A 57671-nucleotide genomic window follows, 5' to 3' on the forward strand; every position below is an offset into this window, starting at 1 on the left:
TGACAGGGCGTCAACCGTTAATTTCATGAAATTGAAATATGAAAGGAAACACCTCATCCAGAACGCCTGCCCCAGGCGGGCACCTGGCACACAACGCTCTACACTTGCTTACTCTCCCCTGACGGAGCCAACCAAGGTGCATCACGCAGGAAGCGATAGACCTCCTTCTATAAAGGCCCGACGCGGTGCAGTCATCTGGCTCACCGGCCTGTCGGGCGCCGGCAAATCGACACTGGCCGAGTCCCTGGCTCACCAGCTCGATGAACTGGGGCACGCCTGCTATGTGCTTGATGGCGATGTGCTACGCACGGGGCTGAACGCCGACCTGGGCTTTTCCCCCGAGGACCGTCACGAAAACATCCGCCGCACGGGTGAAGTGGCAGCCCTGTTCGCCGACGCCGGCCTGATCTGCATCGCAGCGCTGATCTCACCCTATCGCGCGGGGCGAGCCGCCGCTCGACTGGCCTGCAAGGCCGGCTTCCACGAGGTGCACATCAAGGCCGACCTGGCCACCTGCGAAGCCCGTGACCCGAAGGGCCTGTACCGCCGGGCACGGGCGGGAGAGCTGACGGGTTTTACCGGTATCGATGCGCCCTATGAGGCACCGGAACGGCCGGAACTGGTGGTGGAGACCGCACGAACGACATTAGCGGCGGCGACGGGGCAGTTGCTGGAATATGTGCTCGAGCAGCTGGCCCACCAGCCCCGATAGCGCACATGAAACGCGGTGGGAGCGGAACATGCCCACTCCCACACGACACCATCAACTGCCCGGGGCGATATCGCCGCGCTGCCAGCGCGCCTCGTTGTTGCTCAAGGCCTGGGCAATATCGGCCAGCTCATTGGACGGCAAGCTCTGCGGCAGCGGGTCGAGCCCAGCGCTGGCGAACAGCTGGCCGTAACTATTGCGCAGCTCGGCATAGGCCAGGTCACGACGCAGGTCGGCCTGCAGCGCATTCAGCTCACCCTGGATCAGTTCGAGTTCGCCAATGCCTTGCGCCTGGTGACGGTTGCGCAGCTGCTCGACGATCTGCTGGTCGAGACTCACCAGTTGCTGGCTGGTGGCGAATTGGCGGCGGGCTTCGTTGTAATTGGCGTTGGCCACATACAGCTGGGCAAGGATGGCCATGGACATGGCCTGGCGACGCGCCTCGACCACTTGCTCGCCGGCCTTGGCCACATCGATGGAAGCGGGCCCCGACAGCACATTGAACAGGTTCCAGGTGACCTTCACGCCATAGTCGGCCCAGTGCTGGTTGGTCAGGAAGCTGTTGCTGTCGTAATGCCCACCGGCCGAGAACTCCAGCCCCGGCAACATGCGCAGCATCGACTTGCGCACCTCGGCGGCACTGATGCGTGCCTGGTAATCCTGCTCACGCAGCTCGGGACGGGTTGCCAGGGCCTGCTGCTCCAGCGTTTCGAGGCCCACCTTGAGTTCCGGCACGCTGTAGTCGTCGGTGGCGGCGAGGGTCAGCTCGGTGCCGGGCGGCAGGTTGATCAACGCGCCCAGCTCGGTCTTGGCCAGCGACAAGGCCCGGCGCTGCTCTTCCAGCTGGCGGGTGGCCTCGATCAGCGCGCGCTGGTAGCCGAGCGCCTGGATCGGATCGCCGATGCGTTGCTCGCCCAGACGCTGGCTGTTGTCCCTGGCCTGGTCGACGCGCACCATCAGCGCATCAATCTGCTTGAGCAGGCGCTCAGCGGCCACGGCGCGCCAATAGGCCGAACGCACATCCTGGATGATGGTCTGCACCACCTTGCGCCGACGCTCCTGTACGATCAGGCGCTGGTCGCCCTGCTGCTTGGCGCTGACGTAGCTGACGCCGAAGTCGAGGACGTTCCAGACCATGGTCAGGTCGGCCACGTCGCGGTCGCGATCCTGGGAGGTCGACGGTTCCAGGGACTGGGTGTTGGTCAGCACGCTGCGGCTGCTCGACGCGCTGACGTTGCTGCGCCCGGCATAGCCGGCCGACAGGGCCATGCGTGGCAGCATGTCGAAGCTGGCCAGATCGACCTGGCGCTGGGCCAGGGCCTCCTCCATGACCTTCAGGCGCGCCTCCAGGTTGTACTTGACCGCCCTGGCCATGGCCTGGTGCAACGTCAGTGGGCCGTGCAGCGCCTCCTGGTCCTTGAACATGCTGGCCAGGTCGGCCTTTGCCCGCTGCTCGCTGACGCTGCGGTCGATGGGCTGGGTCTTGACCGCGCACCCCGTCACCGCCAGTGCCAGCACGCTTACCACGAAAATCCTCGATGCTCTGCTCATCCCTGTCCGCCCCCTTGGTACGGCACTGCTTCTTCTAATGGATAGCTTGCGTCCGCTGGCTCATGCCTGCGGCGCGGGTACCTCTACCTGCCCCAACGCCTGCGCCAGTTGCCTGGCCTGACGTTGCTCCCCCTCCCGGAAGGCCTGCAGTTGCTGCCCCAGGGTCGGTGCCCCGATCAAACCCTTCTCTGCCTCCGCTCCCTGGCGGAACGGTTTGCCGCCGCTGAGCTCATACTGGCCACCGTCATCCGGCAGCGTCTTGTCGAAGATGTTGGCCAGGCTGCTGGCCCCGAACACATTGGCGTCTCCGCCACCAAAGCCGAGGAATCCGGAGCCCGAGCCATTGCCGATGGCGTTGTCACCCTGGTGACCGGCGAATACCTGGGCCAGGTAGCTCGGCGCCAGCGCGCCGTTCTGGATGAACAGGTTGCCCAAGGCTGGCAACCCGCCGCCCGACGTCGGCACCTCGAACAACGGCTGTGGCAACAGTGGCGACTGGAACGGCGCCGTCACCGGCGCAGGCGAGGCCACCACGGGCGTGCCCGGGCTGACCTGCACCGGACGAGGCGGATAGGCGCGGAATTCCGGGTCGCCGTCGTTCGACTGCAAGGCCACGCCTTGCCCGGTGAAACCGCCGACCAGCACGTTGCCCGCAGCATCGGTGATGCCGGTGCCACTGCCCTTGAGCGCCAGGGCCAGGCTCCCGGCGCCGGCCACGCCGCCGACATTGACCTGCCAGGTGCGACCGTCGAGGCGCACCAGCGATTGCAGGGTGCCACTGGCATTGCCACTGCTCACCAGTTCGAAGTCGCCCAGGTCGACACCGCTGACGTTCTCGCTGAAGGTCACGGTGAATGACTGGCTGCCCGGAGCCGGCGACGGATTGCCCACGATCGAGACCACGGCAGGCGGGGTGCTGTCGACGACCACTGCGTGGGTATCGCCGATATTGCTCAGCCCCGGCGACAGTTGGTTGCCGGCCGCATCGTGCAGGCTCGCGCCATTGGCCGCCAACCCCAGCACCTGGATGCCATCGGCATCGTTGTCACCGGCTTGGACCTGATACTGGAACACCAGCGTCGGCGTACCCGAGCCGGCCACGAAGTCGGCGTAGACCGTGCGCCCACCCACATCCAGGGCGAGGCGCGGCACGCCGTCGACCACCACGGCTTCGCTGGTGTTGACCACAAACGTGAGGGTATCGCCGGTGTTGTAAGGAACGCCCACCGGCACACTGACGCTGCTCACCGTGGGCACATCGCGGTCGATGCTGTACACCGCGCCGGTGAGCCCGCCGACCAGTGCGTTGCCGGCCACGTCGGTGATACCGGTACCGCCGCCATTGAGGTTCAGGCCCAGGGTGCCGGTGCCGCCGACACCGCTGACGGTGACCACGTAGACACCGCCGCCCAATGCCTGCAGGCCGCTCAGGGTACCGCTGGCCGAACCACTGGCGACCAGGCTGAAGTCAGTCAGATCGACACCATTGACCCGTTCGCTGAAGGTCACCGTGAAGCGCACGCTCTGGGCATTGCTCGGCGACGGATCGAGGGTGACGATGCCGACCGTCGTCGGCGACTGGGTGTCGACCAGGACCTGATGGGTGTCGGCCACGCCATTGAGAGTCAGGTTCATGGCGTTGCCCGCCGCGTCGCTGAGGGTCGCGCCATTGGCGGCAAGACCGGTCACGCTGATGCCGTCGCTGTCGTTGTCTCCGGCCTGGACGGTGTACTGGAACACCAGCGTCGTGGTGCCCGCTCCGGCCACCAGCTCGGCGAATACCGTGTGTCCGCCGATGTCCAGCGCCAGCCGTGGCGAGCCCGAGACCTGGACGGCTTCACTGGTGTTGACCACGAACACCAGTGAATCTCCGGCGTTATAGGAGACCCCGACCGGGCCGCCGACGCTGGTCACTGTGGGGACGCGAGTGTCGATGGCGTAGTTGTTGGAGTCGGTACTGCCCACACCGGCGTTGCCCGAAGCCGCCGCCACCACGCCAGCGTTGTCCAGGGTGATCAGGTTGCTGGTGTCCTCGACATTGCTGCCGGGGGTCAGGGTCGCGGTCCAGGTGATGCCACCATCGCTGCTGCTCAGGCCACTCAGGGTACCGTTGGCCACGCTCAGGTCGGCCAGGGTGAAGCCACTGACCGCTTCGCTGAAGGTGATGGTCACCAAGCTCGATTCACCCACCCGCAAGGCGCTGTCAGCGACCACGACGGTGGCCGTGGGAATGACGGTGTCGACCGCATAGTTGGCCGAGGACGTGATCCCCGCGCCGGCGTTGCCGGCCAGGTCGGCAACGCCGCTATTGGCCAGGGTGATGACATTGCTGGCATCGCGCACACCCACGGTCGGGGTGAAGGTCGCGGTCCAGGTGATGCCGCCGTCGCTGCTGCTCACCGCGCTCAAGGTGCCGTTGGCCACCGTCAGATCGGCGTTGCTGAAACCGGTCACCGCCTCGCTGAAGGTAATGGTCACCGTGGTGGTCTCGCCGGCGGTCAGGTTGCTGTCGGCGATCACGATGGTGGCGGTCGGGCGCTGGCTGTCGATGGCGTAGTTGTTCGAGTCGGTGCTGCCGGAGCCTGCGTTGCCGGCGGCATCGGTCACGCCGGTATTGTCCAGGGTGATCAGGTTGCTGGTATCGGTGACAGCGGCGGCCGGGGTCAGGGTCGCGGTCCAGGTCACGCCGCCGTCGCTGCTGCTCAGGCCGCTCAGGGTGCCGTTGGCCACGGTCAGGTCGGCCAGGGTGAACCCCGTCACCGCCTCACTGAAGGTGATGGTCACCAGTGACGTCTCGCCGATGGCCAGGCTGGTGTCGGCCACCACGACGGTGGCGGTCGGACGCTGGGTGTCGATGGCGTAGTTGTTCGAGTCGGTGGAGCCGACGCCGGCATTGCCGCTGCTCTGACCGAACACACCGCTGTTGTCGAGGGTGATCAGGTTGCTGCTGTCGGTGATGTTGCTGGTCGGCGTGAAGGTGGCGGTCCAGGTGATGCCGCCGTCGCTGCTGGAGACGGCGCTCAGGGTGCCGTTGGCCACCGTCAGGTCGGCGTTGCTGAAGCCGGTCACCGCTTCGCTGAAAGTGATGGTCACCAGTGACGTTTCGCCGGCCCGCAAGGCACTGTCGGCAACCACGACGGTGGCCGTGGGCACGATGGTGTCGACCGTATAGTTGGCCGACGAAGTGGTGCCGACGCCGGTGTTGCCGGCCAGGTCGCTGATACCGGTGTTGTTCAGGGTGATCAGGTTGCTGAGGTCCCGCACCCCGACGGTCGGGGTGAAGGTCGCGGTCCAGGTGATGCCGCCGTCGCTGCTGCTCACCGCGCTCAGGGTGCCGTTGGCCACCGTCAGGTCGGCATTGGTGAAACCGCTCACCGCCTCGCTGAAGGTAATGGTCACCGTGGTGGTCTCGCCGACGGTCAAGTTATTGTCGGCAATCACGATAGTGGCGGTCGGCCGCTGGCTGTCGACGGCGTAGTTGTTCGAATCGGTGCTGCCGGAACCTGCGTTGCCCGCGGCATCGACCACGCCGGTGTTGTCCAGGGTGATAAGGTTGCTGGTGTCGGTGATACCGGCGGCCGGGGTCAGGGTCGCGGTCCAGGTCACGCCACCGTCGCTGCTGCTCACGGCGCTCAGGGTGCCGTTGGCGATCGTCAGGTCGGCATTGGTGAAACCGCTCACCGCCTCGCTGAAGGTGATGGTCACCAGCGATGTCTGGCCGATGGCCAGGTTGCTGTCGGCCACCACGATGGTGGCGGTCGGGCGCTGGGTGTCGATGGCGTAGTTGTTCGAGTCGGTGCTGCCGCTGCCGGCGTTGCCACTGCTCGCACCGACCACGCCGCTGTTGTCGAGGGTGATCAGGTTGGTCGCGTCGGTGATGTTGTGGGAGGGGGTGAAGGTAGCGGTCCAGGTGATGCCGCCGTCGCTGCTGGACACCGCGCTCAGGGTGCCGTTGGCCACCGTCAGGTCGGCATTGGTGAAGCCGATCACCGCCTCGCTGAAGGTGATGGTCACCAGGCTGGTCTCGCCCACGCGCAGGGCCGCGTCGCTCACCACCACCGTCGCCGTGGGCTGCAGGGTACTGACGGTGTAGTTGGCGGAGTTGGTGGTGCCGGCGCCGACGTTGCCGGCCAGGTCAGCCACCCCTGTGTTGTTCAGGGTGATGACGTTGGTGGCGTCCTGCACGTTGATCGTCGGAGTGAAGGTGGCCGTCCAGGTGATGCCGCCGTCGCTGCTGGCCAGCCCGATCAGGGTGCCGTTGGGCGCCGCCAGGTCGGCCAGGGTGAAGCCGCTCACCGCTTCGCTGAAGGTGATGGTCACCGTGGTGGTTTCGCCAACGGTCAGGTTGGGGTCGGCGAGCACAATGGTCGCGGTCGGGCGCTGGGTGTCGATGGCGTAGTTGTTCGAGTCGGTGCTGCCGGAGCCTGCGTTGCCGGCGACGTCGGTCACCCCGGTGTTGTCCAGGGTGATGAGGTTGGTCGCGTCGGTGATGTTGCTGGTCGGCGTGAAGGTCGCCGTCCAGGTGATGCCGCCGTCGCTGCTGGACACCGCGCTCAGGGTGCCATTGGCCACCGTCAGGTCGGCATTGTTGAAGCCGCTCACTGCCTCGCTGAAGGTGATGGTCACCAGCGATGTCTGGCCGATGGTCAGGCTGCTGTCGGCCACCACGATGGTCGCGGTCGGGCGCATGGTGTCGATGGCGTAGTTGTTCGAGTCGGTGTTGCCGGCGCCAGCGTTGCCGGCGGCATCGGTCACTCCGGTGTTGTCCAGGGTGATGAGGTTGGTCGCGTCGGTGATGTTGTTGGTCGGGGTGAAGGTCGCCGTCCAGGTGATGCCGCCGTCGCTGCTGGACACCGCGCTCAAGGTGCCGTTGGCCACGTTCAGGTCGGCATTGGTGAAGCCGGTCACCGCCTCGCTGAAGGTGATGGTCACCAGCGAGGTTTCACCGATCCTCAGGCTGCTGTCGGCCACCACGATGGTCGCGGTCGGGCGCATGGTGTCGATGGCGTAGTTGTTCGAGTTGGTGGTGCCGCTGCCGGTGTTGCCCGCCAGGTCGGTCACCCCGGTGTTGTCCAGGGTGATGAGATTGGTCGCGTCGGTGATGTTGCTGGTCGGGGTGAAGGTCGCCGTCCAGGTGATGCCGCCATCGCTGCTGGACACCGCGCTCAAGGTGCCGTTGGCCACGTTCAGGTCGGCATTGGTGAAGCCGGTCACCGCCTCGCTGAAGGTGATGGTCACCAGCGAGGTTTCACCGATGGCCAGGTTGCTGTCGGTGACCACGATGGTCGCGGTCGGGCGCACGGTGTCGATACTGTAGTTGGCCGAGCTGGTGGTACCGGCGCCAGCGTTGCCGGCACTATCGGTCACCCCGGTATTGTCCAGGGTAATGACGTTGGTCGCGTCGGTGATGGCGTTGGTCGGGGTAAAGGTGGCAGTCCAGGTCTTGCCGCCATCGCTGCTGGACACCGCGCTCAGGGTGCCGTTGGCCACGGTCAGGTCGGCATTGGTGAAACCGCTCACCACCTCGCTGAAGGTGATGGTCACCGTCGCGGTCTCGCCCACTTTCAGGGCCGTGTCGCTGAGGGTGATGGTCGCGGTGGGCGGGACGGTTTCGTGGATCGCCACGGACACCGACGCCGCGCTGGAGGTGCCGCCGTCGCCGTCGTTGACCGTGATCGACAGGGTACGGGTGGCCTGGCCGATGCTGTTGGCGGCGTTGCTGTTGTCGTAGGTGAGGTTGCGCACCACCGCCTGGACCGCCGCGGCGGTGGCGTTGCCGTTGAGCGTCAGGACCAGGTTGGCGCCGCCCGTGCCGCCGGCATAGGTGCCGATGGCCACGCCGCCGTAGCTGACCGTGTTGCCGCTGACGCCGATCTGCCCGGCAGCGTTGCCCTGATTACGGATACCCAGCACGTCCTCGCCGGCCACACCATTGCCGCTGACCGCCACGGTGAGGTTGCCGCCGGCGAAGTCGGCCGAATCACCGTCGCTGACCGTGGCATTGCCGCCGCTGTCCAGCAGCACCGCGCCACCGCCCTGGGTGAAGGTCTGGCTGTCGCCGTTGAGGTTGGCGATCACCGGCGCGGCATTGGCCGGCTGGACCACCACCGAGGCCGTGCGGGTGGTGCTGCCCATGTCGTCGTTGACGCTGACCGTCACGCTGCGGGCGCCGCTGGTCCAGGCCCCGGTGCTGTTGCCGTATGTCACCACGGCGAGGATAGAGCGGTACTGGGCCAGGGTGGCCACGCCGCTGAGCGACAGCACGGCGGTGCCGGAGCCGCTGATGGTGATGCCGTAGCTGGCCGCCGTGGCGATCTGCCCGGCGCTGAGCGACAGGGTTTCGTTGCCGCCGTCGAGCACGCCGCCGAGGGTCAAGGTCGCGCCGCTGACCTGGGTGTCGCCGTCGGTCTGGGTGAGGCTGATGTTCGGCATGATCACCACCGGCGTGCCGGCGAAGTTGACCGTGCTGTCGTTGCCGCCGGTGCCGGTGTCCAGGTCGACCACCGGTGGCGCCGAGTACAGCACCTCGTAGGCGCCGATATCGACGCCGCCGCCACGGGGCCGGTCGAAGCCACGCAGGTCGGTAAGCGGCGCGCCGGCAAGGGTGCCCTGGTCGATGGCGTTGCTGGCGGTGCTGGCCAAGCGGTAGTCACCCGTGGCGGTGTTGACGAAGTTGACCGCCGTGCCGATCAGGTTGGTGGTGCTGGTGTAGCCGCCACCGACGCCACCGTTGGTGGCGGCATCGAGGCTGGTGCCGTTGACAGTGTTGCCGGTGAAGATGCTGTTCTGCACCGTCACCGTGCCGGCCTGGCCGCTGGCCCAGCCGAGGCCGCCCGAGGTGATGCTGCCGGTGCTGGTGTTGAGGAACACGTTGTTGGCGATGGTGCTGTTGGTGATGCGCACCGTGCCGGTGCTGTTGCTCAGCACGATAATCGAGCCGGCCGCCACCGTGCCGGTGGCGCCGTAGGTCCCGGTGTTGTTGTAGATCGCCACGTTTTCCAGCACATGGTTGTTGTTGCCGCCCAGGCGCACCAGGGTCGACATGGCGGTGCCGCCAATGATGCTGGCGCTGTTGTCGTGGATCGTGGTGTTGCGCACCACCACGGTGGACCCCGCGGTGGTCGCCGAGTTGATTACCGTGCCGGCGTTGCTCTCGAAGTTGGAGTCCTCGACGGTGATCGAGCCACCATTAGCGCGAATGGCACCCCCGGCGATGTTGCTGGAGAAATGACGAAAATCCAGGTTGCGCACGGTCAGCACGCCACCACCGTTGCTTTGCAGGCCCGAGGCTTCGAGGGTATCGCGGCTGCCGTTGTTGTTGACGTCGCCGCTCAGGATGATGTCGCCCTTGCCGTCACCGTCGACATCGCCGTTGATGGTGATGTTGCTGGTCACCGCCAGCGCCGTGGCCGACGACCAGCGGATGGTCTGCCCTTTGAGGTTCTGGTGGAACACGATGATGTCGTTGCCGCTGCCTGCGGCCGAGCCGTCCACCGAGGTGTCAGTGTTCGCCGCCTGGATCGCCTCGGCCAGGGATATCTGGCCATCGTTGGTGATGGCCGACGCATCGGTGCCGGTGACGGTGATGGTCGCCAGCGAGGTGTTGAAGGCCGACAGGTTGCCCCGCTGCACGCCGACATCCGTGGCCACCACCCCGGAGACGGTCTCCAGCGCCCAATCCTCGCCGGCGCGATTGCCGGTGGAGTCGGACGAAGCGCCCACATCCGCACCGCTGAGCCGCGCCACTTCGTTGACGAACAGCTGGCCGTCGCTGCCAGCACCCGTGTTGCAGGCGAAGAAGCGAATGTCGCCGCCCGGCGCCAGGCTGCTGCCGATACGCGCAAGGTCCGCGCCATGGCTGGCCAGCTGGTTGGCCCAGATGGCGTTGCCGGCCAGGTAGACATAGCCCTTGTCACCGTGGCTGATGATATCGATCGAGGTCACGTCGTTGCGGCCATCGAGGTAATCGGCGATCTGCTTGAAACCGTCCTTGCCGTTTTCCAGCACCACCACCTCGACCCCGGCGGGGAGGCCTGCGATGAGCTTCTGGTAGTCGCTGACGGCGGAGTCGACGAACACCACCTCATGGTTGCCCGAAGCCGCCGTGACCGGTGCGGTGGCCGGTGCCGCCTCGTGGACCGGCTCGTGGGTGGCGCTGTCGCGGGTGCTGGCCGCATCACTGGCGGCACTGGTGTCCTTGGCCGCGCTGGCGGCCGCGGCCGCTTCGACCGCCTGGGCACCCTGGTCGGCGACCACGCCCACCGAGGCGTCGAACATCATGCGGGGCTCCAGGGCCTGGATCAGGCTGGGCCGGCTCGTGGAAACGTTGTGGGTGTGGGTGTCCTTGCCGCGTTTCCAGAATGCCATGATGCCCTCGCTCAGCCCTGAGGGCTGGTTGTATCGCCGTCCTTGCGATGAGGACGGCCTGTCCTTGTGGGGAAATCCTGAACGGACGACGGGGCGCCGATGTGCGCCCCGCTGTCCTCCTGCTACCTGCCCGACCTCAGTTGCGCGACGGGAAGATGCCGCTGGTGGCGATGATGAAGTTGATGCCCAGGTAAGGGCTCTGAATCGAGAACGGCTGATTCCCTCCGCTGGTCACGCCCGTGGAAGCCGGGATGGTGACGTTGAATGGCTTGAGCGTCGTGTCGCTGGCGGTCGAGGCGTAGATGTCGATTGCGGCGCCGGAACCGGTGGTGTCCTTGGGCTTGGCCAACACGCCAGTGGTCGAAGGCGCCGGCAGATCGGCCTCGCCTTCGGCGGCCGGGATGGCGACCGACACGGTACTGGCCGGAATGTTTACCGCCTGCGGCACCATGTTCAGCGACGTCAGGGTGACCGTTGGCGTGCCAGCCGCCTCGCCGAGGACGACATCCGGCAAGCCTGGGCCCTGCCCTTGCTGGACAGGCGCACGCCCACGCAGGTCGGGCAGTGCAAAGGTGGTCTGGCCATTGCCACCGTAGGTCGTCCCGAGAATCGAGAACAACGCGGTATTCTGGGCGATGCTCAGAATCTGTCCTTGACAGAGGGCCCAGCCCCGAGGGGCGAAGTTGCCTGCGAACAAGGTGATCTGACCGAGGAACGGCTCACTCATTTGCTGCTCTCCTTTGACAACACCGCAGAGCGGGCCTCATGGCCCGCGGGATATCACACCGATAACAGCCGCCCTCAGAGCGGCCGCTCGACGTGGAAAATCGCTTCAAGCACCGGTCGCCCATCGCTGTCGGGGCCTACCGGGGTCATCAACAGCAGCCAACCCTGCTCACCCGGTGGCGACAGGCGGAACAGCGCTTGCGGCAGCACGGTGCCGGCTGGCAAGGCGAACTCCGCGGCATAACGCTGGTGACGCGGCGACATGGCCGGCCCTTCGGTCACCACCAGCAATTGCGCCGCGAGCGCCTGTTCGTCGCTGATCCACAGCTGGAAGTGGCTGCCGGTGGCCTGTTGCAGGTCGGCGAAGCTGGGCATGGCATGCATGGCGGCTGATCCTTCAGGCACGAATGGCAAGGGTGGAGGCCGGGCGGCGCATCTTCAGGGACAGGCCGGTCTCGCCGACCACCTCGAACCCGCAGCGTTGGTAAAGGCGCAAGGCCGGATTGTGGGGTGTGACATGCAGGCCGGCGCTGAGCCCGTCGGCATCGGCTTGCGCAAGCCACTGACCAAGCAGCCGGCTGCCGATGCCACGGCCGCACCAGGCGGGCAGCAGGGCCATGTCGATGAACTGCACATGGCGGTCGCTCCAGTGCAGGTAGACGCGACCGACCGGGTCGCCCGCCACCTCGATGACGAAGAAGTCGGCATCGGCGAACTGATCCTGGTAGTAGTCATGCTGGGCCTGGAACTGCTGGTCGAGAAAGCTATCGATGGCTTCCCGGGGCCACTGCAGTTGGGCCATTTCGGCGGCACGCGTGGTGCCATAGAGCACGCGCAGGAACGCCCGGTCGGTGTCCGCGACGGGACGGAGATACACCTCGGGGATGGACATCGGGTCGGGCTTCCTGCGTCAGGTTACCCCATGGTGAGGGGCGCACATCCAAGTGATTTGTCCTACACGATTGTCAGCAGCGTAGCCGAAGAACAAGGCATATAGCCACTACCCGAGCAGGGTCTTTGCAACTATTTTCTCAAACACCCGTTCGAGGTGATTTGCCGCCTGATCCTAGGCATTTCGCAACCGTATGGATTCCAAAGCGTTGTAGGGCTCAAGAGCCCAGCGGGTGACGGCGGCTCGCACCTCATCACTGGCTTCATCGCGTTTACGCTGGCTGTCGGTGCTGAAATACATGGCCGGCTGCTTGGCATCGAATGCCGCGACCGCCTGCAGGCCCGCCGCATCAGCGGGTTGCAGGCCGAACAGCGGACCAAGGCGCCCCCACAGGGCAGTGGGCAGTTCGCAGTAGTTCACCGCGACAGCACCGTGGCGCTCGCACAACGCTAGGCCAGCCGCGAGGATTTCGCCAATCATCCGGCAGGTGTATTGCACCACGTCCATGTCCTGGGTATCGGCCAGCACCCTGTCGAGCCCCGAGACACCGAGCAGGCCCGGCACCCGGTGCATGCCCGCCTGACGCAGCTGGGAGACGACGATTTCCAGGGGATCGCGGTAAAGGAAGACCCGTGGCACGTCGGGGTACAGTGCCGTCAGCAGCGGCGCGTCGAAGACGTTCCAGGCATCGAGCTTGATCAGCAGCTGCTCCTCGTCGCCCCGGCGGCGCTGACCGTAGGCTGAGCACAGTGCGCGCAGGGCCTCGGCCTGCCAGGCGCTGGCGGCCGGATCCTGGCGGGCGGCGCGCAGCAGGTTGTCCAGCGGCGACGGTTCGGACAGCACGATGTTCCGCGTCTGGCTGGCCAGCAACTGCGCGATCAGCGTCGAGCCACAGCGCGACGCGTGGAACACCAGTGCCGCTGGCGCCAGGCCCGGGCTGCGGGCGTGCCAGTCGAGCAAGGCCTGGACATCGGTGTCACGGCGCATGGCCTGGTTGAACGGCAGGCGCAGCGCCTGGTCGACGTCATCGCGGAAAAACGGCTGGGTCAGGCGTCGTTCGCCGAACCAGCACCAGTCCACCCGCCAGCCGCCCTCACCCTGCCAGAGGCGGATCGGCAGCCAGCCGTTGAAATCCATCGAGGTGTTCAGACTCGCCATTGATCGCTCCATGCCTGCCGGCCCCGACGCATGGCGCCCAGCACCTCGGCCTCGGTAAACACCAATCCGTGCTCCGCGCCCAGGCGCACGGCCTCGGTCACGAAGGCTCGGCCCTCCTCCAGCGCCTGCAGGCGTGCGGCCAAGGTGGGTACCTCGGCCACCCTCAGGCGGAACTGCTCGAAGGCCTGCCCTGCCCTGCCGGGCTGCAAGGCCGGCGTCTGCCCCAGGCCGTCCTCGATCAGCACCAGCAGCCAGGGATCGGCCGCGCAATCGAGCACCAGGTGGATGCGCTCGCCGGGCCCGGGGTTGTTGACCCGGTGGGGGCGCGACAGGTCGATGAACCAGCACTCGCCCGGACGCATCGGTACCTGCAGGCCCTCCACCAGGAATTCCACGCCGGGCGGGCTCAGCAGCGGGATGTGCAGACGCAGGCAGCCGCCGGGGTGCCCCAGGTCGGGGTCGCAATGTTCATGGATGCGCGCGCCCTCGCCAAGGCGCAACAGGCGAGCGGCGCGCAGTGAAGCCTGGAACGGCGCCAGCACCGTCTGCCAGGCCGGTTCCTCCTGCCACCAGGCCAGGCTTTTCGGCGCCCCCAGGCCCGGCGCCAGTGGCATCGGGGAATCTTCGGCGCTGACCAGCGCCACCCCGCTCCAGTCGCCTTCGTGGTAGCTGTGGTTGAAATGCGTCTGCCAGACGTCGGTGGGGACCTGGGCCAGGGCTGGTAGCAGCGCGGGTAGATCTGCTGCCAGAGGGAGTCGGGAACATAGCGGTAGCGGGACTTCGGTCATGGATGTTCCTCGTTGGAAACGCTGCCAGGGAGCCTGCCCTGTCAGGGCAATGGTGATTGACCTTTGACAGCGTTGGGGCCGCTGCGCAGCCCTTTCGCGGCACAAGGCCGCTCCTACAAAAAGACACGGTTACCTGTAGGAGCGGCCTTGTGCCGCGAAAGGGGCGCGCAGCGGCCCCTGCGCCCTCAAATCGGATACGCCTTCAAGCCACCTTCAGAAACCACTCTCACGCACCCCCAGCGCCGCCAGCCGACGCCAGGCGGCGCCCAGCAGCGACTCGCGGGCCCCGTCGAGCACCACCACCCCGCGCAGCGGCTGGCTCACGTCGGGCATCTCGGCCAACGGGCTCAGGCGTACGCCGTACTGGGCCTGCACCGGCTCCGCGCGCTGCTGCGCGTCACGCCGCACGGCCACCGGACCATGGCGATCGGACGCCAACGCCTCGAGCTCCAGCACCGCCACGCCGGTGGCATCGACCTGCTCGACGCGCACCGGCAACGCCGGTCGCGCCGGGTCATCGGCGATGAAGCGTCCCTCGCTGGCGACCGCCACGCGCCACAGATCGGCTTCGGCCAGGTAGCCCCGCAGGCGCAGGCCTGGCTCGACCACCCGGCCCAGGGTCTGTGCCGGGCTGACCCATTGCCCCGGGGCCAGATCGGTCGGCAGATCGCGCAGCATCCCCGCACGCGGCGCACGCAGTTGCAGGCGCTCACGCTGGGCCGCCAGCCCCCGATACTCGGCTACGGCCTCGGCCAGCTGCTGCTCGAGCACGCCGGCATCGCCCGCCGTTTCGCTGCGGCCGGCCTGACGCCGCAACAGCAGCTGCAGGATGTCGATCTCGCGACGCACGATGGACTGGCGCGACGTCAAATCGGGCGACTCCAGTTCCATCAGCAGTTCTCCCTGGGCGACCACCTGCCCCTCACGCACCGGCAGACGCTTCACCCGGGCCGCCACGGGCGCGTGCAAGGCACTGACCCGGGACGCCTCGAGCATCGCCGGCACGTCCACCGCGCCGCGCCAGGGCACCACCAGCACGGCCAGCAGCAGCGCCAACCCACCCGCTACCCGCAATGCCTTGCCCGGCGCCGCCTGGCCACGCCGTCGCCACCATTGCTGCAATTCCTTCCACACCGGCAGGCCGATGAACCACACCAGCTCCACCAGCATCAGGAAGATACCCAATACCTTGAAAAACAGGTGATACACCGCCAGGGCGATACCGAAGAACAACACCGCACGCCATAACCAGGCGCCAAAGCCCCAGACCAGCAACCGCTGACGCATCACCGGCGGCCAGGGTTCTGGAACCGGCTCGCCATAGCCAAACAGCGCCTCGCGCAGGCGCCAGCGACAGAGGGCGAAGGCGCGGTTCTGCAGGTTCTCGACACCCCAGAGGTCGCTGACCAGGAAATAGCCGTCAAAGCGCATGAACGGGTTGAGGTTGACCAGCAAGGTGGTGATCCAGGTGGCACTGGCCAGCATGAACGCCGCCGTGCGCGCCGGGCCGTCGGGCAACAGCGACCAGGCCAGCAGCGCCAGCACCGCCAGCAGCAGTTCGGCGAACACCCCACCGGCATCGATCAGCAGCCGCGAGCGACGCTCGCTGACCCGCCAGGCATCGCTCACATCGGTATAGAACATCGGTAACAGCACCATGAACGCCAGCCCCATGCTCTGCACCCGGCAACCGGCGCGCTTGGCCATGAAGGCATGGCCGAACTCGTGGCAGAGCTTGGCAAACCCCAGCGCCACGCCGAAGGCGAGGATGCCACCCAGGCTGAACAGGTGCGGGAAGGTGGCGATGAAGCGCGACCAGTCGCGCACCACCAGGAATATCCCCAGCGCCAGCACCAGCGGCAGGGCCACGCGCAACATCCAGCCGCCGTGCCGTTCGAGTACCGGCCAGGCACGATTGAGAAAAGCGTCCGGGCGCCACAACGGAATCCGGAAGAACAGGTACTGGTGCAGCACCCGCGTCCACAGGCTCTGCCGAGTAGCCGCGGCCTTGGTCGCATAGCTGTCGCGCTGGCGGGCGTCCTCGGCGCTGAGCAGGTCGTGCTGGCCGAGAAACAGCAACAGTTCTTCCAGCGCCTGCTGGTCGACGGCCAGGCCGGGCTCGGCGTTTGCGGCCGCCAGCACATGCTGCGGGTCGCCCAGGCGCCAATGCTGCAGCAAGCGCACGGCTACGGCGCCGAGCTTGAAGTAACGACCGCGCAACGGGTCGGCGAGGGTCCACTGGGGCGCGCCATCGTGCCCGGGCGCCGCCGCGGACAGTTGCAGGTCGGCCCGCAGCGGCGGCAGGTTCATAGCCCGAGCCCCTGGCGCAACGCCGCCAGTGGTCGACGCAGCAGGTAGTAGACCAGCGGTGCGCGCTCGCCATACAGCTTGGCGGTACCGCGCAGGCCGATCCGCGGGGGCGCCTCCTCGAAACCGGCGTCGAGCCGGTAGGCGAGCTGCCCGGCGGCAGTCGCCTGGGCCTCGTAGGCTGCCCGCTCCAGCCGAGCGCCATGGCGGTGCAGCGGATCGCTGTCGAGAAACAACGCCACCTCGGCACCGGGCTGCAAGGCGATGGCATCACCCACCGGCAGCTCCAGGCGCAACTCGGCCTGCTGCGGATCGGCCAGCTGCATCAGGCGCTCGCCAGTCTGCACCGGCTTGCCGGTCCAGCGCTCGGCATCGGCGAACACCGCGATCCCCGCACGCTCGGCGCGTATCTCGCTGCGTCCGAGGAGCTGGCGGGCGTAATCGAGCTCGGCGCGCTTCTGCTCCACACGGGCGGCCAGCAGATCGAGGCGTGCATTGGACTCGGCATCGCTGAAGGCACGCTGCGTGCTGGCCTTGAGCTCGGCCTCGGCCACGCCGAGGGCGCGCTCGGCGACATCGACCTGGGCCTTGAGCGTGGTCGCGTCGAAGCGCACCAGCACATCGCCGACGGCGACCGTCTGGTTGGGTTTGACCAGAAATTCGGCAATCACCCCATCAAGCGGCGCGGCGACCACCCTTCCCGCCCGTGGCACCACCTCGGCCGGTGCCAGCACCGACTGGCGCACCGGCACCAGCAATACCAGCAACAGAACTCCGACCACCGCCAGCAGACGCCGCCTTGGCCAGCGCAGGCGCCAGGGTCGGACCGGCTGCAGGGCCAGCCAGGCATGGCCGTAGGTATCCCCCAGCTGGATGAGCAAGGCCTGCTCGGCGGGGGTGAAGGCTTGATCGCGGGCCAGCCACAGGCCACCGAACACATCCCCCTTCCGGTCGAGCAACGGCAACCAATAGGCATGGGCGGCCGACAACGATTGCCAGTCGGTCAGGGCCTGGGCATCCAGCCTGGCCGGGTCCACCACGGCCGCCTGCCCAGCCAATCCAGCCTTCTGCAGGAGGCCGGCGGCATGCTCGACGAACGCCACGAACGGCGCATGGGGCTCCACCACGCTGATGCCGGTCAGCGCCTGAACCTTGCCGGCGATCAGCAGCGCGGCATGACGAAAGCCGAACAGCGCCTGGCCATCATTGACCATGCCATAGGCCAGTTGCTCGGTGCTGGCGGCCTGGCGCGCCTGGCGCTGCAAGCCGATAAAGTGGGCGAAGACATGCTCGGCCACACCTGCGGCGGCGGCGGTCATGGCTGCGGCGCGAAGTGGGCGGTACCGCTCATGCCGGCCAGCAGCCCCTGGCTGTCGCGGGGTAGCTCACCGATCAACAGCAAGGTCTGGCTGCCTTCATCGATCCGCGCGCCGACACGCTTGACCTGCGCCTGCAGCGGCCTACCGGTTTCATCCGGAACGAATTCGAACGGCTGCCCGGGCTTGAGCTGCCCCAGCCAGCGCGAGGGCACCAGCAGGTGGATCTCCAGGGAACGGTTGTCCACCACCTCGAGCAGCGGCGCACCGCTGGCCACGCTCTCATGGGGCTGAGCCCGGCGCTGCACCACCCGCCCGTCGAACGGCGCGCTGACCACGCAGCGCCGGACCTGTACCTGGTACACCTGGGCTTCGGCCTGGGCCTGGGCCTGCTTGGCCTCGGCCAGCGACACCTCGAACTGGCCGACCGACTTCAAGGCCGCCAGCTGGCGATTGTGATTGAGTTCCTCGCGGGCGGCACGCACGGCGGCCTGGGCGGCGTTGAGCTGGGCCTGGTAGGCACTGCAGTCGAAACGCGCCAGGGTGCTGCCCTGCTTGAAATCCTGGCCGTCGGCATAGGGCATCTCGACGATGCGCCCGGCCAGTTCACTGGACAGCACGGCCTGGTCACGGGCACGCAGCACGCCACGGGGGTTCTGGCCTGCGCTGCTGCTGGCGGAAGGCTCGAGCAAGGGGTCGGCAGGTGACTCGCCGGCATGCGCCAGCGGCAGGTGCAACAGACTCAGGGTCAAAGCCAGACGGAAACCGCGAAGCATGTTGCGCACTCCCTTGCGAGCTGGTTGCCGGGAGTGTAAGACAAAAAATGATGGCACGGATATATCACGCAGATGAACATCCGCGACACTCAAATCACACGAGTGTCCTGGTATCGCACACAGCACAAACCCCGGCAAATGCCGGGGCTTGTGCTTGAAGGGGTGGCCAAGTCCTTTTGGCCGACGGGACATTCCTTATTCGGACTTCAGACCATCAGCCGAGACGGCCTGAACACCCTTGATCTTCTTGGCGATGGCGACTGCCATGTCCTTCTGCGCGTCGGTAATGGCCACGTCCGAGGACAGGGACACTACGCCTTTGTTGGTTTCGACCTTGATGTCACTGCCTGGCACGCCTTTCTCGGTCATCAGGTCAGCCTTCACCTTGGTGGTGATCCAGGTGTCGGAAGTAGCTTCCTTGGCTTTGGTCACCTCACCGGCCGCCAGCGTCATCGGGGCCTGGGTGGACTGGGCAGCGAACGCCGCGTTAGCCATGGTCAGGGTCAGAGCGGTGGCAGTAGCGGCAGCAATGGCGAACTTCTTCATGTGGGTCACTCCTGTTTTTCGAAAGGTCTGCGCCGTGGTTCCTGGCGTCAGGTAGGAGTGATGTTGCAGGGCGTGTGCCAGCTTTTTGATTTTAATTTTTATCTTATAAATCAATTAGTTAATAACTAGCCACTACATGGCTGGTCGTGCATTTTGCAAGCCCGGGCAAAATCCTGCATGCAAGATGCAAGTCCACAAGACAAAGCCACAGGCATAAAAAAAGGACCCCGAAGGGTCCTTCCTTTCAGCCTGTGAAGGCTTAGACGCCCGATGCCTTGGCAGCGGCAACGTCCTTGATCGACAGCTTGATACGGCCGCGGTTGTCCACGTCCAGTACCAGTACTTCGACTTCCTGACCTTCCTTCAGTACGTCGGTGACTTTCTCGACGCGAGCATCGCTCAGCATGGAGATGTGCACCAGGCCATCCTTGCCCGGCAGGATGTTGACGAAGGCGCCGAAGTCGACGATGCGCTCGACCTTGCCGACGTAGATCTTGCCGATCTCGGCCTCGGCGGTGATGCCCAGGATGCGCTGTTTGGCAGCGTCCGCGGCTTCCTTGGTCTCGCCGAAGATCTTGATCGAGCCGTCGTCTTCGATGTCGATCGAAGCCTTGGTCTCTTCGCAGATGGCGCGGATGGTGGCGCCGCCCTTGCCGATGACGTCACGGATCTTGTCGGTGTCGATCTTCATCGCGATCATGGTCGGGGCGTTGGCCGACAGCTCGGTACGCGACTCGCCGATGATCTGGTTCATCTGGCCGAGGATGTTCAGGCGCGCTTCCAGGGCCTGGCCCAGGGCGATTTCCATGATCTCTTCGGTGATGCCGTTGATCTTGATGTCCATCTGCAGCGCGGTGACGCCCTTGGCGGTACCGGCTACCTTGAAGTCCATGTCGCCCAGGTGGTCTTCGTCACCCAGGATGTCGGTCAGGACGGCGAACTTGTCACCCTCCTTGACCAGGCCCATGGCGATACCGGCAACCGGCGCCTTCATCGGCACGCCGGCGTCCATCAGGGCCAGCGAGGCGCCGCAGACCGAAGCCATGGAGCTGGAACCGTTGGACTCGGTGATTTCCGACACAACGCGGATGGTGTACGGGAACACGTCGGCGGCCGGCAGCATGGCCTGGACCGAACGACGGGCCAGACGGCCGTGGCCGATTTCGCGACGACCGGCACCGCCCATGCGGCCACACTCGCCCACCGAGAACGGCGGGAAGTTGTAGTGCAGCATGAAGGGGTCTTTCTTCTCGCCTTCGAGGGTGTCCAGCAGCTGGGCGTCACGGGCAGTACCCAGGGTCGCGACGACCAGGGCCTGGGTTTCGCCGCGGGTGAACAGCGCCGAACCGTGGGTCTTCGGCAGAACGCCGACTTCGATGTTCAGCGGACGCACGGTCTTGGTGTCGCGACCGTCGATACGCGGCTTGCCGTTGACGATGTTTTCGCGAACGGTGCGGTATTCGATCTCACCGAAGATGTCTTTGACTTCGCCGGCCGAAGGCTGGCCTTCTTCACCGGAGAACTTGGCGACCGCCTGGTCGCGCAGCTCGCCCAGGCGGGCATAGCGGTCGGCCTTGACGGTGATGGTGTAGCCCTGAGAAACAGCTTCGCCGAATTCAGCGCGGATGGCGTTGAACAGCTCGGTGTTGGCAACGGCAGGTTTCCAGTCCCAGGTCGGCTTGGCAGCTTCGGCAGCCAGCTCTTTGACCGCTTTGATCACGGCCTGGAATTCATCGTGGGCGAACAGCACGGCGCCCAGCATCTGGTCTTCGGTCAGCTCCTGGGCTTCCGATTCGACCATCAGCACAGCGTCGGAGGTACCGGCAACGACCATGTCCAGGCTCGAGGCAGCCAGTTGCTCGTAAGTCGGGTTCAGCAGGTAGCCGGTGCTTTCGTGGAAAGCAACGCGGGCGGCGCCGATCGGGCCTTCGAACGGAATGCCGGAGATGGCCAGGGCAGCCGAGGTACCGATCATCGCGGCGATGTCCGGATCGGTCTTCTTGCTGGTGGAAACCACGGTGCAGACGACCTGGACTTCGTTCATGAAGCCTTCAGGGAACAGCGGGCGGATCGGACGGTCGATCAGGCGCGAGGTCAGGGTTTCCTTCTCGGAAGGACGGCCTTCACGCTTGAAGAAACCACCAGGGATCTTGCCGGCGGCGTAGGTCTTTTCCTGGTAGTGCACGGACAGCGGGAAGAAGCCCTTGCCCGGATCAGCCTGCTTGGCACCGACCACGGTCACCAGCACGGTGACATCGTTGTCGACGGTGACCAGCACGGCGCCGGTGGCCTGACGGGCAATGCGGCCCGTTTCGAGGGTTACGGTCGATTGACCGAACTGGAATTTCTTGATTACCGGGTTCACGGTTTCCTACCTTCTTCAGTGGCTCTTGGGGGAACTGGTTCTTGCGAATTCTTGGGCAGAACGGGGAATCGGCCCCATTGACCGTCCAGATACAACACGAGGCTGGGAGCCTGGCGCCGGGCGGATGAACCGCACGACGGACCAGGCTGCCAACCTCGCAGATCGCGTGGCGTGTCCAACGCCAGGGTTGCCGGGCAACCCTGCCGATGCATGCGACACGCCATGCAACACCACTGGCCAGGCCGCTATTAGCGACGCAGACCCAGGCGACCGATCAGGGCGCTGTAACGGGTGGTGTCTTTGCCCTTCAGGTAGTCCAGCAGCTTACGACGCTGGTTGACCATACGGATCAGACCACGACGGGAGTGGTGGTCTTTTTCGTTGGCCTTGAAGTGGCCTTGCAGCTTGTTGATGTTGGCGGTCAGCAGAGCAACCTGCACTTCCGGGCTACCGGTATCGCCGGCGGCTTGCTGGTAATCGGCAACGATCTGAGCTTTTTCTTCGACGCTGAGGGCCATTTGGCTTCTCCTGATAAACGGATCCCGCGAACGGTCTCCAATAGGCCAGGGACAAGTCCCCGTATTAATAAGAAGAGGTGTGACCGTGCCTAATAACAGCCACCCTCGTATCCACCGGTTTCAGCCGAAGCCCCTGCCGGTGGTTCCGGTCATTCCGACCGAATCAGTCGACGCGGCGCGATGCGCCCGTCTTCGCTCACTTCACCGATACCGATGAAGCGACCATTGTGATCCTGTACCCGGACCATGCCGAACTGCGGCGCGTCCGGCGCGCGTACCGCCTGGCCATGCAGCCAGTAGAACGCACTGTGCTCGGACAACTGCACCAGAGGCCAGTCCTGCAACCCGCTGTCCGAAGGCATGAGGAAGCGATCGAGCGCTTCGTTGCCGCCTTCGGCGTGAGCCTGTTCGAGTTCCTCGAGCGTCACGGTCTGTGCCAGCTCGAAGGGGCCCGCCTGGGTGCGGCGCAGCTCGGCGACGTAGGCTCCGCAGCCCAGCGCCTCACCGATATCCTCCACCAGGGTACGGATATAGGTGCCTTTGCTGCATCCAACCGACAGGCGCGCACGGGTGCCTTCACACTCGAGCAACTCCAAGCGGCCAATAGTAACAGAACGCGCCTCGCGCTCCACTACCTCTCCTGCACGTGCCAGCTTGTACAGTGGCTGGCCGTCGCGCTTGAGGGCCGAGTACATCGGCGGCACCTGGAGGATTTCACCCTTGAAACGCGGGATCACGGCCTCGATGTCGGCGCGACCAACGGTCACTTCGCGGGTCTGCAGGACTTCGCCTTCGGCGTCCGCGGTGGTGGTGGTCTGCCCCATCTGCATGACCGTCTCGTAGCCCTTGTCGGAATCGAGCAGGTACTGCGAGAACTTGGTCGCCTCGCCGAAGCACAGCGGCAGCACGCCGGTGGCCAGCGGGTCGAGGCTGCCGGTGTGGCCGGCCTTTTCCGCGTTGAGCAACCAGCGAACCTTCTGCAGCGCCGCGTTGGAGGTGAATCCCAGCGGCTTGTCGAGCAGGATGATGCCGCTGACGTTGCGGCGGATACGTTTGACCTGGGCCACCGCTTACTCCTTGGCGTCCAGCTCGTCGGCATCCTTGTGCAGGCGGTCTTCGGCCACCGCACGTTCGATCAGTGCCGACAGGTGGACACCACGGCTGACGCTCTCATCGAAGTGGAAGTGCAACTGCGGCACGCTGCGCAGCTGCATGACGCGGCCCAGATGCAGGCGCAGGAAGCTCGCGGCACTGGTCAGAGCCTTGAGGGTCTGCGGCACGGCGTCGGTGCCGTCCTGGCCCATCACGGTGATGAACACCTTGGCATGGCCCAGGTCACGGCTGACGTCGACGGCGGTGATGGTCACCAGACCGACACGCGGGTCTTTGACTTCACGGCGGATCAGCTCTGCCAGCTCACGCTGCATCTGATCACCGATACGTTGGGTACGGCTGTATTCTTTTGCCATTCTTGCTACCTGTAACGTAAAGCGGCAAACGCCCGGTCAGGCTGAAGCCTGACCGGGCGCTACCTTGTGAGGCGCCGCCAGCCGCCTTGCGACGGGGCCTGCGCCATGCTCGCCCCTTACAGGGTACGAGCCACCTGGACTTTCTCGAAGACTTCGATCTTGTCGCCGACCTTGACGTCGTTGTAGCTCTTGACGCCAATACCACACTCCATGCCGTTACGCACTTCGGAGGCATCGTCCTTGAAGCGACGCAGCGATTCCAGTTCGCCTTCGAAGATCACCACGTCATCGCGCAGTACGCGGATCGGACGGTTGCGGTACACGGTACCTTCGATGACCATACAGCCAGCGATGGCGCCGAACTTCGGCGAGCGGAACACATCGCGGACTTCGGCGACACCCAGGATGTTCTCGCGAACATCGCTGCCGAGCATGCCGGTCAGGGCCTTCTTGACGTCTTCGATGATGTCGTAGATCACGTTGTAGTAACGCATATCCAGACCTTCCTGCTCGACGATCTTGCGCGCACCGGCATCGGCACGCACGTTGAAGCCGAACAGCACCGCGTTCGAGGCCAGTGCCAGGTTGGCGTCGCTCTCGGTGATACCACCGACGCCGCCACCAATGACGCGTACCTGAACTTCGTCGTTGCCCAGGCTGCCGAGCGAACCCTGCAGCGCTTCGAGGGAACCACGCACATCGGTCTTGAGGACGATGTTGAGGGTCTTCTTCTCTTCCTGACCCATGGTCTCGAAGATGTTTTCCAGCTTGCCGGCGTGAGCACGGGCCAGCTTGACCTCGCGGAACTTGCCTTGACGGAACAGCGCAACTTCACGCGCTTTCTTCTCGTCAGCAACCACCGACATCTCTTCGCCAGCGTCCGGCGTACCGTCCAGGCCAAGGATCTCGACCGGGATCGACGGGCCGGCTTCCTTCACAGGCTTGCCGTTCTCGTCGAGCATGGCGCGCACGCGGCCATAGTTGGAGCCGACCAGGACCATGTCGCCCTGACGCAGGGTACCGTCCTGAACCAGGATGGTGGCCACCGGGCCACGGCCCTTGTCCAGGCGCGACTCGACCACGACACCACGACCAGGAGCGGTCGGAGTGGCCTTGAGTTCGAGGATCTCGGCCTGCAGCAGGACAGCTTCGAGCAGTTCGTCGACGCCGGTACCCATCTTCGCCGAAACCTTGACGAACGGCGTGTCACCACCCCAGTCCTCGGAGGTCACGCCTTCGACCGACAGCTCGTTACGGATGCGATCGAGGTCGGCACCCGGCTTGTCGATCTTGTTCACGGCGACAACCAGCGGAACGCCAGCCGCTTTCGCGTGCTGAACGGCTTCGCGGGTCTGCGGCATCACGCCGTCGTCCGCCGCCACCACCAGGATGACGATGTCGGTCGCCTTGGCACCACGGGCACGCATCTGGGTAAACGCAGCGTGGCCCGGGGTGTCGAGGAAGGTGACCATGCCACGGTCGGTTTCGACGTGGTAGGCACCGATGTGCTGGGTAATACCACCGGCTTCGCCAGCGGCCACCTTGGCACGACGGATGTAGTCGAGCAGCGAGGTCTTGCCGTGGTCGACGTGGCCCATGACGGTCACGACCGGAGCACGCGAGGTGGTCTCACCTTCGAACTTCAGCGATTCGGCCAGGGAGTCTTCCAGGGCAGTGTCGCTGACCAGGGTGACCTTGTGGCCCAGCTCTTCGGCAACCAGCTGAGCGGTTTCCTGGTCAAGCACCTGGTTGATGGTGACCGGGGTGCCCAGCTTGAACATGAACTTGACGACTTCAGCGGCCTTGACCGACATCTGTTGCGCCAGTTCCGAGACGGTAATGGTCTCGCCGATGGTCACGTCACGAATGACCGGACCGGTCGGGCTCTGGAAGCCGTGCGCATTGCGCTTCTTGCCCTTGCCCTTGCCACCGCGGCCACGACGGAAGCCATCGCTTTCTTCGTCGGTGGTGCGAGGTGCAGCGCGCGGAGTCGGAGCCTTTTCCTTCTCCTTGACCTTGACCTTGACCGACATGCGCGGCGCTTCGCCACGACCGGCCGCAGCCTGGCCACCACCGCGACGATCGTCATCACGGGTACGGCTTTCGTTGCGACGGGTCTCGTCTTTCTTGCGCTCGGCGGCACGGGCGGCGGCGTCTTCGGACACCGGCGCGTTGGCCACTACCGGGGCAGCAACCGGGGCAGGCTCGGCCTTCGGCGCTGGCGCGGCGGCCGGGGCCTCGGCAGCCTGACGGCGTGCCTGCTCCTCGTTGCGTTGGCGAACTTCGGCTTCAACCTTTTCGCGGGCGGCATTTTCAGCGGCGCGGCGTTCTTCCTGCTCACGCTTCTGCTCAGCCTGGATCTCTTCCGGGCTGCGCTGCACGAATACTTTCTTCTTGCGTACTTCTACGCTGATGCTCTTGCTACCGGCGACACGCAGAGTGCTGGTGGTCTTGCGCTGCAAGGTGATCTTGCGCGGCTCTTCCGCCTTGCTCTTGTGGCTGCTCTTCAAATGAGTCAGCAGGGTCTGCTTCTCATTGTCGGTCACTACCTGACCGGCGTCGGTGTGCGGCAGACCTGCCTCACGCATCTGCTGCAGCAGGCGCTCTACCGGTGCCTCGACCTCTTGGGCCAGTTCTTTCACCGTGACTTGCGTCATGCACTTCTCTCCTCAGGCCGCGCCTAATTACTCGAACCAGTGGGCTCGGGCGGCCATGATCAACTTGCCGGCACGCTCTTCGTCGATGCCGTCGATGTCGAGCAGGTCGTCAATCGACTGCTCGGCCAGGTCTTCGCGGTTAACCACGCCGCGCACCGCCAGTTCCGCCGCCAGGTCCTTGTCCATGCCCTCGAGGGAGAGCAGGTCTTCAGCCGGATGGGCGTCTGCCAGTTTTTCTTCGGTAGCGATGGCCTTGGTCAACAAACGGTCCTTGGCTCGAGCGCGGAGCTCATTGACGATATCCTCGTCAAAGCCATCGATGTTGAGCATTTCTTCCAACGGTACGTAGGCAATCTCTTCGAGGCTGGTGAAGCCTTCGTCGACCAGCACTTGTGCCAGCTCCTCGTCGACTTCCAGTTCCTCGATGAAGTTGCGCAGGATGTCGCCGGTCTCAGCCTGTTGCTTGGCCTGGATGTCCTTCTCGGTCATCACGTTCAGGGTCCAGGCAGTCAGCTGGCTGGCCAGGCGGACGTTCTGGCCGCCACGTCCGATGGCCTGTGCCAGGTTGTCCTCGGCCACGGCGATGTCCATTGCATGGGCATCTTCATCAACGATGATCGCGGCAACTTCTGCCGGCGACATGGCGTTGATGACGAACTGCGCCGGGTTCTCGTCCCACAGGACGATATCCACACGCTCGCCACCCAGCTCGCCGGATACGGCCTGGACGCGCGAACCACGCATGCCGATACAGGCGCCTTGCGGGTCGATGCGCTTGTCCTTGGAGCGGACGGCGATCTTGGCGCGCGACCCCGGATCACGGGAGGCGGCCATGACTTCGATGAGGCCTTCGGCGATTTCCGGCACTTCGATGCGGAACAGCTCGATCAGCATCTGCGGCGCGGTGCGCGACAGGATCAGCTGAGGGCCGCGGTTCTCGGTGCGGATTTCCTTGAGCAGCGCACGCAGGCGCACGCCGACACGGAAGGTCTCACGGGGAATGATGTCTTCGCGGGCCAGCAGCGCTTCGGCGTTGTTGCCCAGGTCGACGATGACGTTGTCGCGGGTAACTTTTTTGACGGTACCGGAGATGATCTCGCCCACGCGCTCGCGGTAAGCATCGACCACCTGGGCGCGCTCAGCTTCGCGAACCTTCTGCACGATGACTTGCTTGGCGGTTTGCGCAGCAATGCGACCGAATTCGATCGACTCGATCTTCTCTTCGATCACGTCGCCAACTTTGGCTTCAGGATGACTTTCCTGAATCTTTGCTGGCCAGACCTCGATTGCCGGATCATCCAGATCCGCTTCTTCGACGACCGTCCAGCGACGGAAGGTCTCGTAGCTACCGGTGTGGCGGTTGATTTCCACACGCAGGTCGACTTCGTCTTCAAAACGCTTTTTGGTTGCAGTAGCCAGGGCCACTTCCAGCGCTTCGAAAATGACGCCGGGCGGTACACCCTTTTCGTTGGATACCGATTCAACAACCAGCAGTACTTCTTTGCTCATCGTACGCCTCGCCTTGCGCAAGCCATTGGCCCCGGATCTTTCACCGGGCCCGGCACGTCTCAGTCAAAACTGGGAATAATATTGGCCTTGTCGATCGAGTCGATCGGCAACAGGAACTCGTGCTGGTCTACCTGCACCACCACATCCTGCTCCTCCACACCGCGGAGAAGGCCCTGGAAGTTACGACGGCCCTCGAAGGGCGTACGCAGCTTGATCTTCACCTGCTCGCCGGCATGCGCAGCAAACTGTTCTAAGGTGAACAGCGGGCGGTCCATGCCTGGAGAGGACACCTCGAGGGTATATTCAGAGCTGATCGGATCTTCCACATCGAGAATGGCGCTTGCCTGACGGCTGACGGCTTCGCAGTCGTCCACCAGGATCCCGTCTTCCTTGTCGATGTAGATACGCAGTACCGAATGCTTGCCTTGGGAGACGTATTCGATCCCCCAGCATTGGTAGCCCAGGCCCTCGACCACCGGGGCCAACAAGGCCTGCAACTGTTCTAGCTTGCTCGACACCTGAACCCCCTCGTGCATGCTGTGCAAATAAAAAATGGGCGAAGCGCCCATCCCTGAAAGCGCCGTTGGACAACGGCGCCGAAAACTGTTCGGCTAGCAAAAAGCCCCTGAAAAGGGGCTCTGCTGAAGCTGGTTGCGGGGGCTGGATTTGAACCAACGACCTTCGGGTTATGAGCCCGACGAGCTACCAAGCTGCTCCACCCCGCGACAAAGCTGGGGCGAAAGTATAAGACTGAACCCTTTGCTGGGTCAATCCGACCTCCACCTGCAAGAAAGCCCGCTAAAGCGGGCTCTCATGCTTCAATTGGTACCGAGAAGGGGACTCGAACCCCTACACCCTATGGGCACAACCACCTCAAGGTTGCGTGTCTACCAATTCCACCACCTCGGCAATACTACTTCTTGAAACCCGTTACTGCTGCTCTTTGGCTGGAGGAGGTACGTCACCAGAGTTGGTGGTTTCGCTCTTCTGCTGCTGGAGCACCGGTACATCATCATTGACTGCCGGCTTTGGCTCTTTGACTTCCAGCACTGCTGGATCTGGCAGACCAGCCTGAGTCAGCTGGTGAGCCTGCTGCTTGGCGAAGTATCCTAACCCAAGTGCAGTCAAAAAGAAAGTGGCAGCAAGTATAGCAGTAACTTTACTCAAAAAGGTAGCGGAACCTTGGCTTCCGAACACAGTATTTGAAGCACCTGCGCCGAAAGATGCACCGGCTTCCGCACCTTTACCCTGTTGCAGCAGCACCATTACAACCAGTGCCAACGCTGCCAACAGATGAAAAACAACTACGACTGTTTCCAGCATTTGTTCAGTTTCCTGCGGCGCGACAAATTGCACCGAATTCGTCTGCGTTCAGGGAAGCTCCACCAATGAGCCCCCCATCGATATCCGGCATGCCGAACAGTTCAGCCGCATTGGCCGCCTTCACGCTGCCGCCGTAGAGAAGTTGCACATTTCCTGCAACTTCGGCGTCCTTCGCCGCCAACTGCTTGCGGATGGCTGCATGCACATCCTGGGCTTGCTGTGGCGAGGCCGTCAAACCAGTACCAATGGCCCAAACAGGCTCATAGGCAATAACCGCATTGGCGAAAGCCTTGATACCGAACACGTCGATAACACTGCTTAGTTGACGCCCTACAACTTCGAGCGTCTCACCTGCCTCGCGCTCTGCAAGAGTTTCCCCTATACACAGCACTGGCGTCAAACCACTTTTCTGAGCAGCTGCAAACTTCTGATTCAGCACTTCGTCGCTTTCACCAATAATCTGGCGACGCTCGGAATGCCCAATCAATACATACTTGCAACCGACTTCAGCCAACTGACTCGGTGCAACTTCGCCGGTCAGTGCGCCTTGTTCAGGCTGTACCGCAGAATTCTGTGCTCCAACGATGATCCCCTTGCCTTTTAGCCCATCAACGACTTCGTTGATGAACAGGGCGGGCGGGAACACCGCGACTTCGATACCGTCGGGAATGAGCATTTCGCCCAAGCCCTGAGTCAGCTCAGCGACGCTGGCGCGGGTACCGTGCATCTTCCAGTTACCAGCTACCATGGGGCGACGCATGCTTTACCTCGTCGGTCAAAGTGGGCGCAGATCTTACCCAACCCGATCTGCGCTGGCAAGCCTCTTTCAGGCACAAACTTCTTCGACCAGCTTGGCCAGGGCCTCGGCATGGCCACGTACCTGGTTTTCGTCGTCGCCCTCGACCATCACCCGCACCAGCGGCTCGGTACCGGACTTGCGCAGCAGCACCCGCCCACGACCAGCCATGGCCTCGGTGGCCTTGGCGCTGGCTTCCTTGACCAGGGGGTTCTCCAGCGGGTCGCTCTTGCCGGCCGCGAAGCGCACGTTGATCAGCACCTGCGGGCATTTGCGCACGGCCTGGCGGGCCTGGGCGAGGTTTTCGCCACGGCGCTTGAGCGCCATCAGCACCTGCAGCGCGGCGATGATCGCATCACCGGTGGTGGTGTGACTGCCGCAGACGACATGACCGGAGTTTTCGCCACCCAGCAGCCACTCGCGCTCGAGCAGTTCGGCCATGACATAGCGGTCGCCCACCTTGGCCCGCACGAACGGGATATCCAGTTCCTTGAACGCCAGCTCCAGGCCCAGGTTGCTCATCAGGGTACCGACCACGCCGCCCTGCAGCTTGCCACGCTCCTGCATGTCGCGACCGATGATGAACAGCAGTTCGTCACCGTCGACGATGGCGCCGGTGTGATCGACCATCAGTACGCGGTCACCGTCGCCGTCGAAGGCGATACCGAGATCCGCATGCCCGACCAGGACCGCCGCCTGCAGCGACTCGATATGGGTCGAACCGCAGCCCTCGTTGATGTTCAGACCATCCGGGGCGGCGTGCAGCACGGTGACATCGGCACCCAGTTCACGGAACACGCTCGGCGCGACCTTGTAGGTGGCTCCATGGGCGCAGTCCACGACGACCTTCAGGCCTTCGAAGCTGGTGCTGCTGGGCACGCTGCTCTTGCAGAACTCGATGTAGCGTCCCGCCGCGTCATTGATGCGCGAGACCTTGCCCAGCTTGCCGGACTCGACGACATTCATCGGCTGGTCGAGCAGCTCCTCGATCATCAGCTCGACTTCGTCCGGCAGCTTGGTGCCAGCACCGGAGAAGAACTTGATGCCATTGTCGTCATGGGGGTTGTGCGAGGCGCTGATGACGATACCGGCCTCAGCATGGAAGGTGCGGGTCAGGTAGGCGATGGCCGGCGTCGGCATCGGGCCGAGCAGCATCACGTCGGCACCGGCGGCGGACAGCCCTGCCTCGAGCGCGGATTCGAACATGTAGCCGGAGATCCGCGTGTCCTTGCCCACCAGCACGCGGCAATTGCCCTGCTTGCGGAAAGCCATGCCGGCGGCCCAGCCGAGTTTCAGCATGAAGTCAGGAGTGATGGGGAATTGGCCTACGCGACCACGGATACCATCGGTACCAAAGTATTTTCTGCTCATAGTGACTCCAATGTTCTTATTCGGCGTTCTGGACCGCGGCGATCATGCGCACGACATCGACGGTTTCGGCGACATCGTGTACCCGCAGGATGCTCGCGCCCTTGGTCATGGCCAGGGCGGCCAGGGCCAGGCTGCCGTAGAGCCGCTCGCCGACCGGACGGCCCAGCGCGAGGCCGATCATGCTCTTGCGCGAGACACCCACCAAGAGTGGCCGCCCCAGGCGATAGAGCGCTTCCATGTGTTTGAAAAGGCTGAGGTTATGCTCAAGGGTCTTGGCAAAGCCGAACCCAGGGTCGAGGATGATGCGTTCAGCCCCGATGCCGGCCGCCGCGCAGGCGGCCATGCGCTGTTCAAGATAGCGCGTTACATCGGCTGTCACATCCTCGTACTGCGGATTGTCCTGCATGTTGCCCGGCTCACCACGCATGTGCATCAGGCACACCGGCAGACCGGTATCGGCCGCCGCATCGAGTGCACCATCGCGCTCCAGGGCGCGCACATCGTTGATCAACCCTGCGCCAAGGCGGGCCGTCTCGCGCATGACCGAAGGCGTCGAGGTGTCGACCGAGATGATCACATCGAGCCGAGTGCTGATCGCCTCGACGATCGGCGCAACACGCTCCAGCTCCTCGATGGGCGATACCGCACGCGCCCCCGGACGGGTGGACTCGCCACCTACGTCGATCAGGGTCGCACCGGCCGCCACCATCTCCTCGGCATGGCGCAAGGCCGCATCGCGCTGGCTGAAGCGCCCACCATCGGAGAACGAGTCTGGGGTGACATTGAGGATACCCATGACATGGGTACGGGACAAATCAAGAACCCGGTTGCCGCAAGGCAACCGGGTCGGGTACTGCGTCAAGCTCATAGATACCCTTAGTGTTGAGCCGCTGGACCGCCGATCGGCGACTCCGGACGATCATCCTGGGAAGCCTGGTTGCCGGAGGTACCGGAATCATTGTCCCAGTCACGCGGCTCGCGCGGGGTACGGCCAGCCATGATGTCGTCGATCTGGTCGGCATCGATGGTTTCGTACTTCATCAGGGCTTCGGCCATGGCGTCGAGCTTGTCGCGGTTGTCGGTAAGGATCTGCTTGGCCGTGGCGTAGCACTGATCGATGATGCTGCGCACCTCGGAGTCGATCATCTTGGCAGTCTCGCCCGAGACGCTGGCATGCTGGCTCGCCGCGCTGCGACCGAGGAACACCTCGCCCTCCTCTTCGGCGTACATCAGCGGGCCGAGTTTCTCGGACAGGCCCCACTTGGTGACCATGTTCCGGGCAATCTGGCTGGCGCGCATGATGTCGTTGGAGGCGCCGGTGGTGACACCGTCGAAGCCCAGGGTCATCTCTTCGGCGATACGGCCACCGTACAGCGAGCAGATCTGGCTGATCAGCGCGCGCTTGGACAGGCTGTAGCGGTCCTCTTCCGGCAGGAACATGGTCACGCCCAGGGCACGGCCACGGGGAATGATCGAGACCTTGTAGACCGGGTCGTGCTCGGGAACAACGCGACCGACGATGGCGTGACCCGCCTCGTGGTACGCGGTGTTCTGCTTCTCTTTCTCGGACATGACCATGGTCTTGCGCTCGGCGCCCATCATGATCTTGTCTTTGGCCAGTTCGAATTCCTTCATCTCGACCAGGCGCTTGCTGGCACGGGCGGCGAAAAGCGACGCCTCGTTGACCAGGTTGGCCAGGTCGGCACCGGAGAAGCCCGGCGTGCCACGGGCGATGACCGCCGCATTGACGTTCTCGCCGACCGGCACCTTGCGCATGTGCACCTTGAGGATCTGTTCACGACCGCGGATGTCCGGCAGGCCGACCACCACCTGGCGGTCGAAACGGCCGGGACGCAGCAGCGCCGGGTCGAGCACGTCGGGACGGTTGGTGGCGGCGATGACGATGATGCCATCGTTCATCTCGAAGCCGTCCATCTCGACCAGCAATTGGTTCAGGGTCTGCTCACGCTCGTCGTGACCGCCACCCATGCCGGCGCCACGGTGGCGACCGACGGCGTCGATCTCGTCGATGAAGATGATGCACGGTGCGTGCTTCTTGGCCTGTTCGAACATGTCGCGAACACGGCTGGCACCCACGCCGACGAACATCTCGACGAAGTCGGAACCGGAAATGGTGAAGAACGGCACCTTGGCTTCACCGGCAATGGCCTTGGCCAGCAGGGTCTTACCGGTACCCGGCGGGCCGACCATCAGCACGCCGCGAGGGATACGGCCGCCCAGGCGCTGGAACTTGCCCGGATCGCGCAGGAACTCGACCAGCTCGCCAACCTCTTCCTTGGCCTCGTCGCAGCCTGCAACGTCAGCCAGGGTGGTTTTCACCTGGTCTTCGGACAGCAGGCGCGCCTTGCTCTTGCCGAAGCTCATCGGCCCGCCCTTGCCACCGGCACCACCCTGCATCTGGCGCATGAAGAACATGAACACGGCGATGATCACCAGGATCGGGAAACTGGCGACCAGCAACTGGGTCCAGATGCTCTGCTGTTCCGGCTGCTTGCCTTCGACGGTGACGTGGTTGTCCACCAGGTCGCCGATCAGGCCGTTGTCGGTAATGGCCGGGCGCACGGTCTTGAAGTTGTCGCCATCGGTGCGCTTGCCGGTAATGATGTAGCCGTCGACGGTCACGCGCTCGACCTTGCCATCCTTGACCTGCTGGATGAAGTCGGAATAGTTGAGGGTCTGCGGCTCGTTAGGGCTGGAGAAGTTGTTCATCACCGTCACCAGGACGGCGGCGATGATCAACCACAGGATCAGATTCTTTGCCATGTCGTTCAATTCGCTACCCTCTGAGGCCGGCGCACGACGCAGCCGTGCCTCGCATGATATTCATCGCCCTAACTTACTACATTACCCACGCATCCGCAGGCACCGTCTGTAACCCTTTGTGAAAGTTAGACTACACGAAGTTCGGACGATCCAGACGGGGCGGCCGATTGGAAATAACTATCGGCAACCCCGCAATACGCCTTTCATGCGCCCTTGAAACCCTTGCCCAACAGGTACTGTTCACGGGAACGGTCTCGCGAGGACGACGGCTTGCGCATCTGCACCTTGTCGAACTTGCTGCGCACGTCCTTGAGGTACATGTCGAAGCCCTCGCCCTGGAAAATCTTGATCAGGAAATCCCCGCCGGGCTTGAGCACGCGGGTCGCCAGATCCAGGGCCAGTTCGCAGAGGAACATGGCGCGCGGCATGTCCACCGCAGGCGTACCACTCATATTGGGGGCCATATCGGAAATCACAAGGTCGACGTGCGAATCGCCGACCGCCTGCAGGATCTGCTGCAGCACTTCGTCCTGGGTGAAGTCGCCCTGGATGAAGGTGACATCGGGGATCGAGTCCATTTCCAGGATGTCCGAGGCGATCAGCCGGCCCTGGCCGCCAATCAGACGACTGGTCACCTGCGACCAGCCACCAGGAGCCGCACCGAGGTCAATCACGCTCATGCCGGGACGGATCAGGCGGTCTTTCTCCTGGATCTCCAGCAGCTTGTAGCTCGCGCGCGAGCGGTAGCCATCCTTCTGCGCCTGCTTGACGAAAGGATCGTTGAAATGTTCGCGCAGCCAGTTTGCGCTGCTTTTGGAACGTTGTACCACGGGGCACCTCGATGATATGCGTCGTGTTTGACTGGGCGGAGCCACAGGCCCTCGGGTAAAATGCCCGTCAATTTTACAGAATCAGACGAAAAGGGTCAGATTATGCCGCTCAATAACGAGCAGAAGAAGCAATACAAGTCCATTGGTCATGACCTGAAGCCGGTCCTGATCGTTGCTGGCAACGGTTTGAATGAAGGCGTGATCGCCGAACTGGAGCGCGCCCTGGTCGACCATGAGCTGATCAAGGTCGAGATTCGCTCGGAAGATCGCGAGGAGCGCGCCGAGACCATCGCCGCGCTGTGCAAGGCCGGCCGCGCCGAACTGGTGCAGACCATCGGCAAGAAAGCGCTGATCTACCGCAAGAACCCGCAGCCGAACAAGCAGCTGTCCAACATCCACCGTTACAAGTAACGGTAGCAGGGCTGCCAAAGCAGCCTTGTGGGAGCGGGCTTGCCCCGCGAAACAGGCACCGCAGTGCATGGCACCGGCTTCGCCGGTGTTCGCGGGGCAAGCCCGCTCCCACAAAGCCTCGTTGCGACCCGACTAGCGCCGCGCCCTGACCGGGACCGGCTGGGCCACCAGCACGATGCCGGAGAAGCCCAGCACCAGGAAGCAGAACATCTGCCAACGCTCGCCCACGGAAATCCCGTAGCGCAGCGTGTAGTAGCTGACGCAGGCGCCGAAGCCGAGCAGCAGCATCTGGCCGCGGAACTGCCGCCACCAGGCCGCCAGGCCGTCCACCCTCGCCAGCACCGCCAGCTGGGTCAACAGCCCGAGCATGGCCACGCCAATCAACCAGCGGTCGATCTGCGCAGCCACGTCGTGCACCAGCAACGGCGCCAGGCCACTGACCTTGAGCGCCGGCACCAGCCCCACGTGGAACACCCACAGGCCACCGACCCAGAACACCTGGGCCAGTTGCCAGAGGATCCCCTCGAGGGATGGCGCCCGCAGGCGCCGGTCAGATGTGCTTGACTTCGACAATCTCGTACTCGACCGTGCCACTTGGCGTCTTGACGACGACAGTATCACCTTCTTCCTTGCCGATGATGGCACGGGCGATCGGCGCACCGCTGGAGAGCTTGCCCTGCTTCACGTCGGCTTCGTCTTCGCCGACGATCTGGTAGGTCACCTCTTCATCGGTCTCGGTGTTCGCCAGCACCACGGTGGTGCCGAAGATCACCTTGCCGGTGTGGGCGATGGTGGTGACGTCGATCACCACCGAGTTCTGCAGACGGCCTTCGATATCGCGGATACGCGCCTCGACCATGCCCTGCTCCTCGCGGGCGGCGTGGTATTCGGCGTTTTCCTTGAGATCGCCCAGCTCGCGAGCCTCGCCGATCGCCTGGCTCAGGCGCGGGCGCTCGGTCTTGCTCAGGAACAGATGCTCTTCCTCCAGGGCGCGAGCGCCCTGGACGGTCATCGGGTACTTGGTAATGCTCATGCTTTGAGTCCTGCATGCAGATCCTGCAGGCGACGAACGGTCTTTTCCGGACCGAATTTCAGCGCCTCACAGATGGCTTCACCTGCCGCAATGGTCGTGGTGCAGTAGATCTTGTGCTGCAACGCATTGCGACGAATCGAGTAGGAGTCGGCGATCGACTGGCGGCCTTCGGTGGTGTTGATGATCAGCGACACTTCGTCGTTCTTGATCATGTCGACCACGTGCGGACGACCCTCGGTCACCTTGTTCACGCGACGCACTTTCAGGCCGGCCGCCTCGATCACCTTGGCGGTGCCTGCGGTGGCGACCACTTCGAAGCCCAGGGCGATCAGGTCGCGGGCAACGCCAGCTACCTGCGGCTTGTCGTCGTCACGCACACTGATGAACGCGGTACCGCCGGTCGGCAGCACTTCGCTGGCGCCCATCTGGGCCTTGGCGAAGGCTTCGCCGAAGCTGTCGCCGACGCCCATGACTTCACCGGTCGATTTCATCTCAGGGCCGAGGATCGGGTCAACCCCCGGGAACTTGGCGAACGGGAAGACGGCTTCCTTGACGCTGTAGAAGTTCGGGATGATTTCCTGGGTGAAGCCCAGCTCTTTCAGGGTCTTGCCGGCCATGACACGGGCCGCGATCATTGCCAGGGAAGTACCGATGCACTTGGAGACGAACGGTACGGTACGCGAGGCGCGTGGGTTGACCTCGATCACGTAGATCTTGTCGCCCTGCAGGGCCAGCTGCACGTTCATCAGGCCGACCACGCCCAGCTCCAGGGCCATTTTCTTGACCTGGACGCGGACTTCGTCCTGCACTTCCTGGCTCAGCGAGTAAGGCGGCAGCGAGCACGCCGAGTCGCCGGAGTGGACACCGGCCTGCTCGATGTGCTGCATGATCGCGCCGATCACCACATCGGTGCCGTCGCAGACCGCATCCACGTCCATCTCGATGGCGCAGTTGAGGAAGTGGTCGAGCAGCACCGGGCTGTCGTTGGAGACCTGTACCGCTTCACGCAGGTAGCGCTTGAGCTCGTCCAGCTCGTAGACGATCTCCATGGCGCGGCCGCCCAGCACGTAGGACGGACGAACCACCAGCGGGTAGCCGATCTTGCCAGCGGCAGCGATGGCTTCGTCTTCGCTGCGAACGGTGGCGTTTGGCGGCTGCAGCAGGTTCAGGCGCTGGACCATCTGCTGGAAGCGCTCACGGTCTTCGGCGCGGTCGATGGCGTCCGGGCTGGTACCGATGATCGGTACGCCGGCTTCTTCCAGGGCACGCGCCAGTTTCAGCGGGGTCTGGCCGCCGTAGTGGACGATCACGCCTTTCGGCTTCTCGACGCGGCAGACTTCCAGCACGTCTTCCAGGGTCAGCGGCTCGAAGTACAGGCGGTCGGAGGTGTCGTAGTCGGTGGAGACGGTTTCCGGGTTGCAGTTGACCATGATGGTCTCGTAACCGTCTTCACGCAGCGCCAGTGCGGCGTGCACGCAGCAGTAGTCGAACTCGATGCCTTGGCCGATACGGTTCGGGCCGCCACCCAGGATCATGATCTTGTCGCGGGTCGACGGGTTGGCCTCGCACTCTTCCTCGTAGGTCGAGTACAGGTAGGCGGTATCGGTGGCGAACTCGGCGGCGCAGGTGTCGACGCGCTTGTACACCGGGAACACTTCCAGCTTGTGGCGGTGACGGCGCAGGTTCTTGTCGGTGATGCCGAGCAGCTTGGCCAGGCGCTGGTCCGAGAAGCCCTTGCGCTTGAGGCGCAGCATGTAGTCCTTGTCGATTGACGACAGGGCCAGGGTCTTGACCTTCTCTTCTTCCTTGATCAGGTCTTCCATCTGCACCAGGAACCACAGGTCGATGCCGGTCAGGGCAAAGATTTCCTCGATGGTCATGCCCGAACGCATGGCGTCGGCGACGTACCAGATGCGCTCGGCGCCCGGCACGGTCAGCTCGCGCTTGAGGATGCTGGCGGCTTCCGGGCTGGCCAGGTCGACTTTCGGGTCGAGGCCGCAGGCACCGACCTCCAGGCCGCGCAGGGCTTTCTGCAGGGATTCCTGGAAGGTACGGCCGATGGCCATGACTTCACCCACGGATTTCATCTGGGTGGTCAGGCGGGCGTCGGCTTTCGGGAATTTCTCGAAGGCGAAGCGTGGCAGCTTGGTGACGACATAGTCGATCGACGGCTCGAAGGACGCCGGGGTGCGACCGCCGGTGATGTCGTTCTGCAGTTCGTCGAGGGTGTAGCCGATGGCCAGCTTGGCAGCGATCTTGGCGATCGGGAAGCCGGTGGCCTTGGAAGCCAGGGCCGAGGAACGGGAAACCCGCGGGTTCATCTCGATCACGACCATGCGGCCGGTGTTCGGGCAGATACCGAACTGCACGTTGGAACCGCCGGTCTCGACACCGATTTCACGCAGCACCGCCAGCGAGGCGTTGCGCATGATCTGGTATTCCTTATCGGTCAGGGTCTGTGCCGGGGCAACAGTGATCGAGTCACCGGTGTGCACGCCCATCGGGTCGAAGTTCTCGATCGAGCAGACGATGATGCAGTTGTCCTTCTTGTCGCGGACCACCTCCATCTCGTATTCCTTCCAGCCGATCAGCGATTCGTCGATCAGCAGTTCCTTGGTCGGCGACAGGTCCAGACCACGGGTGCAGATTTCTTCGAACTCTTCACGGTTGTAGGCGATACCACCGCCAGTGCCGCCCATGGTGAACGATGGGCGGATGATGCATGGGAAGCCGAGCTTCTCGAGGACTGCGTTGGCCTCTTCCATGCTGTGGGCGATACCGGAGCGCGGGCACTCCAGGCCGATGTCCTTCATGGCCTTGTCGAAGCGCGAACGGTCTTCTGCCTTGTCGATGGTGTCGGCGTTGGCACCGATCATCTCCACGCCGAACTTTTCCAGAACGCCATGGCGCTCCAGGTCCAGGGCGCAGTTCAGCGCGGTCTGGCCACCCATGGTCGGCAGGACGGCGTCCGGGCGCTCTTTTTCGATGATCTTGGCCACCGACTGCCACTTGATCGGCTCGATGTAGGTGGCGTCAGCCATGGCCGGGTCGGTCATGATGGTGGCCGGGTTGGAGTTCACCAGGATGACGCGGAAACCTTCCTCGCGCAGGGCTTTACAGGCCTGGGCGCCGGAGTAGTCGAATTCGCAGGCCTGGCCGATCACGATCGGGCCAGCGCCGAGAATCAGGATGCTTTTGATGTCTGTACGTTTTGGCATGGTTGTCACTCAAATCCGCGGGTCAGTCGGCAAGCCGTCTTGAACAATCTGGGTCAGGCGCTTCCGGGCGCGGCAATTACCGGCCCGGGGCCTTGCTGCAGGATGCTCAGCGGCGCTTGGCCATGGCATCGATGAAACGATCGAACAGTGGCGCGACGTCGGTCGGGCCTGGGCTCGCCTCAGGGTGGCCCTGGAAGCTGAACGCGCTCTTGTCGGTGCGCTCGATGCCCTGCAGGGTGCCGTCGAACAGCGACTTGTGGATAGCGCGGACGTTGCCCGGCAGGGTGGCTTCGTCGACGGCGAAACCGTGGTTCTGGCTGGTGATCATGACCACGCCGGTGTCCAGGTCCTGGACCGGGTGGTTGGCACCGTGGTGGCCGTGGCCCATCTTCACGGTCTTGGCGCCGGAGGCCAGGGCCAGCAGCTGGTGGCCGAGGCAGATGCCGAATACCGGGATCTCGGTGTCGAGGATCTCTTTGATCGCCTGGATGGCGTAGTCGCACGGCTCGGGGTCACCAGGGCCGTTGGACAGGAACACGCCATCGGGGTTGAGCGCCAGGACTTCACTGGCCGGGGTTTGCGCGGGCACCACGGTGACGCGGCAGCCACGGGCAACCAGCATGCGCAGGATGTTCAGCTTGACGCCGTAGTCGAAGGCCACGACGTGGTACGGCAGGTCGGCGGCTTCAATGGTCGGGTGGCTGTCGGTCTTCAGTTCCCACACGCTGGAGCGCCACTCGTAGCGCTCCTTGGTGGAGACGACCTTGGCCAGGTCCATGCCTTTCAGGCCCGGGAAGGCGCGGGCGGCGGCGATGGCGGCTTCTTCGCTGATGTTGTCACCAGCCAGGATGCAGCCGTTCTGGGCGCCCTTCTCACGCAGGATGCGGGTCAGGCGACGGGTGTCGATGCCGGCGATGGCGACGACATTGTGTTCTTTCAGGTAGTCGGGCAGGGACTGGGTGTTACGCCAGTTGCTTGCCAGCAGCGGCAGGTCGCGAATGACCAGGCCGGCGGACCAGACGCGGTTGGATTCGGCGTCTTCCGGGGTGGTGCCGGTGTTGCCGATGTGCGGGTAGGTCAGGGTAACGATTTGCTGGGCGTAGGAAGGGTCTGTGAGGATTTCCTGGTAGCCGGTCATTGCAGTATTGAACACGACCTCACCAACGGTCTGACCGTCGGCTCCAATGGCTTCACCGCGAAAAATGCTGCCATCGGCAAGGGCGAGTATGGCTGGCTTAGTCAAGAAGACCTCCCGTAAATCAAGCCTGAAAGGGCGATCGCAGGTTGCAAAAAAGCGGAATGACGTATGGACACGTCACCCCGCTTTTATGCTGAATTAGTCTGCGCGCTTTTAGTGGACACACTAAAGCTGTAGCTTACAGAAAAATGCGTTTTGGGTCTACCGGGAATGTGTCTCCAAAACCCAGGATTGCGACAGACTGATTTGTCGGGATCCATTGTGGGAGCGGGCTTGCCCCGCGATGACACCCCACCAGGCCATTGCTGCCCGTTCCGACGCCATCGCGGGGCAAGCCCGCTCCCACAACCCAATACACAAGGGTCAATGCAGCTCGAGCACATCCTGCATGTCGTACAGCGCAGGCTCGCGCCCATCCAGCCACAGCGCGGCACGCACCGCGCCCTTGGCGAAGGTCATGCGGCTCGAGGCCTTGTGGGTGATTTCCAGGCGCTCGCCTTCGGCGGCGAACAGCACGGTGTGATCACCGACCACGTCACCCGCACGCACGGTGGCGAAACCGATGGTCTGGCGATCACGGGCGCCGGTCTGGCCTTCACGGCCATACACCGCCACCTCGTGCAGGTCGCGCCCCAGTGCATTGGCGACCACTTCACCCATGCGCAGCGCGGTACCCGACGGCGCATCGACCTTGTGCCGATGGTGAGCCTCGATGATCTCGATATCCACGTCGTCACCCAGCACCCGCGCCGCCATGTCCAGCAGCTTAAGACTGAGGTTGACGCCCACGCTGAAGTTGGCGGCGAAGACGATCGGGATCTCCTTGCCTGCCTCGACCAGCAGCGCCTTCTCCTCAGCGCTGAAGCCGGTGGTACCGATGACCATGGCCTTGCCCGCCTTGCGGCAGAACGCCAGGTTCTTCAGGGTCACCGACGGATGGGTGAAGTCGATCAGCACATCGAACTCATCGACGACCTTGGCCAGGTCGTCAGAGATGGTCACGCCAATGCGCCCCAGACCCGCCAGCTCACCCGCGTCGGCACCGACCAGGGAGCTGTCGGGACGATGGATGGCCGCGGTCAGGCCGGCCCTCGGCGCCTGCTGCTGCACAGCCTCGATCAGCACCTTGCCCATGCGCCCGGCGGCGCCCATCACTGCAATACGTCGCATAGCCTGTTCCTTCTCAGAGATCGCCGAAGAAGCGCTTCACGCCCTCGAACCAGCCACTGGCCTTGGGCGAATGGGAGCTGTCGCCCTCGAGGGAGTCACGCAGCTCCTCGAGCAGCTCGCGCTGACGGCGACTGAGGTTGACCGGCGTCTCCACCGCCACGCGGCACAGCAGGTCGCCCGCCGCGCCACCGCGCACCGGCGCCACACCCTTGCCGCGCAGACGGAACTGCTTGCCAGTCTGGGTGCCTTCGGGGATCTTCAGCTTCACGCGACCGTCGAGGGTCGGTACTTCCAGCTCGCCACCCAGGGCAGCGTCGGTGTAGCTGATCGGCACTTCGCAGTAGAGGTGCTTGCCGTCGCGCTGGAAGATCGGGTGCTCGCGCACATTGACGACCACATACAGGTCACCGGTCGGACCGCCATGGGCGCCCGCCTCGCCTTCGCCGGACAGGCGAATGCGATCACCGGTATCGACACCGGCCGGCACCTTGACCGACAGCGTCTTGTATTCCTCGACACGACCTTCGCCGTGGCACGAACCGCAAGGGTCGGTGATGATCTTGCCCTGGCCGTGGCAACGCGGACAGGTCTGCTGCACGGCGAAGAAGCCCTGCTGCATGCGCACCTGGCCGATGCCGCCGCAGGTCGGGCAGGTCGACGGCGTCGAACCCTTCTTGGCGCCGGAACCGTCGCACGGCTTGCAGTTGACCAGCGTGGGCACGCGGATGTTGACCGTGGTGCCACGCACCGCCTCTTCGAGGTTGAGCTCCAGGGTGTAGCGCAGGTCACTGCCGCGCTGGACACCACCACGACCACCACCGCGGCCGCCACCGAAGAAGTCGCTGAAGACATCGCCGAAGATATCGGAGAAGTTGGCGCCGCCGAAACCGGCACCGCCGCCACCCATGCTCGGGTCGACGCCGGCATGACCATACTGGTCGTATGCCGCGCGCTTGCTGGCATCGGACAGCACTTCGTAGGCCTCGTTGGCCTCCTTGAACAGGTCTTCCGATTCCTTGTCGCCCGGGTTGCGGTCCGGGTGGTACTTCATCGCCAGACGGCGGTAGGCCTTCTTGAGATCACCTTCACTGGCGCCACGCTCGACACCCAGGACCTCATAAAAATCACGCTTTGCCATAGGTCATATGCACTCTTGGGGGCGTTCGGCATACCTCGGCGCATCGTGCGCCATGCCACCAGCACCTGTCGTCATAGGCGAATACGCCGTGACAGATGCCGTAAATAATTCTCGTGTTCCAGACACGCCAACGCGGGAGCAAGCTCCCGCGCGGCGACATCCTACCAGTTCACCGACAAACGACGGTGAACCGGCCGACAACATGCAGGAATTACTGCTTGTTGTTGTCTTTCACTTCTTCGAACTCGGCGTCAACCACGTCATCGTGCTTGGCTTCCGGCTCGGCCTGCTGGGCGCCGCCCTGCGGTTGCTCGGCCTGCTGCTCGGCGTACATCTTCTGAGCGACTGGCGCCGAGACCTTGGACAGCTCCTCGACCTTGGCGTCGATGACAGCCTTGTCGTCGCCTTTGACGGCGGCCTCCAGGGCGACCACGGCGGCCTCGATGGCGGTCTTCTCTTCAGCGGTGACCTTGTCGCCGGCTTCAGTGACCATCTTGCGGGTCGAGTGGACCAGCGCGTCACCCTGGTTACGGGCGGCGGCCAGCTCTTCGAACTTGCGGTCTTCCTCGGCGTTGGCCTCGGCGTCACGCACCATTTTCTCGATTTCTTCGTCGGACAGGCCGGAGTTGGCCTTGATCACGATCGACTGTGCCTTGCCGGTGGCCTTGTCCTTCGCGCCGACGTGCAGGATGCCGTTGGCGTCGATGTCGAAGGTCACTTCGATCTGCGGCACGCCGCGCGGAGCCGGCGGGATGTCGGCCAGGTCGAACTTGCCCAGCGACTTGTTCTGCGAAGCTTGCTTGCGCTCGCCCTGCAGCACGTGGATGGTCACGGCGCCCTGGTTGTCGTCGGCGGTCGAGAACACCTGCGACTTCTTGGTCGGGATGGTGGTGTTCTTCTCGATCAGCGCGGTCATCACGCCGCCCATGGTCTCGATACCCAGGGTCAGCGGGCTGACATCCAGCAGCAGCACGTCCTTCACGTCACCGGCCAGAACAGCGCCCTGGATGGCGGCACCCATGGCGACGGCTTCGTCCGGGTTGACGTCTTTACGTGCTTCCTTGCCGAAGAAGTCGGCAACGGCTTTCTGCACCATCGGCATACGGGTCTGGCCACCGACCAGGATCACGTCGTCGATCTTGCTGGCGTCGATACCGGCGTCCTTCAGGGCGATGCGGCATGGCTCGATGGTACGGTTGACCAGGTCTTCGACCAGCGACTCCAGCTTGGCGCGGGAGATCTTCACGTTCAGGTGCTTCGGACCGGTGGCGTCTGCAGTGATGTACGGCAGGTTGACGTCGGTCGACTGAGCGGAGGACAGCTCGATCTTGGCTTTTTCAGCGGCTTCTTTCAGGCGCTGCAGGGCCAGGGGATCGTTCTTCAGGTCCATGCCGGACTCTTTCTTGAACTCGTCGACGAGGTAGTCGATCAGGCGCATGTCGAAGTCTTCGCCACCCAGGAAGGTGTCGCCGTTGGTGGCCAGTACTTCGAACTGGTGCTCACCGTCGACTTCGGCGATTTCGATGACCGACACGTCGAAGGTACCACCACCCAGGTCATAGACGATGACGGTGTGGTCGCCCTTGCCCTTGTCCATGCCGTAGGCCAGCGCGGCGGCGGTCGGCTCGTTGATGATACGTTTTACGTCCAGGCCAGCGATGCGGCCGGCGTCCTTGGTCGCCTGACGCTGGCTGTCGTTGAAGTAGGCCGGAACGGTGATGACCGCTTCGGTGACCGGCTCGCCGAGGTAGTCTTCGGCGGTCTTCTTCATCTTTTTCAGGACTTCGGCGCTGATTTGCGGCGGAGCCATCTGCTTATCGGCGGCCTCGACCCAGGCGTCACCGTTGTTGGCCTTGACGATCTTGTAAGGCACCAGCTTGATGTCTTTCTGCACGACGTCTTCTTCGAAGCGACGGCCGATCAGGCGTTTCACCGCGAACAGGGTGTTGTGCGGGTTGGTGACCGCCTGGCGCTTGGCCGACTGGCCGACCAGGATCTCGCCGTCGTTGGCGTAGGCGATGATCGACGGCGTGGTGCGCGCGCCTTCGGCGTTCTCGATGACCTTGGCGGTGCCGTTTTCCAGCACGGAGACGCAGGAGTTGGTGGTCCCCAGGTCGATACCGATGATTTTACCCATGTTGATTCTCCCGAAACTTGAATTTGGTAGCAGCGACTGCTTTGGCCAACTGCACTAATACTTGAAGGCTTGACACCTAGATGGGGGTGCCCGGAAAGATTTCAAGCCTTTTCATTGATCGAAGGCTGCGGGGCGCTCGGCGCCTTGCTGACCACCACCATGGCGGGGCGCAGCAGACGGCCGTTGAGCTGGTAGCCCTTCTGGAATACTTTGAGCACGCTATTTGGCTCAACGTCGGCACTTTCCTGCATGGCCATGGCCTGATGCTGCTCGGCATTGAATGGTTCGCCATCCGGGTCGATGGCTTCAAGGCTGTAGCGCTTGAGAGTGTCCTGGAACATCTTCAGGGTCAGCTCGATGCCTTCGCGCATCGGCTTGATGGTCTCGTCGTCGGCGCTGGACAGCTCTAGGCCACGCTCCAGGCTGTCGATGATCGGCAGCAGGTCGCCGGCGAACTTCTCCAGGGCGAACTTGTGGGCCTTCTCGACATCCTGCTCGGCACGGCGGCGGATGTTCTGCAGGTCGGCGGCGGCGCGCAGGGACTGGTCCTTGGCGGCGGCCAGCTGCTCCTCGAGCTCCAGGACTCGGGCATCGGCATTCGCGGCGCCTGCTTCTTCGGAATTCAGGTTCTTCTCATCCAGCTGTTCGTCAGCCATTGGGTTTCTCCTCCACGATTTCTGTCGTGCGAGCCAGGCTCGCCATGTCTTGCCGGCTATATGGGGTCGGAAAAACCAGGTTCAAGGGGGGAGGTGCTTTTCCACATTCGTCGACCGGCTATTGGCAGACTCGCGAAAAGCACTGTATAAATATCCAGACACGACCCTTCGGGAGCCGCCCCATGCTGGTGCACCTGTCCATTCACAACTACGCCATCGTCGAACACCTCGACCTCGAGGTCGCCCGCGGCATGTCCGTCATCACCGGCGAAACCGGGGCCGGCAAGTCGATCATGCTCGATGCCCTCGGCCTGGCCCTGGGCGACCGCGCCGACAGCGGCGTGGTACGCCCGGGCACCGACAAGGCGGACATCCTCGCCACCTTCGACCTGGTCGACATCCCCGAGGCCCACGCCTGGCTCGCCGAACGCGACCTGGAAAGCGAAGGGCCGTGCATCCTGCGTCGAGTGATCACCGCCGAGGGCCGCAGCCGTGGCTACATCAACGGCACCCCTTGTCCGCTGGGCGACCTCAAGGCCCTGGGCGAGCTGCTGATCGACATCCACAGCCAACATGAGCACCAGTCGCTGCTGAAGACCGACACCCACCGCCGCCTGGTGGACGAGTACGCCGGCGCCAGCGACCTGGCCCGCCAGGTCCAGCTGGCTGCCAAGCGCTGGAACCAGACGCGCCTGGAGCTGGAGCGCCTGAGCAATTCCGGCGACGAGCAGCGGGCACGCCACCAGCTGCTCAGCTACCAGCTGGAAGAACTGGACAATCTGGGCCTCGGCGAAAACGAGCTGGAACAGCTGGAGCAGGAACACAAGAACCTGACCAACGCCGAGGCGCTGTTCGGCATCTGCCGCCATGTCATCGACCACTGCAGCGAAAGCGACTCGGGCAACGTACTGAGTGCCCTGACCGTCAGCCTCAACCGGCTCACCGCGGTCGTCAACGGCCCCAAGGCGCTGAGTGAGGCGGTCAACCTGATCGCCAGCGCGCAGATCCAGGTGGAGGAAGCCGTCGGCGAGCTCAACCGCTTCCTCGACAACTTCGACGCCGACCCGATGCGCCTGCAGGCCCTTGAAGAGCGCCTGGATACTATCTATACCCTCGCCCGCAAGCACCGCGTGCACCCCACCGAATTACCGCACCTGCAGCAGCGCCTGATGGAAGAGCTGGAAGGGCTGAATGCAAGCGACGAGTCGATCGAGCGCCTGGGCGAGGAACTGGCCGCCTACGCCCAGCACTATAAGGAGAAGGCCAGTGAGCTGAGCGCACTGCGCCAGCAGGCCGCCAAACAGCTGGCCACCGCTGTCGAGCAGGAGATCCAGCGCCTGGGCATGCCCGGCGGGCGCTTCTGCATCGAGCTCACGCCCTTCGACAACGGAGACCTTTCGCCCCATGGCCTGGAGCAGATCGAACTACTCGTCAGCGCCAACCCCGGCCAGCCACTCAAGGGCCTGGCCAAGGTCGCCTCAGGCGGTGAGCTGTCGCGTATCAGCCTGGCGATCCAGGTGATCACCGCGCAAACCTCGCGCATTCCGACCCTGGTGTTCGACGAAGTGGACGTGGGGATCGGCGGCCCGACGGCAGAGATCGTTGGCCAGTTGCTTCGCCGCCTCGGCGAGCGCGGCCAGGTCCTGACCGTTACCCACCTGCCCCAAGTAGCAGCGCAGGGCCATCACCACCTGTTCGTGCACAAGGTGCGCAACAGCGACACCACGCACACTGCCGTGGCCAGCCTGGGCAAACGCGAGCGGGTCGAGGAAGTGGCGCGGATGCTGGGCGGGATCGACCTGACCAAGGAATCGCTGGCCCATGCGCGCAAGATGGTGGTGAGCAGCAAAGCCTGAGCCTGCGCCCCCTGTAGGAGCGGCCTTGTGCCGCGAAAAGGGCGCGTAGCGGCCTCGGGATCTCTGCATGACTCAGAATTGCAGGGGGCCGCTACGCAGCCCTTTCCGGCCGGTCCGACGCCTCGGCAAGGCCGCTCCTACAAGGAGATTTGTACGCTGCCCAAGAAAGCACAAAGACGACCCGAAGGTCGCCTTTGTCATCAATAACGATCTAAATCGTTACTTCTTTTTACGCACATACAGAACCAGATTGTGGTCCACCAGCTCGAAGCCATGCTCGGCAACGATCTCTTTCTGGCGCTTCTCGATTTCGGCATCGAAGAATTCAATGACCTCACCGCTGTCCACGTTGACCATGTGATCGTGGTGCTTGCCATCCGCCAGCTCGAACACCGCGTGGCCGCCATCAAAGTTGTGGCGCTCCACCAGGCCCGCCGCTTCGAATTGGGTCAGTACGCGGTACACGGTCGCCAGACCGACATCCTCGCCAGCTTCCATCAGCGCCTTGTAGACATCCTCGGCACTCATGTGACGCTGCTCGGCGGAGTCGAGCATCTGAAGAATCTTGACTCGAGGCAGGGTTACCTTGAGGCCCGCTTTGCGCAATTCGCTATTTTCAACCATGGTCAGCTTTCTCGCCGATGCTGCTTCGCAGCTTCTCTTAATACGGGTATGATCGGGGTTTACGTTGTCCAGCCAAGATAGTGGAAGTCGCCCACCGATGCAAAACACCAAGCTCTTGCTAACCAGCCTCACCCTAGTGGGACTGCTCGCACTCGCCGGTTGCTCGTTTCCCGGGGTTTACAAAATCGACATCCAGCAGGGCAATGTCGTCACGCAAGACATGATAGACCAATTGCGCCCGGGAATGACCCGCCGGCAAGTAAGGTTTATCATGGGCAACCCCCTGCTGCAGGACACCTTCCACACCAACCGCTGGGACTACCTGTACAGCCTGCAGCCCGGCGGCGGCCAGCGCCAGCAGGAGCGCATGAGCATCTTCTTCAACGAGAACGACCAACTGGTCAGCCTCTCCGGCGACTTCATGCCGGGCGTCAGCCGCGACCAGGAAATCCTCGGTGGCAGCGGCGACACCACGGTCAGCCCGGACAAGCAGCCGAGCCAGCCCGAGAAGCCAGCCAAGCCAGGCTCGCTGGAAGACACGCTGCAGAAGGAAATCGACAACATCGAGACCACTCCGGTCCCGACGCCGGCACCGCTGGAAACCTCGCCGCAGTAAATGCGCCGACACTAAAAAGCCCGGATCCAGTCCGGGCTTTTTATTGCACTGTGGAAAAGCCCTTGGATCAGGCCCCCGCCAGCGCTACTCAGCCATTGATCTGTTTGGCGCGCTGGCAAAACGCATCGACCATGGTATTGGCCGCCTGGTTGAACAGCGGCCCCAGGGTCGCCCGCACCAGGGCACCGGCGTAGTCGAACGACAGGTCAAGACTGATCTTGCAGGCCTTCTCGCCCAGCGGCTTGAACACCCACAGGCCATGCAGCTGGGTAAACGGCCCATCCTCCAGGTTCATTTCGATCGACTGCCCCGGCACCAGCACGTTGCGCGTGGTGAACTGCTGGCTCATGCCGCCCTTGGCCACTTCCAGCTTGGCGCGCATGTGCGTGTCGCTGGCCTCGAGCACGGTGGAAGCCGAGCACCAGGGCAGGAACTCCGGGTAGCTGGCCACATCGTTGACCAGGTCGTAGAGCGCCTGGGCAGGGAATGGCAGCAGGGCGGAGCGTTGAATATGGGTAGTCATCCAGGCGTCACTTCCAATCTGGGCGGTGGCGCGTCGCAGCGCCTCGAATACGGTTCTGCGCGGCAGAACGAGGCCTGTATTGTCCGGGATTCACACAACGGGCTCAAGCGCACCTAAACCCCATAGCCGAGGACGCGGACTCTCCCTATAATGCCGCCCCTATGGCTAAGCAAAAGAAACATCCGACCGGGACCATCGCGCAGAACAAGAAGGCGCGACACGATTACTTCATCGAACACAAGTTCGAGGCCGGGCTGGTCCTGTCCGGCTGGGAAGTAAAGAGCCTGCGGGCCGGCAAGGCGCACCTGACCGACAGCTACGTGCTGCTCAAGGATGGCGAAGCCTGGCTGTTCGGCAGCCACATCACCCCGCTGACCACCGCCAGCACCCACGTCATCGCCGACCCGATCCGCACCCGCAAGCTGCTGCTGAACAAGCGCGAGCTGGAGCGTCTGGAAGCAGCCGTGGCGCAGAAGGGCTACACCTGCGTGGCGATGTCGCTGTACTGGAGCAAGCACCTGATCAAGTGCGAGATCGCGCTCGGCAAGGGCAAGAAGGAGTTCGACAAGCGCGATACCGTGCGCGAGCGCGACTCCAACCGCGAGCTGCAGCGCACGATGCGCAACAAGGGCAAGGAAGAGTAATTCCGACCCACGCGGTCACTGTAGAAGCGGCCTTGTGCCGCGAAAGGGCCGCGAAGCGGCCCCCCTACAATCTGTGTGACGCATAGATTCCGAGGCCGCCGCGCGCCCTTTTCGCGGCACAAGGCCGCTCCTACAACGACCGTGCATGCCGCATCCTAGCGCCCGCTGCGCCGCTCCGCCCGCGCCACTCGCCGGGCCTCCTGCTGCGCCTCTTGCAGCACCTCCTGCACATACAGGATGTGCCGGCTCGACACCTCCCGCGCATCGTCGGCCCGCCCCTCGACAATCGCCAGGTACAACTCGCGATGCTGGCTGATCAGCATGTCGCGGGTCTCAGTGCGCTGCTGGTACATGCCGCCGATGTTGGTCACCACGTTGCGCTTGAGCAGGTCGAACAAGCCGCGGATGGTGTGCAGCAGCACGGCGTTGTGGCTGGCTTCGGCAATGGCCAGGTGGAAACGCGCATCGGCCGCGCCCTCCTGCGCCCGGTCCACCTCGCCGACACGGTTGTAGCAATCCTGCAGCGCGTCGAACGCCGTCTTCAACCGTTCGCGATCAGGCTCGGTGGCGCGCAGGGCCGCGTAGTAGGCGCATGACGCCTCCAATGTATGGCGGAACTCCAGCAAGTCGCGCTGGGCCTCCGGATTACGCTCCAGCAACTGCAACAGCGGGTCGCTGAACGTTGAGCCCAAGGCTTCGGCCACATAGTTGCCGCCACCCTGGCGACTGACCAGCAGCCCCTTGGCCACCAGCTTCTGGATCGCCTCGCGCAGCGACGGACGGGACACACCGAACTGCTCGGCCAGGACGCGCTCGGCGGGCAGGCGCTGCCCCGAAGTCAACGTACCCTCGAGAATCATCCCTTCCAACCGGTCGACGATGTCGTCGGACAGGCGCCGCTGGCGGACCTGATCAAAAACCATTGCTTGCTCTCCACGAACCCCGGGGATGCGAATCCGGGGGCGCCTATTCTGCGCCTATCCGGCCTGCGCCGACACCCATCAGGCGGCGATTTTCCCTGCCGTGCAGATGCCCGCTCATCGGCATCCGACCAAAGTTTTCCACAGGACAAATTGACACACCCCGCGCGGCGCTCTTAACCTAGCGCCCAGTCATTGTAAATTGGTCTTACCAATTATCCAATGCCAGTGCCTTGACCAACAACAATTAGGGGCCACCCCATATGCAAACCTGGCAACAACTCTATACCCCGCTTGGTAGCCTCGGCCTGTCCGCGCTGGCGGCGGTCATCCCCATCGTGTTCTTCTTCCTCGCCCTCGCCGTGTTCCGCCTCAAGGGCCACGTCGCCGGCAGCATCACCCTCGCGCTGTCGATCCTGGTGGCGATCTTCGCCTTCCAGATGCCGGTCGACATGGCCCTGGCCGCCGCGGGCTATGGCTTCCTCTACGGCCTGTGGCCGATTGCCTGGATCATCGTCGCCGCGGTGTTCCTCTATAAACTGACGGTCAAGAGCGGCCAGTTCGAGGTGATCCGCAGCTCGGTGCTGTCGATCACCGACGACCAGCGCCTGCAAGTGCTGCTGATCGGCTTCTGCTTCGGCGCCTTCCTCGAAGGCGCGGCCGGCTTCGGCGCGCCGGTGGCCATCACCGCCGCGCTGCTGGTGGGCCTGGGCTTCAACCCGCTGTACGCCGCCGGCCTGTGCCTGATCGCCAACACCGCGCCAGTGGCCTTCGGCGCCCTGGGCATCCCGATCATCGTCGCTGGGCAAGTGACCGGCATCGACGCCTTCCACATCGGCGCCATGACCGGCCGCCAGCTGCCACTGCTGTCGCTGTTCGTGCCGTTCTGGCTGGTGTTCATGATGGACGGCGTGCGCGGCGTGAAAGAGACCTGGCCCGCCGCCCTGGTGGCCGGCCTGAGCTTCGCCGTCACTCAGTACTTCACCTCCAACTTCATCGGCCCGGAGCTGCCGGACATCACCTCGGCCCTGGCCAGCCTGATCGCCCTGACCCTGTTCCTGAAAGTCTGGCAGCCCAAGCGCTCGTTCGCCGAAGCCAAGGGCAGCGTCGGCGCCGCCGTGGTGCAATCGGGTGGCAGCCAGCCTTCGCCGTACAGCTTCGGCGAGATCTTCAAGGCCTGGTCGCCGTTCCTGATCCTGACCGTGCTGGTCACGATCTGGACCCTGAAGCCGTTCAAGGCGGCCTTCGCCCCGGGCGGCGCGATGTACAACTTCGTGTTCAACTTCGCCATCCCGCACCTCGACCAGTTGGTGATCAAGACCGCGCCGATCGTCACCGCGCCGACCGCCATGCCGGCGGTGTTCAAGTTCGACCCGATCTCCGCCACCGGCACCGCGATCTTCCTCTCCGCGCTGATCTCGATGTGGGTATTGAAGATCAACCTCAAAACTGGTCTGACCACTTTTAAAGAGACCTTCTGGGAACTGCGCTGGCCAATCCTGTCGATCGGCATGGTGCTGGCCTTCGCCTTCGTCACCAACTACTCGGGCATGTCCTCGACCATGGCTCTGGTGCTGGCCGGCACGGGCGCCGCATTCCCGTTCTTCTCGCCATTCCTGGGCTGGCTGGGCGTGTTCCTGACCGGTTCCGACACCTCGTCCAACGCCCTGTTCAGCTCGCTGCAGGCCACCACCGCGCACCAGATCGGGGTCAACGACACCCTGCTGGTGGCGGCCAACACCAGCGGCGGCGTGACCGGCAAGATGATCTCGCCGCAGTCGATCGCCGTGGCCTGCGCTGCCACCGGCCTGGTGGGCAAGGAGTCCGATCTGTTCCGCTTCACCGTCAAGCACAGCCTGTTCTTCGCCACCATCGTCGGCCTGATCACCCTGATCCAGGCCTACTGGCTGACCGGCATGCTGGTTCATCACTAAAGTGAAGGGGCCGGGCGCCCTGGCGCCCGGCATCTCCCTCAACCCACGCTGCGAGAATCCATGATCATTTCCGCCTCCACCGACTATCGCGCCGCGGCCCAGCGCAAGCTGCCCCCCTTCCTCTTCCACTACGCCGACGGCGGTGCCTACGCCGAGCACACCCTGCGCCACAACGTCTCGGACCTGGCCAGCATCGCCCTGCGTCAGCGCGTGCTGAAGAATATGTCGGACCTGAGCCTTGAGACCCGGCTGTTCGACGAAACCCTGAGCATGCCCGTGGCCCTGGCCCCGGTCGGTCTCACCGGCATGTACGCCCGCCGTGGCGAAGTGCAAGCGGCCCGCGCGGCGGCGGCCCATGGCATTCCGTTCACGATGTCGACGGTGTCGGTGTGCCCGATCGAGGAAGTGGCCCCGGCCATCGACCGGCCGATGTGGTTTCAGCTGTATGTCCTGAAAGACCGTGGTTTCATGCGCAACGCCCTGGAGCGGGCAAAAGCGGCCGGCGTGAAAACCCTGGTGTTCACCGTCGACATGCCCGTGCCCGGTGCCCGCTACCGCGACGCCCACTCCGGCATGAGCGGCCCGAACGCGCCGTTGCGCCGCGTGTGGCAGGCCATGACCCACCCGCAGTGGGCGCTGGATGTCGGCCTGCTCGGCCGCCCGCACGATCTTGGCAACATCTCCAAATACCGTGGCAACCCCACGGGCCTGGCCGACTACATCGGCTGGCTGGGCAACAACTTCGACCCGTCCATCTCCTGGAAAGACCTTGAGTGGATCCGTGAATTCTGGGACGGCCCAATGATCATCAAGGGCATCCTCGACGCCGAGGATGCCCGCGACGCGGTCAAGTTCGGCGCCGACGGCATCGTCGTCTCCAACCACGGCGGCCGCCAGCTCGACGGCGTGCTGTCCAGCGCCCGCGCCCTGCCGGCGATCGCCGACGCGGTGAAGGGCGACATCAAGATCCTCGCCGACTCCGGCATCCGCAGCGGCCTCGACGTGGTGCGCATGATCGCCCTGGGCGCCGACACCGTGCTGATCGGCCGCGCCTTCCTGTATGCCCTGGCCACCCATGGCGAAGCGGGCGTGAAGAACCTGCTGGAGCTGTTCGAGAAAGAGATGCGCGTGGCCATGGTACTGACCGGCGCCAAGTCCATCGGCGAGATCACCCGAGACTCGCTGGTCCGCGAACTGGGCGCCTGAGCGCGCCCGCCAATGCCTGATTGCCCGGGGCACGCCGCGCACAAGACGCCGCGGCCCCGCGAGGAGACTGCATGAGCCTGCCCGCCGCGTTCCTGCGTGATGCCGAGCGCCTGATCCCCGCCGAACGCCGCTTCGACGACCCGACCTCGACCCTGGCCTTCGGCACCGACGCCAGTTTCTACCGGCTGATTCCCAAGCTGGTGGTGCGCGTGGAATCCGAGGACGAAGTGGTCGCGCTGCTCCAGCTGGCCCAGCGTGACCGGGTACCCGTGACCTTCCGCGCCGCTGGCACCAGCCTGTCGGGCCAGGCGCTCAGCGACTCGGTGCTGATCGTGCTCGGCGACAACTGGAATGGCCGGGAGATTCGCGGCCAGGGCACGCAGATCCGCCTGCAGCCCGGGGTGATCGGCGCCCAGGCCAACGCCTGGCTCGCCCCCTTCGGACGCAAGATCGGCCCGGACCCGGCCTCGATCAACGCCTGCAAGATCGGTGGCATCGTCGCCAATAACGCCAGCGGCATGTGCTGCGGCACCGCGCAGAACACCTACCACACCCTTGCCGGCCTGCGCCTGGTGCTGGCCGACGGCACCCGCCTGGACAGCGAGGACCCGGCCAGTGTCGCTGCATTCGAGCAAAGCCACGCCGGCCTGCTGGACGAGCTGGCCCGCCTTGGCCGCGAGACCCGCGCCAACCTCGCACTGGCCGATCGCATCCGCCACAAGTACCGACTGAAGAACACCACGGGCCTGTCGCTCAACGCGCTGGTGGACTACGACCAGCCGCTCGACATCCTGCAGCACCTGCTGGTGGGTTCCGAAGGTACCCTCGGTTTCATCAGCGCCGTCACCTACGACACAGTGCCCGACCATCCGCACAAGGCCAGCGCGCTGCTGGTGTTCCCGAGCGTGGAAAGCTGCTGCCGGGCGGTGACCCTGCTCAAGCCGCAACCGGTGTCCGCCGTGGAGCTGCTCGACCGCCGCAGCCTGCGTTCGGTGCAGGACATGCCCGGCATGCCGGCCTGGGTGAAAGGCCTGTCCAACAACGCCTGCGCCTTGCTGATCGAGTCCCGCGCCGCCAACCAGAGCCTGCTGCACGAACAGCTCGACCAGGTGATGGCCGCCATCGCCGAGTTCCCGCTGGAGCAGAAGGTCGCCTTCAGCGAAGACCCGGCGGTGTACAACCAGCTGTGGAAGATCCGCAAGGACACCTTCCCCGCCGTCGGCGCCGTGCGCCAGACCGGCACCACGGTGATCATCGAAGACGTCACCTTCCCCATCGAGCAGCTGGCCGAGGGCGTCAACCGCCTGATCCAGCTGTTCGACAAGCACCGTTACGACGAAGCGATCATTTTCGGCCACGCCCTGGAAGGCAACCTGCACTTCGTCTTCACCCAGGGCTTCAACAGTGCCGAGGAAGTGGCGCGCTACCAGGCGTTCATGGATGACGTTGCACAATTGGTGGCGGTGGAGTTCGGCGGCTCGCTCAAGGCCGAGCACGGCACCGGGCGCAACATGGCGCCGTTCGTCGAGCTGGAGTGGGGCAAGGACGCCTATCAGTTGATGTGGCAGCTCAAGCGCCTGCTCGACCCCAACGGCATCCTCAACCCCGATGTGGTGCTGAGCGAGGATCCGGATATCCACCTGAAGAACCTCAAGCCGCTGCCGGCCGCCGACGAGATCGTCGACAAGTGCATCGAGTGCGGGTTCTGCGAGCCGGTGTGCCCGTCGAAAGGGCTGACCCTCAGCCCACGCCAGCGCATCGTCATGTGGCGCGATATCCAGGCGAAGAAGCGTGCCGGCGTCGACATCCGCGAACTGCTGCGCACCTATCAGTACCAGGGCATCGATACCTGCGCCGCCACGGGCCTCTGTGCCCAGCGCTGCCCGGTGGGTATCAATACCGGCGAGCTGGTGAAGAAACTGCGCGGCCAGGCGGCCGAACACGACAAGGCCGCCGACTGGCTGGCCGAGCATTTCCACGCCACCCTGCGCGGCGCCCGCTTCACCCTGGCCGCCGCCAATAGCGCACGCAGGCTGCTCGGCGCCCCTCGCATGAGCCGCCTCAGCGCCAGCCTCAGCAAGGCCAGCAAAGGCCGCCTGCCGCAGTGGACGCCCGCCATGCCGCAGCCGCTGCGCGCCATCGACTTCCCTGCGCCAAGCCACGATGCCCGCCCACGGGTCGTCTACCTGGCCGCCTGCGTGTCGCGGGTGATGGGCCCGGCCTACGCCGACCGCGAACAGAACTCGCTGCTGGACAAGACCCGCGCCCTGCTGGAAAAGGCCGGCTACCAGGTGGTGTTCCCGGACAACGCCGACAGCCTGTGCTGCGGCCAGCCGTTCGCCTCCAAGGGCTACCCCGAGCAGGCCGAGCACAAGCGCCAGGAGCTGATCACCGCGCTACTGCACGCCAGCCGCGGCGGCCTCGACCCGATCTACTGCGACACCAGTCCCTGCACCCTGCGCCTGGTGCAAGACCTGGGCGAGTCGCGACTGGACCTGTACGACCCGGTGCGCTTCATCCGCACCCATCTGGTCGACAGGCTGGAGTTCACCCCCCAGGACGAGCCGGTGGCGGTACACGTGACCTGCAGCACCCAGCACCTGGGCGAAAGCCAGGCGCTGATCGACCTGGCGCGGCGCTGCAGCAAGCAGGTGGTAATCCCCGAGGGCATCCATTGCTGCGGCTTCGCCGGCGACAAGGGCTTCACCACCCCGGAGCTCAATGCCCACTCCCTGCGCACCCTGAAGGACGCCGTGCAGTACTGCAGCGAAGGGATCTCCACCAGCCGCACCTGTGAAATCGGCCTGTCGAGTCACAGCGGCATCGACTATCACGGCCTGGTGTACCTGGTCGACCGGGTCACCCGCGCGCGCAGCCTCTGAACCTAAGGCAGTCCCGCTCTCCCTCCGGTGGGAGCGGGCTAGCCCCGCGGTGGCGCCGGTAAAGCCAGCAGCACAACTGCGTCCTGCACAAACCCTGCGCACTCAAGTAAACTGGCGGCCTTTTCGCGCAGCCTCGGGCTGCCCCTGTCGATTTACCAAAGGTGCCCGCCATGCCCTGGCTGCAAGTACGCCTGGCCATCAGCCCGGAACAAGCCGAAACCTACGAAGACGCCCTGCTCGAAGTGGGTGCCGTCTCGGTGACCTTCATGGACGCCGAAGACCAGCCGATCTTCGAACCGGACCTCAACACCACCCCACTGTGGTCGCACACGCACCTGCTGGCGCTGTTCGAGGCCGATGCCGAACCTGAAGCGGTGTTCGCCCACCTGCAATTGCTGACCGGTGCCGCGCTGCCCGAGCACCAGGCCGAAGTGATCGAGGACCAGGACTGGGAGCGCAGCTGGATGGACAACTTCCAGCCCATGCGCTTCGGCCAGCGCCTGTGGATCGTGCCGAGCTGGCACGAAGCCCCGGAAAAGGACGCGGTCAACCTGCTGCTCGACCCCGGCCTGGCGTTCGGCACCGGCACCCACCCGACCACCGCGCTGTGCCTGGAGTGGCTCGACGGCCAACAGCTGCAAGGCACCCAGGTGCTGGACTTCGGCTGCGGCTCGGGCATCCTCGCCATCGCCGCGCTGCTGCTCGGCGCCCGCCACGCGGTCGGCACCGACATCGACGTGCAGGCTA

At 64.3% G+C, this 57671-nt stretch carries 44 protein-coding genes and 2 tRNA genes (1 of these 46 running past the window's edge); 9 read left to right on the forward strand and 37 right to left on the reverse strand.

The features are described from left to right. The first annotated feature begins 136 nt into the window (after positions 1-136). Complete coding sequence (cysC, locus tag V0R62_RS16665; protein ID WP_330104524.1) at positions 137-712, forward strand: adenylyl-sulfate kinase; 576 nt, start codon at positions 137-139, stop codon at positions 710-712. 51 nt (positions 713-763) lie between these two features. Here the strand turns inward: cysC and V0R62_RS16670 are convergent, their stop codons facing one another. The 26 genes from V0R62_RS16670 to rlmE form a co-directional block, all read right to left on the reverse strand. Continuing rightward, positions 764-2260, reverse strand: coding sequence for a TolC family protein (locus tag V0R62_RS16670; protein ID WP_330104525.1), 1497 nt, complete (start codon positions 2258-2260; stop codon positions 764-766). A 60-nt stretch (positions 2261-2320) separates the two neighbouring features. Then, positions 2321-10627, reverse strand: coding sequence for an Ig-like domain-containing protein (locus tag V0R62_RS16675; protein WP_330104526.1), 8307 nt, complete (start codon positions 10625-10627; stop codon positions 2321-2323). A 136-nt stretch (positions 10628-10763) separates the two neighbouring features. Further along, complete coding sequence (locus tag V0R62_RS16680; RefSeq protein ID WP_330104527.1) at positions 10764-11354, reverse strand: phage tail protein; 591 nt, start codon at positions 11352-11354, stop codon at positions 10764-10766. A gap of 74 nt (positions 11355-11428) precedes the next feature. Then, on the reverse strand, positions 11429-11737 hold the full coding sequence (locus V0R62_RS16685; protein WP_330104528.1) for a DUF6916 family protein: 309 nt from the start codon (positions 11735-11737) through the stop codon (positions 11429-11431). 13 nt (positions 11738-11750) lie between these two features. Beyond that, on the reverse strand, positions 11751-12245 hold the full coding sequence (locus V0R62_RS16690; RefSeq protein WP_330104529.1) for a GNAT family N-acetyltransferase: 495 nt from the start codon (positions 12243-12245) through the stop codon (positions 11751-11753). Between the two features lie 174 nt (positions 12246-12419). Next, a complete protein-coding gene (locus tag V0R62_RS16695) occupies positions 12420-13403 on the reverse strand; it encodes a sulfotransferase family protein (RefSeq protein WP_330104530.1) in 984 nt (327 codons plus the stop codon). Beyond that, entirely contained in the window at positions 13391-14191 is an 801-nt protein-coding gene (locus V0R62_RS16700; protein WP_330104531.1) for an aspartyl/asparaginyl beta-hydroxylase domain-containing protein, read from the reverse strand. Before V0R62_RS16700 ends, V0R62_RS16695 begins: the two co-directional genes overlap by 13 nt. Before the next feature lie 213 nt (positions 14192-14404). After that, a complete protein-coding gene (locus tag V0R62_RS16705; protein WP_330104532.1) occupies positions 14405-16501 on the reverse strand; it encodes an HlyD family efflux transporter periplasmic adaptor subunit in 2097 nt (698 codons plus the stop codon). After that, entirely contained in the window at positions 16498-17817 is a 1320-nt protein-coding gene (locus tag V0R62_RS16710) for an efflux RND transporter periplasmic adaptor subunit (protein WP_330104533.1), read from the reverse strand. Before V0R62_RS16710 ends, V0R62_RS16705 begins: the two co-directional genes overlap by 4 nt. Continuing rightward, positions 17814-18590, reverse strand: coding sequence for an efflux RND transporter periplasmic adaptor subunit (locus tag V0R62_RS16715; RefSeq protein ID WP_330104534.1), 777 nt, complete (start codon positions 18588-18590; stop codon positions 17814-17816). The genes V0R62_RS16710 and V0R62_RS16715 overlap by 4 nt, the downstream gene beginning before the upstream one ends. A gap of 195 nt (positions 18591-18785) precedes the next feature. Then, positions 18786-19136 carry a BON domain-containing protein gene (locus V0R62_RS16720; protein WP_050706982.1) on the reverse strand — a complete coding sequence of 117 codons (351 nt, stop codon included), beginning with the start codon at positions 19134-19136 and terminating at the stop codon, positions 18786-18788. Between the two features lie 259 nt (positions 19137-19395). Then, on the reverse strand, positions 19396-21501 hold the full coding sequence (gene pnp, locus V0R62_RS16725) for a polyribonucleotide nucleotidyltransferase (protein ID WP_050706983.1): 2106 nt from the start codon (positions 21499-21501) through the stop codon (positions 19396-19398). Between the two features lie 248 nt (positions 21502-21749). Further along, entirely contained in the window at positions 21750-22019 is a 270-nt protein-coding gene (rpsO, locus tag V0R62_RS16730; protein ID WP_029613930.1) for a 30S ribosomal protein S15, read from the reverse strand. Positions 22020-22168: 149 nt separating this feature from the next. Further along, complete coding sequence (gene truB, locus V0R62_RS16735) at positions 22169-23086, reverse strand: tRNA pseudouridine(55) synthase TruB (protein ID WP_330104535.1); 918 nt, start codon at positions 23084-23086, stop codon at positions 22169-22171. 3 nt (positions 23087-23089) lie between these two features. Next, entirely contained in the window at positions 23090-23488 is a 399-nt protein-coding gene (gene rbfA / locus V0R62_RS16740) for a 30S ribosome-binding factor RbfA (RefSeq protein ID WP_050706985.1), read from the reverse strand. 116 nt (positions 23489-23604) lie between these two features. Further along, complete coding sequence (infB, locus tag V0R62_RS16745) at positions 23605-26145, reverse strand: translation initiation factor IF-2 (protein WP_050706986.1); 2541 nt, start codon at positions 26143-26145, stop codon at positions 23605-23607. A 27-nt stretch (positions 26146-26172) separates the two neighbouring features. Then, positions 26173-27654 (reverse strand): transcription termination factor NusA, encoded by a 1482-nt coding sequence (nusA, locus tag V0R62_RS16750; protein WP_050706987.1) that lies wholly within the window; start codon positions 27652-27654, stop codon positions 26173-26175. Positions 27655-27713: 59 nt separating this feature from the next. Beyond that, positions 27714-28172, reverse strand: a complete 459-nt coding sequence (gene rimP, locus V0R62_RS16755; RefSeq protein WP_036986186.1) for a ribosome maturation factor RimP — start codon at positions 28170-28172, stop codon at positions 27714-27716. Positions 28173-28302: 130 nt separating this feature from the next. Next, positions 28303-28379, reverse strand: a tRNA-Met gene (locus V0R62_RS16760). A 98-nt stretch (positions 28380-28477) separates the two neighbouring features. Further along, a tRNA-Leu gene (locus V0R62_RS16765) sits at positions 28478-28563 on the reverse strand. A 21-nt stretch (positions 28564-28584) separates the two neighbouring features. Next, complete coding sequence (gene secG, locus V0R62_RS16770) at positions 28585-28977, reverse strand: preprotein translocase subunit SecG (RefSeq protein ID WP_028691255.1); 393 nt, start codon at positions 28975-28977, stop codon at positions 28585-28587. A 4-nt stretch (positions 28978-28981) separates the two neighbouring features. Then, on the reverse strand, positions 28982-29737 hold the full coding sequence (tpiA, locus tag V0R62_RS16775) for a triose-phosphate isomerase (protein WP_330104536.1): 756 nt from the start codon (positions 29735-29737) through the stop codon (positions 28982-28984). Between the two features lie 66 nt (positions 29738-29803). Beyond that, on the reverse strand, positions 29804-31144 hold the full coding sequence (glmM, locus tag V0R62_RS16780; protein WP_186732747.1) for a phosphoglucosamine mutase: 1341 nt from the start codon (positions 31142-31144) through the stop codon (positions 29804-29806). A gap of 16 nt (positions 31145-31160) precedes the next feature. Beyond that, positions 31161-32012 carry a dihydropteroate synthase gene (folP, locus tag V0R62_RS16785; protein ID WP_330104537.1) on the reverse strand — a complete coding sequence of 284 codons (852 nt, stop codon included), beginning with the start codon at positions 32010-32012 and terminating at the stop codon, positions 31161-31163. Between the two features lie 8 nt (positions 32013-32020). After that, positions 32021-33928, reverse strand: coding sequence for an ATP-dependent zinc metalloprotease FtsH (gene ftsH, locus V0R62_RS16790; protein ID WP_028691259.1), 1908 nt, complete (start codon positions 33926-33928; stop codon positions 32021-32023). Between the two features lie 203 nt (positions 33929-34131). After that, the gene (gene rlmE, locus V0R62_RS16795; RefSeq protein ID WP_011532133.1) at positions 34132-34758 is read right to left on the reverse strand and encodes a 23S rRNA (uridine(2552)-2'-O)-methyltransferase RlmE; all 627 of its coding nucleotides are present in this window, start codon (positions 34756-34758) and stop codon (positions 34132-34134) included. A 102-nt stretch (positions 34759-34860) separates the two neighbouring features. On the opposite strand from rlmE, the gene yhbY reads away from it, so the two are divergent. Beyond that, positions 34861-35169 (forward strand): ribosome assembly RNA-binding protein YhbY, encoded by a 309-nt coding sequence (gene yhbY, locus V0R62_RS16800; RefSeq protein ID WP_050706991.1) that lies wholly within the window; start codon positions 34861-34863, stop codon positions 35167-35169. A 132-nt stretch (positions 35170-35301) separates the two neighbouring features. On the opposite strand, the gene V0R62_RS16805 is transcribed toward yhbY, so the two are convergent. The 8 genes from V0R62_RS16805 to grpE form a co-directional block, all read right to left on the reverse strand. Then, the gene (locus V0R62_RS16805; protein WP_011532132.1) at positions 35302-35742 is read right to left on the reverse strand and encodes a hypothetical protein; all 441 of its coding nucleotides are present in this window, start codon (positions 35740-35742) and stop codon (positions 35302-35304) included. Further along, positions 35720-36202 (reverse strand): transcription elongation factor GreA, encoded by a 483-nt coding sequence (gene greA / locus V0R62_RS16810; RefSeq protein WP_011532131.1) that lies wholly within the window; start codon positions 36200-36202, stop codon positions 35720-35722. The genes V0R62_RS16805 and greA overlap by 23 nt, the downstream gene beginning before the upstream one ends. Beyond that, positions 36199-39420, reverse strand: coding sequence for a carbamoyl-phosphate synthase large subunit (gene carB / locus V0R62_RS16815; protein ID WP_050706992.1), 3222 nt, complete (start codon positions 39418-39420; stop codon positions 36199-36201). The genes greA and carB overlap by 4 nt, the downstream gene beginning before the upstream one ends. A gap of 106 nt (positions 39421-39526) precedes the next feature. After that, positions 39527-40663: a glutamine-hydrolyzing carbamoyl-phosphate synthase small subunit gene (gene carA, locus V0R62_RS16820; protein ID WP_011532129.1), complete on the reverse strand. Its 1137-nt coding sequence runs from the start codon at positions 40661-40663 to the stop codon at positions 39527-39529. A gap of 318 nt (positions 40664-40981) precedes the next feature. Further along, complete coding sequence (gene dapB, locus V0R62_RS16825; RefSeq protein ID WP_330104538.1) at positions 40982-41788, reverse strand: 4-hydroxy-tetrahydrodipicolinate reductase; 807 nt, start codon at positions 41786-41788, stop codon at positions 40982-40984. Positions 41789-41801: 13 nt separating this feature from the next. Further along, positions 41802-42926 (reverse strand): molecular chaperone DnaJ, encoded by a 1125-nt coding sequence (gene dnaJ / locus V0R62_RS16830; protein WP_330104539.1) that lies wholly within the window; start codon positions 42924-42926, stop codon positions 41802-41804. Positions 42927-43137: 211 nt separating this feature from the next. Continuing rightward, positions 43138-45063, reverse strand: a complete 1926-nt coding sequence (gene dnaK / locus V0R62_RS16835; protein WP_254464336.1) for a molecular chaperone DnaK — start codon at positions 45061-45063, stop codon at positions 43138-43140. A gap of 101 nt (positions 45064-45164) precedes the next feature. Next, a complete protein-coding gene (grpE, locus tag V0R62_RS16840) occupies positions 45165-45719 on the reverse strand; it encodes a nucleotide exchange factor GrpE (protein WP_186732745.1) in 555 nt (184 codons plus the stop codon). 182 nt (positions 45720-45901) lie between these two features. On the opposite strand from grpE, the gene recN reads away from it, so the two are divergent. Then, entirely contained in the window at positions 45902-47575 is a 1674-nt protein-coding gene (gene recN / locus V0R62_RS16845; RefSeq protein ID WP_330104540.1) for a DNA repair protein RecN, read from the forward strand. Positions 47576-47794: 219 nt separating this feature from the next. Here the strand turns inward: recN and fur are convergent, their stop codons facing one another. Beyond that, on the reverse strand, positions 47795-48199 hold the full coding sequence (gene fur, locus V0R62_RS16850; RefSeq protein WP_028691268.1) for a ferric iron uptake transcriptional regulator: 405 nt from the start codon (positions 48197-48199) through the stop codon (positions 47795-47797). 97 nt (positions 48200-48296) lie between these two features. Here fur and bamE point away from each other — a divergent pair, with 97 nt between their 5' ends. Continuing rightward, a complete protein-coding gene (bamE, locus tag V0R62_RS16855; protein WP_110735055.1) occupies positions 48297-48815 on the forward strand; it encodes an outer membrane protein assembly factor BamE in 519 nt (172 codons plus the stop codon). 88 nt (positions 48816-48903) lie between these two features. On the opposite strand, the gene V0R62_RS16860 is transcribed toward bamE, so the two are convergent. Further along, positions 48904-49338 (reverse strand): type II toxin-antitoxin system RatA family toxin, encoded by a 435-nt coding sequence (locus V0R62_RS16860; RefSeq protein WP_050707000.1) that lies wholly within the window; start codon positions 49336-49338, stop codon positions 48904-48906. Between the two features lie 161 nt (positions 49339-49499). Between V0R62_RS16860 and smpB the strand changes: the two genes are divergently transcribed. Further along, positions 49500-49982 carry an SsrA-binding protein SmpB gene (gene smpB / locus V0R62_RS16865; protein WP_011532120.1) on the forward strand — a complete coding sequence of 161 codons (483 nt, stop codon included), beginning with the start codon at positions 49500-49502 and terminating at the stop codon, positions 49980-49982. A gap of 155 nt (positions 49983-50137) precedes the next feature. On the opposite strand, the gene V0R62_RS16870 is transcribed toward smpB, so the two are convergent. Then, complete coding sequence (locus tag V0R62_RS16870; RefSeq protein ID WP_330104541.1) at positions 50138-50905, reverse strand: FCD domain-containing protein; 768 nt, start codon at positions 50903-50905, stop codon at positions 50138-50140. A gap of 260 nt (positions 50906-51165) precedes the next feature. Between V0R62_RS16870 and V0R62_RS16875 the strand changes: the two genes are divergently transcribed. The 4 genes from V0R62_RS16875 to prmA all read left to right on the forward strand — a co-directional run. Next, complete coding sequence (locus V0R62_RS16875; protein ID WP_330104542.1) at positions 51166-52836, forward strand: lactate permease LctP family transporter; 1671 nt, start codon at positions 51166-51168, stop codon at positions 52834-52836. A gap of 60 nt (positions 52837-52896) precedes the next feature. Then, positions 52897-54042 carry an FMN-dependent L-lactate dehydrogenase LldD gene (gene lldD, locus V0R62_RS16880; RefSeq protein ID WP_330104543.1) on the forward strand — a complete coding sequence of 382 codons (1146 nt, stop codon included), beginning with the start codon at positions 52897-52899 and terminating at the stop codon, positions 54040-54042. 71 nt (positions 54043-54113) lie between these two features. Then, on the forward strand, positions 54114-56924 hold the full coding sequence (locus tag V0R62_RS16885) for an FAD-binding and (Fe-S)-binding domain-containing protein (RefSeq protein ID WP_330104544.1): 2811 nt from the start codon (positions 54114-54116) through the stop codon (positions 56922-56924). Between the two features lie 170 nt (positions 56925-57094). After that, positions 57095-57671: the 5' portion of a 50S ribosomal protein L11 methyltransferase gene (gene prmA / locus V0R62_RS16890; RefSeq protein ID WP_050707004.1), read on the forward strand. It continues 302 nt past the right edge of the window; the window shows 577 of its 879 coding nt (coding positions 1-577); the start codon lies at positions 57095-57097; its stop codon lies off the right edge, out of view.

The organism is Pseudomonas carassii (assembly GCF_036324045.1).
Classification (GTDB): domain Bacteria; phylum Pseudomonadota; class Gammaproteobacteria; order Pseudomonadales; family Pseudomonadaceae; genus Aquipseudomonas; species Aquipseudomonas peradeniyensis.

What these genes read in the sequence shown, in the direction of transcription:
- V0R62_RS16695 (WP_330104530.1), bottom strand. Translation starts at nt 13,403, where the DNA reads ATGGCGAGTCTGAACACCTCGATGGATTTCAACGGCTGGCTGCCGATC.
- V0R62_RS16700 (WP_330104531.1), bottom strand. Translation starts at nt 14,191, where the DNA reads ATGACCGAAGTCCCGCTACCGCTATGTTCCCGACTCCCTCTGGCAGCA.
- glmM (WP_186732747.1), bottom strand. Translation starts at nt 31,144, where the DNA reads ATGAGCAGAAAATACTTTGGTACCGATGGTATCCGTGGTCGCGTAGGC.
- recN (WP_330104540.1), top strand. Translation starts at nt 45,902, where the DNA reads ATGCTGGTGCACCTGTCCATTCACAACTACGCCATCGTCGAACACCTC.
- fur (WP_028691268.1), bottom strand. Translation starts at nt 48,199, where the DNA reads ATGGTTGAAAATAGCGAATTGCGCAAAGCGGGCCTCAAGGTAACCCTG.
- V0R62_RS16715 (WP_330104534.1), bottom strand. Translation starts at nt 18,590, where the DNA reads ATGCTTCGCGGTTTCCGTCTGGCTTTGACCCTGAGTCTGTTGCACCTG.
- nusA (WP_050706987.1), bottom strand. Translation starts at nt 27,654, where the DNA reads ATGAGCAAAGAAGTACTGCTGGTTGTTGAATCGGTATCCAACGAAAAG.
- V0R62_RS16870 (WP_330104541.1), bottom strand. Translation starts at nt 50,905, where the DNA reads ATGGTTTTTGATCAGGTCCGCCAGCGGCGCCTGTCCGACGACATCGTC.
- V0R62_RS16875 (WP_330104542.1), top strand. Translation starts at nt 51,166, where the DNA reads ATGCAAACCTGGCAACAACTCTATACCCCGCTTGGTAGCCTCGGCCTG.
- V0R62_RS16680 (WP_330104527.1), bottom strand. Translation starts at nt 11,354, where the DNA reads ATGAGTGAGCCGTTCCTCGGTCAGATCACCTTGTTCGCAGGCAACTTC.
- V0R62_RS16710 (WP_330104533.1), bottom strand. Translation starts at nt 17,817, where the DNA reads ATGACCGCCGCCGCCGCAGGTGTGGCCGAGCATGTCTTCGCCCACTTT.
- carB (WP_050706992.1), bottom strand. Translation starts at nt 39,420, where the DNA reads ATGCCAAAACGTACAGACATCAAAAGCATCCTGATTCTCGGCGCTGGC.
- V0R62_RS16685 (WP_330104528.1), bottom strand. Translation starts at nt 11,737, where the DNA reads ATGCATGCCATGCCCAGCTTCGCCGACCTGCAACAGGCCACCGGCAGC.
- rbfA (WP_050706985.1), bottom strand. Translation starts at nt 23,488, where the DNA reads ATGGCAAAAGAATACAGCCGTACCCAACGTATCGGTGATCAGATGCAG.
- V0R62_RS16675 (WP_330104526.1), bottom strand. Translation starts at nt 10,627, where the DNA reads ATGGCATTCTGGAAACGCGGCAAGGACACCCACACCCACAACGTTTCC.
- greA (WP_011532131.1), bottom strand. Translation starts at nt 36,202, where the DNA reads ATGAGCATTACCAAGTACCCGATGACCGTCCAGGGCGCTCGCGCCCTG.
- folP (WP_330104537.1), bottom strand. Translation starts at nt 32,012, where the DNA reads ATGAGCTTGACGCAGTACCCGACCCGGTTGCCTTGCGGCAACCGGGTT.
- dnaK (WP_254464336.1), bottom strand. Translation starts at nt 45,063, where the DNA reads ATGGGTAAAATCATCGGTATCGACCTGGGGACCACCAACTCCTGCGTC.
- smpB (WP_011532120.1), top strand. Translation starts at nt 49,500, where the DNA reads ATGGCTAAGCAAAAGAAACATCCGACCGGGACCATCGCGCAGAACAAG.
- dnaJ (WP_330104539.1), bottom strand. Translation starts at nt 42,926, where the DNA reads ATGGCAAAGCGTGATTTTTATGAGGTCCTGGGTGTCGAGCGTGGCGCC.
- ftsH (WP_028691259.1), bottom strand. Translation starts at nt 33,928, where the DNA reads ATGGCAAAGAATCTGATCCTGTGGTTGATCATCGCCGCCGTCCTGGTG.
- rpsO (WP_029613930.1), bottom strand. Translation starts at nt 22,019, where the DNA reads ATGGCCCTCAGCGTCGAAGAAAAAGCTCAGATCGTTGCCGATTACCAG.
- yhbY (WP_050706991.1), top strand. Translation starts at nt 34,861, where the DNA reads ATGCCGCTCAATAACGAGCAGAAGAAGCAATACAAGTCCATTGGTCAT.
- bamE (WP_110735055.1), top strand. Translation starts at nt 48,297, where the DNA reads ATGCAAAACACCAAGCTCTTGCTAACCAGCCTCACCCTAGTGGGACTG.
- V0R62_RS16860 (WP_050707000.1), bottom strand. Translation starts at nt 49,338, where the DNA reads ATGACTACCCATATTCAACGCTCCGCCCTGCTGCCATTCCCTGCCCAG.
- dapB (WP_330104538.1), bottom strand. Translation starts at nt 41,788, where the DNA reads ATGCGACGTATTGCAGTGATGGGCGCCGCCGGGCGCATGGGCAAGGTG.
- secG (WP_028691255.1), bottom strand. Translation starts at nt 28,977, where the DNA reads ATGCTGGAAACAGTCGTAGTTGTTTTTCATCTGTTGGCAGCGTTGGCA.
- tpiA (WP_330104536.1), bottom strand. Translation starts at nt 29,737, where the DNA reads ATGCGTCGCCCCATGGTAGCTGGTAACTGGAAGATGCACGGTACCCGC.
- V0R62_RS16720 (WP_050706982.1), bottom strand. Translation starts at nt 19,136, where the DNA reads ATGAAGAAGTTCGCCATTGCTGCCGCTACTGCCACCGCTCTGACCCTG.
- V0R62_RS16670 (WP_330104525.1), bottom strand. Translation starts at nt 2,260, where the DNA reads ATGAGCAGAGCATCGAGGATTTTCGTGGTAAGCGTGCTGGCACTGGCG.
- lldD (WP_330104543.1), top strand. Translation starts at nt 52,897, where the DNA reads ATGATCATTTCCGCCTCCACCGACTATCGCGCCGCGGCCCAGCGCAAG.
- grpE (WP_186732745.1), bottom strand. Translation starts at nt 45,719, where the DNA reads ATGGCTGACGAACAGCTGGATGAGAAGAACCTGAATTCCGAAGAAGCA.
- V0R62_RS16885 (WP_330104544.1), top strand. Translation starts at nt 54,114, where the DNA reads ATGAGCCTGCCCGCCGCGTTCCTGCGTGATGCCGAGCGCCTGATCCCC.
- V0R62_RS16690 (WP_330104529.1), bottom strand. Translation starts at nt 12,245, where the DNA reads ATGTCCATCCCCGAGGTGTATCTCCGTCCCGTCGCGGACACCGACCGG.
- V0R62_RS16705 (WP_330104532.1), bottom strand. Translation starts at nt 16,501, where the DNA reads ATGAACCTGCCGCCGCTGCGGGCCGACCTGCAACTGTCCGCGGCGGCG.
- infB (WP_050706986.1), bottom strand. Translation starts at nt 26,145, where the DNA reads ATGACGCAAGTCACGGTGAAAGAACTGGCCCAAGAGGTCGAGGCACCG.